Annotated in this window: 49 protein-coding genes, 1 tRNA gene and 1 pseudogene (1 of these 51 running past the window's edge); 43 read left to right on the plus strand and 8 right to left on the minus strand. The window is 41.3% G+C overall.

Going from position 1 to position 57,671, the window contains the following annotated elements; translation table 11 throughout:
• The 3 genes in view from MM214_RS02590 to MM214_RS02600 are tightly spaced (at most 12 nt apart) and all read left to right on the plus strand, a layout consistent with a single transcriptional unit that may run on beyond the window.
• Positions 1 to 1,931, plus strand: the 3' portion of a protein-coding gene (locus tag MM214_RS02590) for a SusC/RagA family TonB-linked outer membrane protein (RefSeq protein ID WP_241291678.1). 1,387 nt of this gene lie to the left of the window's left edge; only the last 1,931 of its 3,318 coding nucleotides appear in the window; its start codon lies beyond the left edge, outside the window; the stop codon is at positions 1,929 to 1,931.
• Between the two features lie 12 nt (positions 1,932 to 1,943).
• A complete protein-coding gene (locus MM214_RS02595) occupies positions 1,944 to 3,512 on the plus strand; it encodes a RagB/SusD family nutrient uptake outer membrane protein (protein WP_241291681.1) in 1,569 nt (522 codons plus the stop codon).
• 2 nt (positions 3,513 to 3,514) lie between these two features.
• Positions 3,515 to 4,450, plus strand: coding sequence for a metallophosphoesterase (locus tag MM214_RS02600; protein ID WP_241291683.1), 936 nt, complete (start codon positions 3,515 to 3,517; stop codon positions 4,448 to 4,450).
• A 5-nt stretch (positions 4,451 to 4,455) separates the two neighbouring features.
• Here MM214_RS02600 and ruvC read toward each other — a convergent pair whose 3' ends face one another.
• Positions 4,456 to 5,034 carry a crossover junction endodeoxyribonuclease RuvC gene (gene ruvC, locus MM214_RS02605; RefSeq protein ID WP_241291685.1) on the minus strand — a complete coding sequence of 193 codons (579 nt, stop codon included), beginning with the start codon at positions 5,032 to 5,034 and terminating at the stop codon, positions 4,456 to 4,458.
• 21 nt (positions 5,035 to 5,055) lie between these two features.
• Between ruvC and MM214_RS02610 the strand changes: the two genes are divergently transcribed.
• From MM214_RS02610 to MM214_RS02655, 10 genes are all read left to right on the plus strand, one after another.
• A complete protein-coding gene (locus MM214_RS02610; RefSeq protein WP_241291687.1) occupies positions 5,056 to 6,168 on the plus strand; it encodes a glycosyltransferase in 1,113 nt (370 codons plus the stop codon).
• 75 nt (positions 6,169 to 6,243) lie between these two features.
• Positions 6,244 to 6,495: a hypothetical protein gene (locus MM214_RS02615; RefSeq protein ID WP_241291689.1), complete on the plus strand. Its 252-nt coding sequence runs from the start codon at positions 6,244 to 6,246 to the stop codon at positions 6,493 to 6,495.
• Positions 6,496 to 6,507: 12 nt separating this feature from the next.
• Positions 6,508 to 7,719, plus strand: a complete 1,212-nt coding sequence (locus MM214_RS02620; protein WP_241292015.1) for a GAF domain-containing SpoIIE family protein phosphatase — start codon at positions 6,508 to 6,510, stop codon at positions 7,717 to 7,719.
• Between the two features lie 3 nt (positions 7,720 to 7,722).
• A complete protein-coding gene (locus MM214_RS02625) occupies positions 7,723 to 8,349 on the plus strand; it encodes a polysaccharide deacetylase family protein (RefSeq protein WP_241291691.1) in 627 nt (208 codons plus the stop codon).
• Positions 8,346 to 9,494, plus strand: a complete 1,149-nt coding sequence (locus tag MM214_RS02630; protein WP_241291694.1) for a glycosyltransferase — start codon at positions 8,346 to 8,348, stop codon at positions 9,492 to 9,494. Before MM214_RS02625 ends, MM214_RS02630 begins: the two co-directional genes overlap by 4 nt.
• 68 nt (positions 9,495 to 9,562) lie before the next feature.
• Positions 9,563 to 10,339, plus strand: coding sequence for a TatD family hydrolase (locus MM214_RS02635; protein ID WP_241292017.1), 777 nt, complete (start codon positions 9,563 to 9,565; stop codon positions 10,337 to 10,339).
• Positions 10,336 to 11,415: an asparaginase gene (locus tag MM214_RS02640; protein ID WP_241291697.1), complete on the plus strand. Its 1,080-nt coding sequence runs from the start codon at positions 10,336 to 10,338 to the stop codon at positions 11,413 to 11,415. The genes MM214_RS02635 and MM214_RS02640 overlap by 4 nt, the downstream gene beginning before the upstream one ends.
• Before the next feature lie 159 nt (positions 11,416 to 11,574).
• Positions 11,575 to 11,664 (plus strand) — tRNA-Ser (locus tag MM214_RS02645).
• 360 nt (positions 11,665 to 12,024) lie between these two features.
• Entirely contained in the window at positions 12,025 to 13,251 is a 1,227-nt protein-coding gene (locus MM214_RS02650; protein WP_241291699.1) for a site-specific integrase, read from the plus strand.
• Positions 13,252 to 13,363: 112 nt separating this feature from the next.
• Entirely contained in the window at positions 13,364 to 14,719 is a 1,356-nt protein-coding gene (locus tag MM214_RS02655; protein WP_241291702.1) for an RNA-binding domain-containing protein, read from the plus strand.
• Between the two features lie 62 nt (positions 14,720 to 14,781).
• On the opposite strand, the gene MM214_RS02660 is transcribed toward MM214_RS02655, so the two are convergent.
• Positions 14,782 to 14,940, minus strand: a complete 159-nt coding sequence (locus MM214_RS02660; protein WP_241291704.1) for a hypothetical protein — start codon at positions 14,938 to 14,940, stop codon at positions 14,782 to 14,784.
• Positions 14,941 to 15,521: 581 nt separating this feature from the next.
• A pseudogene (locus MM214_RS02665) lies at positions 15,522 to 15,809 on the minus strand (IS1595 family transposase); the annotation flags it as partial.
• Between the two features lie 314 nt (positions 15,810 to 16,123).
• On the opposite strand from MM214_RS02665, the gene MM214_RS02670 reads away from it, so the two are divergent.
• The 6 genes from MM214_RS02670 to MM214_RS02695 all read left to right on the plus strand — a co-directional run bounded on the left by MM214_RS02670 (position 16,124) and on the right by MM214_RS02695 (position 23,993).
• Positions 16,124 to 16,597 carry a hypothetical protein gene (locus MM214_RS02670; protein WP_241291707.1) on the plus strand — a complete coding sequence of 158 codons (474 nt, stop codon included), beginning with the start codon at positions 16,124 to 16,126 and terminating at the stop codon, positions 16,595 to 16,597.
• A gap of 506 nt (positions 16,598 to 17,103) precedes the next feature.
• Positions 17,104 to 17,253, plus strand: a complete 150-nt coding sequence (locus MM214_RS02675) for a hypothetical protein (protein ID WP_241291709.1) — start codon at positions 17,104 to 17,106, stop codon at positions 17,251 to 17,253.
• A 221-nt stretch (positions 17,254 to 17,474) separates the two neighbouring features.
• Positions 17,475 to 18,845, plus strand: coding sequence for a carboxylesterase family protein (locus MM214_RS02680; protein ID WP_241291712.1), 1,371 nt, complete (start codon positions 17,475 to 17,477; stop codon positions 18,843 to 18,845).
• A gap of 211 nt (positions 18,846 to 19,056) precedes the next feature.
• Complete coding sequence (locus MM214_RS02685; RefSeq protein ID WP_241291715.1) at positions 19,057 to 20,457, plus strand: OmpA family protein; 1,401 nt, start codon at positions 19,057 to 19,059, stop codon at positions 20,455 to 20,457.
• A gap of 191 nt (positions 20,458 to 20,648) precedes the next feature.
• Positions 20,649 to 21,074 (plus strand): lipocalin-like domain-containing protein, encoded by a 426-nt coding sequence (locus MM214_RS02690; protein ID WP_241291718.1) that lies wholly within the window; start codon positions 20,649 to 20,651, stop codon positions 21,072 to 21,074.
• Positions 21,075 to 21,251: 177 nt separating this feature from the next.
• Positions 21,252 to 23,993 (plus strand): CHAT domain-containing protein, encoded by a 2,742-nt coding sequence (locus MM214_RS02695; RefSeq protein ID WP_241291720.1) that lies wholly within the window; start codon positions 21,252 to 21,254, stop codon positions 23,991 to 23,993.
• Positions 23,994 to 24,208: 215 nt separating this feature from the next.
• Here MM214_RS02695 and MM214_RS02700 read toward each other — a convergent pair whose 3' ends face one another.
• Positions 24,209 to 25,738 carry a recombinase family protein gene (locus tag MM214_RS02700; RefSeq protein ID WP_241291723.1) on the minus strand — a complete coding sequence of 510 codons (1,530 nt, stop codon included), beginning with the start codon at positions 25,736 to 25,738 and terminating at the stop codon, positions 24,209 to 24,211.
• 1,110 nt (positions 25,739 to 26,848) lie between these two features.
• On the opposite strand from MM214_RS02700, the gene MM214_RS02705 reads away from it, so the two are divergent.
• The 6 genes from MM214_RS02705 (at position 26,849) to MM214_RS02730 (ending at position 38,237) form a co-directional block, all read left to right on the plus strand.
• Complete coding sequence (locus tag MM214_RS02705) at positions 26,849 to 28,060, plus strand: hypothetical protein (protein WP_241291726.1); 1,212 nt, start codon at positions 26,849 to 26,851, stop codon at positions 28,058 to 28,060.
• A gap of 129 nt (positions 28,061 to 28,189) precedes the next feature.
• Positions 28,190 to 31,810, plus strand: coding sequence for a hypothetical protein (locus MM214_RS02710; protein ID WP_241291729.1), 3,621 nt, complete (start codon positions 28,190 to 28,192; stop codon positions 31,808 to 31,810).
• Between the two features lie 8 nt (positions 31,811 to 31,818).
• Entirely contained in the window at positions 31,819 to 32,274 is a 456-nt protein-coding gene (locus MM214_RS02715; protein WP_241291731.1) for a lipocalin family protein, read from the plus strand.
• Positions 32,275 to 32,276: 2 nt separating this feature from the next.
• Entirely contained in the window at positions 32,277 to 36,806 is a 4,530-nt protein-coding gene (locus MM214_RS02720; RefSeq protein WP_241291734.1) for a DUF6443 domain-containing protein, read from the plus strand.
• 5 nt (positions 36,807 to 36,811) lie between these two features.
• Complete coding sequence (locus MM214_RS02725) at positions 36,812 to 37,417, plus strand: hypothetical protein (protein WP_241291737.1); 606 nt, start codon at positions 36,812 to 36,814, stop codon at positions 37,415 to 37,417.
• Positions 37,418 to 37,424: 7 nt separating this feature from the next.
• Positions 37,425 to 38,237 (plus strand): RHS repeat-associated core domain-containing protein, encoded by an 813-nt coding sequence (locus tag MM214_RS02730; RefSeq protein ID WP_290295104.1) that lies wholly within the window; start codon positions 37,425 to 37,427, stop codon positions 38,235 to 38,237.
• Between the two features lie 237 nt (positions 38,238 to 38,474).
• Here MM214_RS02730 and MM214_RS02735 read toward each other — a convergent pair whose 3' ends face one another.
• Positions 38,475 to 38,810: a helix-turn-helix domain-containing protein gene (locus MM214_RS02735; protein WP_035080001.1), complete on the minus strand. Its 336-nt coding sequence runs from the start codon at positions 38,808 to 38,810 to the stop codon at positions 38,475 to 38,477.
• A 151-nt stretch (positions 38,811 to 38,961) separates the two neighbouring features.
• Between MM214_RS02735 and MM214_RS02740 the strand changes: the two genes are divergently transcribed.
• From MM214_RS02740 to MM214_RS02765, 6 genes are all read left to right on the plus strand, one after another.
• Positions 38,962 to 39,195 carry a hypothetical protein gene (locus tag MM214_RS02740; RefSeq protein WP_241291740.1) on the plus strand — a complete coding sequence of 78 codons (234 nt, stop codon included), beginning with the start codon at positions 38,962 to 38,964 and terminating at the stop codon, positions 39,193 to 39,195.
• 3 nt (positions 39,196 to 39,198) lie between these two features.
• Entirely contained in the window at positions 39,199 to 42,027 is a 2,829-nt protein-coding gene (locus MM214_RS02745) for a CHC2 zinc finger domain-containing protein (RefSeq protein ID WP_241291743.1), read from the plus strand.
• Positions 42,028 to 42,196: 169 nt separating this feature from the next.
• The gene (locus MM214_RS02750; RefSeq protein WP_241291745.1) at positions 42,197 to 43,108 is read left to right on the plus strand and encodes a tyrosine-type recombinase/integrase; all 912 of its coding nucleotides are present in this window, start codon (positions 42,197 to 42,199) and stop codon (positions 43,106 to 43,108) included.
• A complete protein-coding gene (locus MM214_RS02755; protein ID WP_241291747.1) occupies positions 43,102 to 43,977 on the plus strand; it encodes a tyrosine-type recombinase/integrase in 876 nt (291 codons plus the stop codon). The genes MM214_RS02750 and MM214_RS02755 overlap by 7 nt, the downstream gene beginning before the upstream one ends.
• The gene (locus tag MM214_RS02760) at positions 43,977 to 44,267 is read left to right on the plus strand and encodes a type II toxin-antitoxin system HicA family toxin (RefSeq protein WP_241291750.1); all 291 of its coding nucleotides are present in this window, start codon (positions 43,977 to 43,979) and stop codon (positions 44,265 to 44,267) included. The genes MM214_RS02755 and MM214_RS02760 overlap by 1 nt, the downstream gene beginning before the upstream one ends.
• A 71-nt stretch (positions 44,268 to 44,338) precedes the next feature.
• The gene (locus MM214_RS02765) at positions 44,339 to 44,605 is read left to right on the plus strand and encodes a type II toxin-antitoxin system HicB family antitoxin (RefSeq protein WP_241291753.1); all 267 of its coding nucleotides are present in this window, start codon (positions 44,339 to 44,341) and stop codon (positions 44,603 to 44,605) included.
• A 655-nt stretch (positions 44,606 to 45,260) separates the two neighbouring features.
• Here the strand turns inward: MM214_RS02765 and MM214_RS02770 are convergent.
• Positions 45,261 to 45,473, minus strand: coding sequence for a hypothetical protein (locus MM214_RS02770; RefSeq protein WP_241291755.1), 213 nt, complete (start codon positions 45,471 to 45,473; stop codon positions 45,261 to 45,263).
• 23 nt (positions 45,474 to 45,496) lie between these two features.
• Between MM214_RS02770 and MM214_RS02775 the strand changes: the two genes are divergently transcribed.
• The gene (locus MM214_RS02775) at positions 45,497 to 46,345 is read left to right on the plus strand and encodes an RHS repeat-associated core domain-containing protein (RefSeq protein WP_241291758.1); all 849 of its coding nucleotides are present in this window, start codon (positions 45,497 to 45,499) and stop codon (positions 46,343 to 46,345) included.
• 237 nt (positions 46,346 to 46,582) lie between these two features.
• Here MM214_RS02775 and MM214_RS02780 read toward each other — a convergent pair whose 3' ends face one another.
• Positions 46,583 to 46,918, minus strand: a complete 336-nt coding sequence (locus MM214_RS02780; RefSeq protein ID WP_035080001.1) for a helix-turn-helix domain-containing protein — start codon at positions 46,916 to 46,918, stop codon at positions 46,583 to 46,585.
• 151 nt (positions 46,919 to 47,069) lie between these two features.
• Here MM214_RS02780 and MM214_RS02785 point away from each other — a divergent pair, with 151 nt between their 5' ends.
• From MM214_RS02785 to MM214_RS02810, 6 genes are all read left to right on the plus strand, one after another.
• Entirely contained in the window at positions 47,070 to 47,303 is a 234-nt protein-coding gene (locus tag MM214_RS02785) for a hypothetical protein (RefSeq protein ID WP_241291740.1), read from the plus strand.
• A gap of 3 nt (positions 47,304 to 47,306) precedes the next feature.
• Complete coding sequence (locus tag MM214_RS02790) at positions 47,307 to 50,135, plus strand: CHC2 zinc finger domain-containing protein (RefSeq protein WP_241291743.1); 2,829 nt, start codon at positions 47,307 to 47,309, stop codon at positions 50,133 to 50,135.
• A 169-nt stretch (positions 50,136 to 50,304) separates the two neighbouring features.
• A complete protein-coding gene (locus MM214_RS02795; RefSeq protein WP_241291745.1) occupies positions 50,305 to 51,216 on the plus strand; it encodes a tyrosine-type recombinase/integrase in 912 nt (303 codons plus the stop codon).
• Complete coding sequence (locus MM214_RS02800; RefSeq protein ID WP_241291747.1) at positions 51,210 to 52,085, plus strand: tyrosine-type recombinase/integrase; 876 nt, start codon at positions 51,210 to 51,212, stop codon at positions 52,083 to 52,085. The genes MM214_RS02795 and MM214_RS02800 overlap by 7 nt, the downstream gene beginning before the upstream one ends.
• On the plus strand, positions 52,085 to 52,375 hold the full coding sequence (locus MM214_RS02805) for a type II toxin-antitoxin system HicA family toxin (protein WP_241291750.1): 291 nt from the start codon (positions 52,085 to 52,087) through the stop codon (positions 52,373 to 52,375). The genes MM214_RS02800 and MM214_RS02805 overlap by 1 nt, the downstream gene beginning before the upstream one ends.
• A 71-nt stretch (positions 52,376 to 52,446) precedes the next feature.
• Positions 52,447 to 52,713 (plus strand): type II toxin-antitoxin system HicB family antitoxin, encoded by a 267-nt coding sequence (locus MM214_RS02810; RefSeq protein ID WP_241291753.1) that lies wholly within the window; start codon positions 52,447 to 52,449, stop codon positions 52,711 to 52,713.
• Between the two features lie 655 nt (positions 52,714 to 53,368).
• Here the strand turns inward: MM214_RS02810 and MM214_RS02815 are convergent.
• Positions 53,369 to 53,581 carry a hypothetical protein gene (locus MM214_RS02815; RefSeq protein WP_241291755.1) on the minus strand — a complete coding sequence of 71 codons (213 nt, stop codon included), beginning with the start codon at positions 53,579 to 53,581 and terminating at the stop codon, positions 53,369 to 53,371.
• Positions 53,582 to 53,604: 23 nt separating this feature from the next.
• Between MM214_RS02815 and MM214_RS02820 the strand changes: the two genes are divergently transcribed.
• The 5 genes from MM214_RS02820 to MM214_RS02840 all read left to right on the plus strand — a co-directional run bounded on the left by MM214_RS02820 (position 53,605) and on the right by MM214_RS02840 (position 57,537).
• Positions 53,605 to 54,477, plus strand: a complete 873-nt coding sequence (locus MM214_RS02820; RefSeq protein ID WP_241291761.1) for an RHS repeat domain-containing protein — start codon at positions 53,605 to 53,607, stop codon at positions 54,475 to 54,477.
• Between the two features lie 75 nt (positions 54,478 to 54,552).
• Positions 54,553 to 54,960 (plus strand): hypothetical protein, encoded by a 408-nt coding sequence (locus MM214_RS02825; RefSeq protein WP_241291764.1) that lies wholly within the window; start codon positions 54,553 to 54,555, stop codon positions 54,958 to 54,960.
• Positions 54,938 to 55,804, plus strand: coding sequence for an RHS repeat-associated core domain-containing protein (locus MM214_RS02830; RefSeq protein ID WP_241291766.1), 867 nt, complete (start codon positions 54,938 to 54,940; stop codon positions 55,802 to 55,804). Before MM214_RS02825 ends, MM214_RS02830 begins: the two co-directional genes overlap by 23 nt.
• Positions 55,805 to 55,860: 56 nt before the next feature.
• A complete protein-coding gene (locus tag MM214_RS02835) occupies positions 55,861 to 56,379 on the plus strand; it encodes a hypothetical protein (protein WP_241291769.1) in 519 nt (172 codons plus the stop codon).
• Between the two features lie 168 nt (positions 56,380 to 56,547).
• Positions 56,548 to 57,537, plus strand: a complete 990-nt coding sequence (locus MM214_RS02840) for an HNH endonuclease signature motif containing protein (protein ID WP_241291771.1) — start codon at positions 56,548 to 56,550, stop codon at positions 57,535 to 57,537.
• Positions 57,538 to 57,671: the final 134 nt, after the last annotated feature.

Genomic DNA, 57,671 nt, shown 5'->3' on the forward strand with positions numbered 1-57,671 from the left:
TAAACTTTCAATTGACCAATTCTATTGATAATCAGAAGTTGGTTAGGGGAGAAGTCTATAGACAAATGATCTCTTACTTGCCTACGGTGAATGTGTACAATCCAGATGATAGCTTCAAGGAAAACACCATTGATCATACTTCGAACTATTTTAATCCGCTAGGAATCATAGCGTTAAATCAAGATGATAGACAGAATAATACGCTTCTTGGTTTTATATCTGCAAAATTTGATGTTACCAAGAATTTCAATGTCAATGTATTAGGCTCATACCAATTGGAGAAATTTGAAGGTAAGCAATACCAAAATAGTGCATCCATATTACCCATCAACTATGAAGGAACATCTTACTCAGGCCTTCAGGCAGGTGGAGTGGCTAAGCGGTTCAGTGTACAGAATAAAAGAAAAGTACTAGAGACATTTTTTGACTACACACCTATCAACACCATGTCTCATGAACTGAAAATCTTAGGGGGATACTCATGGCAAGATGATGTGAACAATGACGGTTTTCAATCTACCAATACAGGCTTTGTGTCAGACGTGACTGGTGCTGAAAACCTGGGGCTAGGCTCCAGTAATATCAGGGTAGATTATGGAGGCTTCAGCCAAGTTCCATTGAGGATAATTTCCTTTTACTCCAGATTGAATTATTCCTTTTTGGATAAATACTTGTTGCAAGTGTCCATGCGTAGGGATGGTTCTTCGGCATTTAGTGAACAAAATAGGTGGGGGAACTTCCCGGCGGCATCTTTCGGCTGGCTTATGCACGAAGAAGGATTCCTATCCAATCAAAGCACTTTCCAACAACTAAAACTTAGAGCTGGCTATGGTGTGACTGGTAACTCATTAGGTTTTGATCCATTGTTGACTGTCTTCAGGTTTGGAAGCTCTGGGATGTATTACAACAATGGAGTATATGAGCAAGCCATGGGATCAGTAGCCAATGTCAACGATGATTTGAGGTGGGAAAAGACATCCATGCTAAATCTAGGGTTAGATTTCAGCATGTTCAAAGGGAAAGTCAGTGGTACAATTGAGTGGTACAATAAGTACACATCAGACTTGATTTTTTACTACCCAGTATCTACTACGCTATTTGTACACCCTACTATGACAGCCAATGTAGGAGAAATTTCGAATAAGGGCGTGGAATTCACCATACAGGCTAATCTGATGCAGAAGGGGAAATTTGGATGGGATGTGACTGGAAATATCGCTCATAATAAAAATAGGGTAGAAAAGCTTTCGAACTTCGAGTATCAGCTAGACTCTATACCTACAGCAGGTGGATCTGGTGCTGGTGTAAGTGGGGTCAATACCCAATTGATCAAGGAAGGTTATCCTATTGGGCTTTTCAACCTTTATCATTGGGCTGGAAGAAATGAAAACGGCGTCTCAACATTCTTTACCCCAGACGGTGGAGTGACTGCTGCACCTAGATTCCCAGCAGATGCTGTGCTTATGGGCCATGCACAACCCAAGTTCACCTATGGCGTAGGCAATAACTTTCACTATGGTAACTGGTCTTTGAATGTCTTTATCAGAGGAGTATATGGGAATCAAATCCTGAATTCAACTCGTGCAGTGCTCAGCAGTGTAAGTCAAGCTTACCTCAGAAACATCCCACTTTCTGCTGCAGATGAACCTATGACTGATGTCAATAATAATTTTTACTCAGACAGGTACTTAGAGTCGGGATCATTTCTCAGGGTAGATAATGCTACGCTGGCATACAACTTCCCACTGGTAAATCGAAGCCATGTCAAAAACTTAAATGTCTATCTGACTGGAAACAACCTGTTTGTCTTTACCAAATATTCAGGAATTGACCCTGAAGTGAACCTCGGTGGATTGACACCAGGGTTTGATAATAACAATTTCTATCCAAGAACCCGAGGATTCATGCTTGGGATGACTTTAGATTTCTAAAACTAGAAGAACATGAAAAAACTATTCTATACAATCCTATCTTTAGCTGCGCTCTCATGTACAGATTTGGATGTACCAATCGAATCCAGCTACACCTCTGATGTTTTTCCTAAAACAGAAGCTGAATTTGCTTCTGTGACAGGACCGGTGTATGTTCAGATGAGAAATAACATTGCACTAGACTACTACTATTTGCAAGAATTGTCAACCGATGAAGCAGTATTGACTGCTAGGGGGGCTGATTATTATGATGGAGGTCGATACATTCAGCTCAATCTTCATACTTGGGATGAGACGCATCCGCATATTGCTACGACCTGGACATGGGCTTACAGAGGAGTGAGCTTGTGTGGAGAGATACTTGCAGCCTTACAGCCGGCACCTGAAAGCGAAACCAAAGAACGGACATTGGCTGAGATCCGCACGATGCGCGCTCTGTATTACTTCTTTGCACTAGACCTTTTTGGTAATGTTCCCATCAGTCCTGCATATGGCAACTTAGAACTCCCTTCCAATAGCAGCAGTGCAGAGGTATATGCTTTTCTTGTCAATGAGATCAATGAAGCCTTACCTTTCTTATCCAAAGAGATCGGTACGGTAACGTATGGGAAGCCATCTTTCTGGATGGCACATGCACTCTTGGCCAAATTGCACATGAATGCAGAAATTTACGCAGGGACTCCAAGATATCAGGAAGCCGTTCAATCTATCAATTTGATCATGAATACAACTGCAAATGGCGGAAATAGACCATTTGAACTTGAGGCAGATTTTATGGGGATGTTTGATGTAGATAACGGCCCACAGATTAGAGAGATTATCTTTGCTATCCCATTTGACCAGAATTTTGGGGCGAATGGGATGAGATTGGGTAGATTCCCACTTCACCCACTTTCAAGGGTAAATTACGGCTTGCCTACTACGATTAGTGTGGGTAATTGTCAGCATACTTGGGCGGATTTCTACTACTTGTTTGAAGAAGATCCTAATGATGTTAGAAATGAGATATGGCTTGCAGGTCCTCAGTTCTATAATGATGGAAGACCCATGATGGATGGAACTTATCATGTCAATCATAATCCAGAGATAGCATTTGTAAATGTAGAGACTTTTGACAGAGGTAGATCACCACAACAGATAGCTCAAGGTGCGAGAAATGTGAAATATACACCAGATGGAACTTGGACATCAAGTCGAGATTCAAGAAATGATTTTATACTGTTTAGGTATGCAGATTTCGTCTTGTTGAAAGCAGAAGCTATCTTGAGAGGAGCTGCTGACCCACTTGGACAAAGTGCATTGGAATTGGTGAATCAAGTAAGATCAGTAAGAAAGGCTTCGCCTTTTTCCTCTATAGACTTGGCGACTCTGCTTGAGGAGCGTGGAAGAGAAATGGCGGGAGAGACATGGAGAAGAAATGATTTGATCAGGTTTGGGGCCTTCGAATCAGCATGGGGAAGAGATGCAGCCACAGGATTACCTGTCAAAACAAATCAAGAAACTTATAGAAGATTCTATCCTATTCCTCAAGGGGAATTGGCTACAAATCCAAAGTTGGTTCAGAATCCAGGATATAGGTAGGTATGAGGATTATTCATTCCATATTCATTTTGACATTCATGGTTTTGGGACTGGAAGTTCAGTCCCAGACCATTGATCCTTCAGATAAAGCTGGGAAATTTATCGTGATAGGAGATTGGGGGAGAAATGGTGACGATCATCAGCTAGAGGTGGCAGACCAGCTTCTTCACCAAGTGATCAAATACAAGCCCGGGTTTATTATTTCTACTGGGGATAATTTCTATCCAAATGGGGTAAGAAGTGTGCATGATCCTTTGTGGAAGTACTCTTTTGAAGATATCTATAAGAGTTACCACCTTCAGATCGATTGGTATGCTATCTTGGGCAACCATGATTATTTAGGTGATCCTGATGCTCAGGTCGAGTACAGCAAGCTCTCGCGTAGATGGAACATGCCAGCGCGATATTTTGCAAAAACTATCGGTGTGAGAGGTTCGGAAAAGAAAGCTATTTTCCTATTTATAGATACCAATAGCCTTATTCCACAGTTTTATGATAACCCCACCTATGGGCCAAATGTGGCCAAAACAGATACCCTAGCTCAAAAAAATTGGATGAAGGAGATGCTCACGAGCAAGGATGAGGAAATAGCTTGGAAGATCGTAGTGGGCCATCATCCCATGTATACTGGTGGAAGGGTAGAAGGATATGATACCATTGCAATCAGAAAATCCCTCGAAGCATATTTCAAGGAGTTGGGTGTTGACCTATACATCAGTGGTCATGACCATAGTTTACAATATTTAGAAAAAGATGGAATTCGTCAGATCATATCAGGCTCAGCATCAGAAGTGACTCCGAGCAAGGAGTTACCATATACCAAGTTTACGGCATCTGAAGCAGGCTTTATCTTGTTCGCATTGGATGCGAAAAAGATACAGTTCGATATTATCAATAAGCAAGGGCGAACGATTTACCAAGGTGAGATAGAAAAGTGATTAGGTTAATTGCCTTTTACTCGGTCTGGATTTTCTTCTAAGAATGATTTCCATCCCGCATTTCTACCACGGCTTTGAATTCTTCCTTCATGGAAATGATGACATATTGCCACTGCCAAAGCATCTGTAGCATCCAGAAGCTTTGGCAATTCTTTGATGCCCAGCAGTGTCTTGAGCATTTCGGCTACTTGTTCTTTGGAAGCATTTCCATTTCCTGTTACAGATTGTTTCACTTTCTTGGGAGCATATTCTGTGATGGGGATTTCTCTAGCCAGTGCTGCCGCCATAGCTACACCCTGAGCCCTACCTAGCTTGAGCATGGATTGGATATTTTCACCATAGAAAGGGGCTTCAAGTGCGACTGAATCTGGATGGAATTCATCAATGATGCCTGTGACCCTTTCGAAGATTTTTTTGAGCTTTAGCTCATGAGTTGAGTATTTTTTGAGATGGATCACTCCAAACTGAATCAGGCTGTACTTATTTCCTACCACCATAATCAATCCATAGCCCATGACATTGGTGCCAGGATCTATTCCTAATATTATTTTTTCCTTTGACGCTTTTTTCTCTTCTTTACTCATCGCCGCAATTTACTTTAATTCATGTTAACATTATTCCTTTTTCTTGGGATTGTTTATGGCTCATTTATGGTCATGCTTCGTCTTGTTTGGGGCAAAAGCAAACAAGTGGATAGAATGCAAGTCATTGATAGTCATGTTTCTTTGCTGATTCCTTTTCGAAATGAAATGGATAATTTACGACTGCTTTTTGACTCCATAGAGCGGTTGACAATCAAGCCAATGGAGGTAATCTGGATCGATGATCATAGTGATGACGGCTCTATGGTAATGCTTGCTGATATGATCAAGGAGGGGAAATCAACTTATCAGCATATACTTCTGAGTGCTGATGTTGAGGGAAAAAAAGCAGCCTTGGAAAAAGGCGTAAAGATGGCTACAGGTGATTTGATATTTACCACTGATGCAGATTGCGAAGTTCCTTCTTCCTGGATCAAAAGTATGCTGATCGGGTTCATTGATCCAAAAGTGATGCTAGTTGCTGGTCCTGTGATGAATAAGCCGAAAGCTGGCTATTTTGATGCTTTTCAGCAATTGGATTGGTCTAGTATTATTTTGGTGTCCTACACAGCTATTCAAATGAAAAGTCCTTTGATGTGCAGTGGAGCCAATTTGGCTTATAGAAAAAGTGCGTTTTTGGAAGTTTTAGGCTATGAAGGAAATAGGAGCTTAATGAGTGGCGATGATGAGTTTTTGCTCAAAAAAATAGCTAAAAGGTTCGGAAGTCAATCCATAGTATATCAGAGATCAAATTCATCTTTGGTAGTCACACATTCACATGAGGATTGGGATTCCATGCTGGCGCAGCGTGTGCGCTGGGCTTCGAAGTGGCGAGGACATGATTTTATTCATGGCCTATTTTCCTTGCTTCCATTTACATTTCAACTTTACTGGATGGCAACGGTCATACTGCCATTTTTATACGGGTTCTATGGTTTGTTTTCATGGGTATTTCTTTGGATTTTAAAGGTTGTTTTGGAAGGTAAGATGCTTGGGAATGTTTGTAGTTATTATGACATTCGGCTATCTTGGAAGTATAGGCTTTTGACGAGTCTGATACACCCTTTTTATGTGATGATAGTCGGAATCAAAAGTATTAGGGGGAGGTATAAATGGAAAGGAAGGGTAAGTTTTTGAGTATATACTCTTAAATATTCTAAAAAACCTGTGTAGTCCATCAAAAAACCATAATTTTACTTTAAATTAAAGCCAATGACTACCAAAGAATTTGATTTGTTAGATGAGTTGTATTTTGTACAACACTACAGCTACTTGAAAGAAGCATTGAATTGGGAGGATGATGTTCTTTTGTCTACCTTGCAGTCCTTGCATGATCAAGGCTATATCAAATGTCTTAAGAGTCCAGATGAAGAAGTCTTTAATAGTGTAGACTTGCCAAATCAAGGAGTGAATTATTACTACCTCGCTACCAAAAAAGGACTCATGGATCACAATACCATATAATATAAATCCGTGTTGACGACAGAAATAGTAAAATATCAAAGAAAAGAGTTGGAGCTAAAGGCTTTGCTTGAAATCACACAGGCAATCAATGAAAATAAACCTTCATCCGTATTGCTAAATATTTTCAAGTTTACTTGTCTAGTTCACCTCAATATCCGCTCTATTGTGCTGTATGTGATCAGCCAAGAAGGCTATAACTTAAGTATCATCCACGGGATCAAATCCAAGGTCCCAGAGCTGATACCATTGGATAAGATTCAAGACGATAAATCTCAAGGTTCACTCAATATTGTGGTTGATGAGGGTTATTCCTTTGATGAACTAGCGACTTATTTGCCAGTGTATCATAAAGATAAGATGCTTGCTGTGCTTTTTCTCAAAAGGAAAGATGACGATGCTGAATTGGATTTGGATTTCACCCAAGCACTTGCAAATATTCTGGTAGTGGCATTAGAGAACAAAAGGTTTGCCAAGCGTCAACTTGAACAAGAGAGACTTAAAAAAGAAGTTGAAATTGCATCAAATGTACAAAAGATGCTTTTTCCAGCTGTGCTTCCTCAAGATGGGAAATTGAAAGCCAAGGTGACATACATTCCTCATTCTACCGTAGGAGGAGATTACTATGACCTGATCTGGAAGTCTGAAGAGGAGGTTTTTTTCTGTATAGCAGATGTCTCTGGAAAGGGGATGCCTGCTGCTTTGCTTATGTCCAATTTCCAAGCAGCTCTCCGGACATTGCTAAGAAGTACCTCTGACCTCAAAATGATCGTGGAGCAATTGAATTTTACCATTTTCGACAATACCAAAGGGGAGCGATTCATTACCTTTTTCTTAGGTCACTACAACTATAAAGAAAGATCATTAAGCTATGTCAATGCTGGGCATAATTCACCTGTCTTGTGTTGGGAAGGGGAAATGAGGAGTGAATTGCTGCATGCAGGTACGACTATACTTGGGGCTTTCGAAGAATTACCATTTTTGGAAGTTGGTAAAAGAGAGCACCTCAAAGGATTCAATATCCACCTCTACACTGACGGCTTGACCGAGAGCTTCAATTTGGAGGGTGAAGAATATGGAGATGAGCGATTTGAGAAGTACATCAAAACCAAATTGTGTGAAGATCCAGATGTTTTTCATGAGGATTTTTTCAAAGAGCTTGATGCTTTTTCAAATGGAAACGATAAGTCAGATGATATCACATTGCTTAGCTTAAGATTTCAATAAACTATGGTCATACACCATGTGCCAAGTATTATTCCTAGGCTTTTCAAGGGTTTTACTTGGAACAAGTCAAGGGATATCAATAAAATCTATTTGACTTTTGATGATGGTCCAGTGCCAGGAGTGACGGACTATGTACTAGACCTACTTCAGTCATTTGATATGAAGGCAACATTTTTTATGGTTGGGGACAATGTACGCAAGTATCCTCAGCTGGCGAAGCGTGTGATAAATGAAGGCCATGCTGTAGGAAATCACACCTTTCACCATCTCAATGGTTTCAAAACCAAGGATGAAATTTATCTTGAAGATATTCGGAAATGCCATGATATTGTATCTGAAAAATTAGGAGTAGAGGCACGCTGTTTTAGACCACCTTATGGGAGATTGAAGAAAAGTCAGTATGAGCTTATAAAATCAGAGTGGGAACTGATCATGTGGGATGTATTATCTGGAGACTTTGATCAAAATCAATCTAGCAGAACTTGCCTTGAAAAAACACAGCAATATACTAGAAATGGCTCGGTGATTGTATTTCATGATCAGCCCAAGGCCTTTCCCGTGCTTGAGCAAGTACTAGAGCCTTATTTGTATTTTATCAAAAATAACAAGTACCAAACCGATACGCTATGACACTGGTGGCTATAGAAATCATTGGAGTAATGTTACTCTTGACCCAGATGCTTTTTCTTGTCATCTTATGGAGTACAAATTTCCGAGGATATCCAGCCAAAATTAGAGAAGAGTGGCCTAAAGTTACCCTACTCATGGTGGCTCGCAATGAATCTAGGGTTATGCAAGCTTGTCTGTTGGCATTTGAAAAAATAGATTATCCAGCAGAAAAACTGGAGATTATCCTTGCTGATGACCACAGCGAGGATGATACAGGTGTCATCCTCAAGCAATGGGCAGAAGGTAGGAATCATGTCAAAGTGATCGCCATAGATGCATTTATTCCTAATGAAACCGTCAATGGTAAGGCAAATGCACTTGCTCAAATGATACCTTGTGCGACTGGAAAATACTTGATTTTCACAGATGCTGACTGCATAGTGCCTAGTACTTGGGTCAAGAGTATGGTCAATGCAGCTGAGGTTGATGGAGATGATAAAGTCAGGAAAAGTTTCAAATATCGAAAATCCCGTGGCCTTGTGACAGGGATTACTCAAGTAGGAGGGGCAGGATTGATGGCAAAGATGCAGAATTTAGATTGGTTGTTCACACTTGGAATGGTCAAGGTGCTCTCAGATACTGGTCAGCAGGTGACTACCATGGGCAATAACATGCTCATTTCTAAAGAGGCATATATGCAAGTTGGGGGATTTGGGGAGGTTGGTTTTTCTATGACAGAAGATTTTCAAATAGCCAAGGCTATACATAGGAAAGGTTTTGAAGCCGTACATTTGGTAAGTCAAGAAAATATGGTTACCACACAGCCAGAATCCAATATGTCTGGCTTATTGATGCAGCGAAAGAGGTGGATGTATGGAGCGATGAGGTTGCCGCTCAAGCTAAAGGTTTTGCTGGCTTTACAAGCACTTTTCTTGCCTTTGGTTGTACTTTTACTGATCAATTATGTGTTTCTAGGTTGGCTCTTTTGGCTTACCAAATGGTGCTTGCAGTCCTTTTTTATAATCCTTATCCAAAAGAAGCTTGGGCAGAATATAAGTTTGATCAACCTAATCTTCTTTGAAATATATTATCTTTTTACGGCATGGGCGACGATAGTTTGTTATTTTTGGCCTTCGAATACTACTTGGAAGGGTAGAAAGTATTGATCACTTAGCCTGTAAGTTTCAGGAGAGTGAAGGTTTGCATTTAATTATTAACTTACATCATGGATTCCATTACATTTTCCGATACACATGCGCACATCTATTCCGATAAATATGATTCAGATAGAGAAGATGTCATTCGGAGGACATTTGAAGCTGGAGTTTCCAAGATCTACATGCCCAATGTAGATGTGGATACCATAGATGCTATGCTAGAAGTAGAAGCAAAACATCCTACACAATGCCTTCCCATGATGGGCTTGCATCCATGTGATGTGAAGAAAGACTTTGAAAAGGATCTGTATGTGATGGAGACTTGGATTTCAAAGCGTGAGTTTGCAGGAATAGGAGAGACAGGATTGGACTTGTATTGGGACAAGACTTTTTTTGAACAACAGAAAGAGGCTTTGGAGATCCAAATTCAATGGGCAAAGCAAAAGCAATGGCCATTGATCTTGCACTGTAGGGAATCAATGGATGAAACCATTGCCATCATTCAAAAGGCCAAGGACGAGAACTTAAAAGGCATCTTTCACTGTTTCACAGGATCAGTAGAGCAAGCTCAGCAGATTATAGATCTTGGCTTCTTGCTAGGGATAGGAGGAGTGTCTACTTATAAGCATGGAGGATTGGATCAAGTATTGCCAAAGATAGGTTTGGAACACTTGGTCTTAGAGACAGATGGGCCCTATTTGGCACCTGTGCCGTATAGAGGAAAAAGAAATTCCCCCGAATTTATTCCAGTGATCGGCCAGCGTGTGGCAGATCTTTGTGAGACAACATTAGAAGAAGTAGCAAAAATAACCCAGTATAACACCCAAAATATCTTTCATAGTTTTCAGCCATGAATTACAAAATCGTAAGACTCAATACAGCAGCAAAAAGTGAAATAACATCTTCAGTACTTATAATATACACTGGTGGTACTTTAGGTATGGCCTACGACGACAGTGGTTCCCTTGTTCCATTCAACTTTGGTCAGATATTGGATAAGATTCCAACACTTACCAGCATGAATGCTGCCATCACAGTGATCTCGTTTCCCGAACCTATAGACTCTTCCAATGTGAATATGCAGCATTGGGCAGATATGGCTTATATCATTTATGAAAATTATGATAGCTATGATGGCTTTGTGGTACTCCATGGTACTGATACGATGGCCTACTCGGCATCTATGCTCAGCTACATGCTCAAAGGACTCAGCAAGCCTGTGATCTTTACTGGTGCTCAGCTTCCAATTTCAGCGATGCGATCAGATGCAAGGGAGAATTTGATGACTTCTCTGGAAATTGCTACTGCCAAAGCCAATGGAAAGCCTATAGTTCCAGAAGTTTGTATTTTTTTCAATCATATGCTACTCAGAGGCAATAGGTCTAAGAAAGTACAGAGTGTACATTTCGATGCCTTTGAATCTGAAAACTATCCACCATTGGCAGAGTCAGGCATTGTGATAGATTATAATTATGCAGCTATCAAGCCTTTTGAAGAAGGAAGGAAGTTGAAATATTTCAATAGGCTAGATAATAGGGTGATGATTTTGAAGTTGTTTCCTGGCATTACGGAGAAGCTTATGGATAGCTGCTTTGCCACCGATGGGCTCAAAGGTGTGGTTTTAGAAACTTACGGATCAGGAAATAGTCCAAGTGAACCATGGTTTATCGCCTCTTTGGAGCGGGCAGTAAAGCAGGGTTTGATTATCCTAAACGTGTCTCAGTGTAATGGCGGTCGGGTTATTCAAGGAAGGTACGAGACGAGTAAGGATTTGAAACGTATAGGTGTACTAAGTGGTGGGGATATTACTACCGAAGCAGCAGTGACCAAGTTGATGTTTTTGCTAGCCAATGAGCCAAGTGACCACGATATCAGAAGAAAGCTGATCACGCCCATAGCAGGAGAGATGTCACTGACTGCGCAGTCTTAAAGGTGATTGTGATAAGTATCTAGATGTAAGAAGTTTATGTGTTTTGCAGTCTTGAGTCTAGTTTATTTGATTAGAGGAAAAGGATTTGATGAGCTAGAAAAAGTGTTTAAAGCTTGTTTGGGCAAGAATTTATAATTTTCTTTGCACTCCCATTGAACTAGAGAGGTGTCCGAGTGGTTGAAGGAGCACGCCTGGAAAGCGTGTATACCCGTGAGGGTATCGAGGGTTCGAATCCCTTCCTCTCTGCCAGAATGGTGTTTAAATCTTTCAAAATCAACAAGTTATAAATATTGATTTTGAAGTGTACTCACCAGAAAAACTCAAAAACGCCCTAAACAGGCTAAAAATAGGGTTTTTAACCAATATTTTACAAATTTAATAGCAAAAACTCGCATTCAAAAAATGTGAGTTTTTTGCGTTTTAAGGCTTATTTTAGTCAAATTTTGCAAATATTTTAATCTTGAGAATCGCTATTCGGTGAGTCTTTTTTATTGATCAAAATGACTCACCAGAACGCTTGTAAATTATTGATTTACAACATGTTCTGTGATTGTATCTCTTGCCGAAGAACTCACTTTTTATTAAGTTTAATCCTAAAATTGAGCAAAAATGATTGAAAAAACATTCAGTATTCTCTTTTATCTCAAAAAGGCCCGAAATCTAAAGGGAGATCAAAGGCATATTTATGCCAGAATTACGGTTGATTGCGTACGTGTAGAAATCTCTACCAAACTTTCATGCGATAGTGACAAATGGAGTTCTTTGGCAAATAGAGCAATTGGAAAATCCGAAAAGTCAAAGCAAGTCAATGCCTACCTTGAAGCATTTTCATTGAAGGTTTACCAAGCTAGGAAATACCTGATGGAGAATGACCTTGAGATAACGGCTGAAAGTATTAAGAATGTATTGCGTGGAAATACCCCAGACAACAGAATGGTCTTAGAGATATTTGCAGAACATAACCAACAGCTTGAAGCGTTGGTAGGGATAGATTTTGCTTTGGGGACATTGACTAGGTATAAGACATCATTAGATCATACAAGGTCTTTTATCCAGTGGAAATACAAGACAGACGATATTGCCATCAAGAAGCTTGATTATGATTTCATCCATGATTATTCTTTTTGGCTGAAGACAGTCAGAGGCTGCTCCCATAACACCACTGTGAAATATCTTGCCAATTTTAAGAAGATCGTTTTGAACTGTGTCAAGAAAGGTTGGCTTTCAAAAGATCCTTTTTTTGGATTCAAGATGACCAAGAGAGAAGTTGTTAGGGATTATCTTTCCTCAGAGGAATTGACTCGGCTTGCAGATAAGGATTTTAGGATAGAAAGACTTGGGCAGGTAAGAGATGTTTTTCTTTTCTGTTGCTATACTGGGCTTGCCTATATCGATGTAAAGAATCTCAAGAGAAATCAGATAGTGATAGGTATCGACAAAGAGAAGTGGATAGTAACAAAAAGGCAAAAGACAGATTCATCAGTTAGGGTTCCATTGTTGCCCACCGCAATGGACATCATCAACAAGTACGAGGATCATCCAAAATGTGCTGCTGAAGGAACTGTAATGCCAGTATTGAGCAACCAAAAGATGAATGCCTACCTAAAGGAGATTGCGGATGTCTGTGGGATAGAAAAGGAATTGACCTTCCATATCGCTAGACATACTTTTGCAACGACTGTGACGCTGGGGAATGGGGTTCCTATGGAGACCGTCTCGAAGATGCTTGGACATAGTTCTCTCAAGCAGACACAACATTACGCCAAGATCCTCGACAACAAGATCAGTGAGGACATGATGCAATTGAGGGGTAGGCTTAAAAGTAAGTCAGATTGATATTACTTTGTATTTGATTAGAAATGCTTATAAAAAGTTGATAGTTGATATATATGATAAGATTGATAAAGGATCTTGTCATATTTTTAAAAACCATAAAATTCAGAATGTTTTGCTTAACAAAGAAAGTATATTAAGTATTGTCCAAAGTGGTGAAGGTTTTAATGCAGAATTTAAAGTTCGTCTTCCAAACAAACTCAAGGAATTGTCTGAGGAGATTTGTGCGTTCGCCAATGCAGCAGGAGGTGTAATTCTTATTGGTATAGATGATGATAACAAAATTGTTGGAGCTACAATTAATAACACTAAAAGATCCGCAATTCAGAATTCACTTAATGAAATCAACCCTAATCTAACTACTGAGATTTATAAGGTTGAAGTAGAAGGGAAAGATATTTGGGTAATTGAAGTTAATTCGGGGGAGCAAAAGCCTTATGCCCTTTCGGGGTCAATTTATGTAAGGCAGGGAGCCAATTCACAAAAATTGACAAATGTTGAAAAAATGCGAGACTTTTTTCAGCAATCAGGTCGGATATACTTTGATGAAGCTCCTTGTGCAGATTTTAACAAGCGAGTGGATATTGATCTAGAGTGGCTGGAGGAATTTAGGATAGATGCAAATCTTTCTAAAAGCATACCACAAGGTCAGATTTTAAATAACCTAAGGATTTTATTGCCAAATGGAGCGATGAAGAATGGTGGTGTTTTGTTTTTTGGTAAGAATCCAGAAAAATTCTTCGATACAGCCATAGTAAGATGCGTAGCTTTTGAAGGCAAGACAAAGACGAATATTGTTGACGATAAATTTTTTGGAGGATCGTTGGTTAAGCAATACCAGTTGGCAATGCGTTGGCTTAAAGGGAAATTGAACGTACGCTACGAAATTAAAGGAGGAGGGCCTCGGAAGGAACATTGGGAAATTCCAGAGATTGTTTTTAAGGAATCGATAATTAACGCTTTGGTACATAGAGACTATTATGACAAAGGGGGGGGGATTATGATTGAGGTTTTTGAAGATAGGGTTGTTGTGAGTAATCCTGGAGGCTTGTCAAGTGCGATATCTCCAATTGAATTTGGTACAAAAAGCCACAGTAGAAACCCTTTGCTTTTCGGGTTGTTTGTTCGCGTCCGCCTAGTAGAACAAGTTGGGTCAGGGATTAATAGGATGAAGGATTCCATGGTTGCAGCTTCTCTCCCTGAGCCAGAGTTTATAACTGATGGGATCTTTACAGTAACCTTCATGAGGACTGTGGAAGAAACTGTGGAAGAAACTGTGGAAGAAACTGTGGTGATAATTTTAAAAGCGATTGAAAAAAATCCCAAGACTACTGGAAAAGAACTTCAATTTTTGACTGGTTTAACGAGGAGAGGTGTGGAGTATCACTTAAATAGACTAAAAATTGAAAATACCATCGAACGCCATGGACCTACAAAAGGTGGTGAATGGAGGATTATAAAGAAGAAATAGAAGCCAAAAGATGGGGGGGTATTTGTTTTCGCAGTTAGTGTATTCTGGGATTTAAAAAGTTCTCAGCTTTCTAAAATAGAGTTTTCGGTGATTTGCAAAAAACCAATCTCACTTCCTAGCTTTGGGTGGTAGGAAGGGCTGTAGGTGATGATGTTTTTCTTCACCAAATCTTTCATGCATCTGTGGTAAGGGCTCAGAGATTTGACCTGTGAGTTTTTCATGAGCATTTTTCGGGTGATTCTAAAACGGCTCCTTCCCTGATTTTTGAGGAATTCTCCAATATGGGTCATGCAGATTGCCAGATGGGATAATTGAATTGATTCATCCTTTTGAATGCATAGCCATAAATTAGCTTTTAAAGCTTGTTGCCGACGTTTACTTTACACAATAGTTGATATCATTTCATTCTAGAGCGAGATCAGCAATATTGCCGATATTTTCCTGTTTCCAAACCTACTAATTTCTTCTCAAACAAAAAGAACACCCCGATCAGGGTATTTTTACTCAATTTCATTTGATTTATTTCTATCTGTATAATAAGGGCTGGACGTCGGTGATCTGGGTTTTCCTCCCATGTGGGAGGCCAGCGGTAGGATGCGGGCAGATAAGATATCTCCGTCTTGCCTCGAAAGCTTTCGGCCTTTGTTACTTTTTTGACCTCCTCATAGCAAACCCTTCACCCTGCGGATGTACGCCACTTGCACACGGAAGCCACTAGCCAAAATCCCTAATAGATGAGTGCATCAATCAGGGGGTTTTTGCAAAGGCTTTAGGCTAGTGGGCAAATTGTTAGTTGTATTTTTTCAAACAGGCTTAAGCCTAGCTGCCTTTGGAATTCTAGACAAGGAAATCCCTTCTTAGTCGCAGACGTCAACAGAATAGCCGTGAACCTAGTGAGCAATGGAAGATTACTGGATTCCATTATTGTTACTGCTTTTACAGAAGTCCTCCTTCAGCTCTCGAAGAATTTCTTTCCACTAAACCAATATTGTCTGGTGAAACTGCTACAGGTTTTGCAGTAAACTCCTTCCTTTTCCCTGTATGCTTTCAGATATTTCTCACAACTCTCTTCATTGGGGAAATGAGTTATGTTATATAGTCAATGATGTTGATGATTTTAAATTTTCTTCAAGTAACATCATTTTATCCTTTTGAGAAACTTGTTGACACTAGCTTTCATGGAATATTTGACTCCGTATAAAATCACGGATAGTCATATTAATTATTATTAAAAAAAATTATTCGATAGTGCTGTCAATAAATTAAACCTTAATGAAAAAAGTCAGTCTAATTTAAATAAATCCTATTGTGGGTTTTAGAGAACTAATTTTAATTCTAAATTTAATTTAAGATGTTAAAAAAAAAATAAGTTTTAGTTACAAAAGCTTAAGCTTAATTGCTGTATTGATCATTGGTTTCTTAATGATTGGCTCAACTAATGTATTTGCCCAGAAATCAGACTTTTCGGGAATTTGGACTTTTAATGAAAGTAAAAGTACAAGGCCTGAATCTGGCTTTTTTAGTCCAGCAAGTAAGATTACAGTTAAGCAAGACAACCTAACACTTAATGCCGAAAGGGTATCAACTGGCCGTAATGGTGAAGAAAGGATTACCAATGAAAAAATTAATTTAGATGGAAAAGTAAGTGAAAACGTTGTGTTTCAAGATAGAACAAGAAAATCAACCGCAACTTGGTCAGCCGATGGTGAAATTCTTGAAATTAACTCAATGATGAACTTCGAGATGAATGGCCAAACGAGGGAAATGAAATCGTCGGAAAAATGGAAATTAAGTGCCGATAAAAGCACCTTAACCATTGAGTCAACCTCACAAGGACGCGATGGTGAAATGAAATCGACCTTAGTATATAATAAGTAACAGTATAATATCAAATCCATCCCCTTACTTTCTCCTTCTTGATCTATTTACATGATCAAAGAAGTCAAAGATTTGATCCAAGTCATACCGAAAATTTAAATCCCAAAAATATGGGGTGGGGGAAGACCACACCTCCTTTTCTGTAAAATGGGTGTTTAAATCTTTCAAAATCAATTAATTATAAATATTTATTTTGGAAAGTTCTCACCAAAAAAAAAACTCAAAAATGCCCTAAACAGGCTTAAACAGGGTTTTAACCAATATTTTACAAATTCAATAGCAAAAACTCACATTCAAAAGATGTGAGTTTTTGCGTTTTAAGGCTTCTTTTAGTCAAATTTTACAAATATTTTAATCTTAAGAAAAGCTAATCGGTGAGTCTTTTTTATTGATGAAAATGACTCACCAGAACGCTTGTAAATTAATGGTTTACAATATGTTCTGTGATCGTATCTCTTGCCGAAGAACTCACTTTATATTAAGTTTAATCCTAAAATTGAGCAAAAATGATAGAAAAAACATTCAGTATGCTCTTTTATCTCAAAAAAGCCCGAAATCTAAAGGGAGATCAAAGGCATATTTATGCCAGTTTATTTGGTTTTGATTTCTTATTTGCTGGTATCATTGTAGAAATGTTACATACTTTATCCTATTAATTTAGTCAAATTGTTCAATTCAATGGATGAGACAAGATTACAGTAATTGTTTGATTTAGAAAATCATAAACTATTGTAAGGAAAGATTAAAGTCAAGTTTTTTAAACTGCTGTGCAGTAATTGGATGTTATTTTCACTGCTATTGGTAAAAAATTAAGCTAGTAAATACCAACGATTTCAATTTGCTATTCGTTAGGTAGCTTGAAGTAATAACCTAAACAATGAAGGAAATTCTATCTCTGGCATTTATATTTTGTGTGAGTATTTATTCTTATGCACTGCATACAATTCAAACACCTATGGGACAAATAAAAACATTCCAGGAAAAAGACGTTATCAAAGTGACCAATATCCCTTATGCTCAGGCAAAGCGCTATGAAAAGCCAAAGCCTGTTCAAGGTTATGATTCATCCATCAATTCAAAGCAGGTTTCTCCCGCATGTCCTCAGAAAGAAAGACCTTTGTTTTCTACCATGTTTGGCGTTGAAGCCTTAGAATTAATGGAGCAATCTGAAGACTGTTTGAACCTTTCCATCACCAGGCCAAACAATGAATTGGATAGCCTTCCCGTTATGATATGGATTCATGGTGGGAGTTATGTCTCCGGAGCTGGCGATGCAATTATTTTTGATCCTACCCAGTTGGTGAAAGATCAAAATGTCATCGTAGTAAATGTTACTTACCGTTTAGGGTTACTGGGCTTTTTAGGAGGATACAATGATATTCCTGCCAACCTAGGCTACTTGGATATTTTGGAAGCCATCAAGTGGGTCAATAAGAATATTGATTCCTTTGGAGGCGATTCCAATAAAATTACGCTGTTCGGACAATCTGCTGGTGGTGAAGCCATCGCTCAAATGATGCTAATTGAAGAATCAAGAGGTTTATTCCAAAACGTAATCATACAAAGTGCGCCTTTGGGATTGATATTTAATAGAGAGGCTATGATTCAGGATATGATAAAGGTAGCCAAAGAAATACCGTTGCATGCCCCGATCGACACTATCCTTAACAAACAAGAAGAGGTCTTGGCAGCTGCTAAGAACTATGGCCTTCAAGCAGGGATGCCTTTGGGTAACCAATATGGTGAGGATCCTTTTCCCGAAGAATCTGAGCTAAGGGGAATTTGGCAAAAAAGGGCAAGAGAAGTAAACATCCTAATCGGATACACCAAAGAAGAAACGACATTCTTTGTTCCCCAGATACCTAAGTTTAGGAAAATTTCAAATTTACCAGTCGTGGGAGGGGGGCTTAAATCCATTTTGGTAGGTATTACAACAAATAAAGTTTATAAAAAGGAGGCCAAGGCGTTTGCTAGAAACTGCTCCGTAGATGAAAACAATGTTTATCTATATGAGATATATTGGGGTTCTAAAACTAATGGTTTTGGTGCTACACATGCGATTGATTTACCACTTTTATTTGGTGACAGTTCGTTATGGAAAGGTGCCAAGTTGGTAGAAGGAATGTCGGAAGAGGAGATTTCAGATAGTTCGAAAAGGGTCTGTGCCCTTTGGGCTCAATTTGCCAGGACAGGTAAGATTGATTCTAAAGGAAGAATAGAGGGAGTCCTTAAGTATAAGGAGGTTTAAGTATTGACAAAGTATAATCAAAAGGTTCAACGAGTTTTTTGCCCAATCCTTCCCTATAATTGATTTAAATCCTTTTTTTATATTATTTTTCAATCCCACAAAAACCCATATTTTGTAAATAAATATTTTTTTAAATAATGTTTACCATCAGGAAGATTTTTATACTAAGGTGTAAAGAATGGTATTTCAATTTTCACCAAAAACTAACAACATGAAGGTTATACTTAGATTTATTTTTCTTATTTCTTTGATAGGAATAAGTGCCAATTCATATGCGCAAATTAAGGAAAGAGTAAAGGAAAGAGCTAAAGAAAGTTCTACCAACAAAGCCGAAAGAACAGTCGATCAGTCTATAGAGGAAGTAGCTGATGAGATGATCAATGGAGTGAAATCTTTATTCAAAAAAAAGCCTAAAAAGGAGAAGCAAGCACCAGTTGAAAAGCAAGATGGTAGTGATTATGGAAGCTGGGAAGTTAGTCAAGATCAAGATTTTGAATCAAATCAAGATTCAGGTGAATTTGAAACTCAGGAGAAGAAATCCTTGAGCAGATACTCCAATTTTTCGTTTGTTCAAGGAGAGGAAATTATTGCTTTTGATGACTTTCTACAAGATAAGGAAGGAGACTTACCTGGTTCTTGGATTACCACAGGTTCAGCTGAAGTTGTAAGCTTTGATGAAGTGGAAGGGCACTGGGTCTGGTTTAACAAAACAAAGGGCAATTTCATACCTGAATATTTAAAAGACTTTCCTGAGAATTTCACCTTAGAATTTGATTTAATGTATGATTTTGAATTTGGAACTTATAGTCATAGCAGGACATTGACGCTAGTGCTCAGCGACATTGAAAACCCAGAAGCAAACCTGGGTTGGGATGGTGATGGAGAGTATTTCAACCTTCAAAAGCTTTCCAATAATTATTTAGGAATCGAGTTTTTAGGGACCAGTTCCAATGGAGGACCATTTATCACAGGGCGAAAAGTGGTACACACGGAGAAGGGGCTTAATTTCCAGAATAAATTTCTTGCTAAGCATTTGATAAATGAAGAAGGCATTAATGAACCAATTCATATTTCAATTTCTAGAATGGGAAGAAGGGTTCAGGTCTTTGCTAATGAAGAAAAAGTCCTTGACCTGACTGCGGCTTTTCAGAAAGATGTCAAACTCACAAGTGCAAGATTTTTTGTCTATAATCATACGGACAATGACAATTACTATTTAAGCAACATCAGATATGCCGTAGGGCAGCCAGATACCAGAAGTAAACTTTTAGAAAGTGGTTCTTATACTACTTCTGCCATCACTTTTGCTTCGGGCTCACCTGATATTAATCCAGAATCTTACGGAATATTGAAAGAAATAGCACAAGCATTGAAGGCTCAAGCGAATAAAACTGTCCAAATCATTGGGCATACTGATAGCGATGGGGCAGAGGAATTGAATCAGAGACTCTCTGAACAAAGGGCTATGGCTGTAAAAGAAGCTTTGCAAAATGAATTTGGTGTCCAGAATGAAATCAATTCAATTGGAAAAGGAGAATCTTCTCCTGTGGCTGAAAACAATACTCCTACGGGTAAAGCTAAAAACAGAAGAGTTGAATTTATTCTCAATTGAGTCAAATAGATATCATCAATATATATCCGCAAGGATACCAGTAACCAATTCATATTTGGGGTTTTTAGGGTCCAGATATTAATTGATACTAATCCCGAAGAAATCTATTATATGAATGAAATACTTCTTCTTATATAAAAACGGATATATATATTATCAACAATCCTAAAGAAAACGAAATCTAATAAATCATGAAGAATTTGCTCATAATAAATTTAACCTTTTTGGCTTTCATGATACTTTCTACAGCCTGTGAAAAGAAGGATGAACCAGAAGTCAATTTTGCTACATTGGTAATAGGAAAGTGGTACACCATACAGGAATTTGATAGAAATGGTTCAGAGATGACTCAGGATGAATGTGAGAGACAATCCATAATAGAGTTTACGACTGCTATGGAGTACATCGTAACACCAGTTGGGACATATTATGACACCAATGATCAACCGTATTGTGCACCAGTGACAAGTACACCTTTTGTGCTTACTTATTCTATTAATGGAATTAAAATCATCAATGATTTTGGTGAGGGGACAATAGAGCGGATATCCAACGACATGATCATATTAAGGTCAGAAGATCCTTTCAGCCATTTGATTTTGGAAAGGGTAAAGTAGGTTTATCTTTAATTTAATTTTGTCAATTTGAATGTGTTAAAATTTTAATTTGTATTTTTCACTAAATTTTCTTTTGGTTTTATTGCTTTATATATGAAATCTAAATTACTCCTAAACTCAATTGTAGCAAGTTTTTGCTTATTTATTTTTAATATAAATCCGCTACAATCTCAAGAGATGTCAAAAGACACACTCCTCTTTATTCAGTACTTTAATGAAGGAATGGAGTATTATGAAAAGGGGGATCAAAAAACTACTAAGATTTATATTGAAAAATTAGTTGAGATTTCATTCAGGAATAATTGGGAGGATAGTTGGGTAAATTTCATGCAAGCCTTGGCTAGTTTTGAGCTTTATCTTGGGAATTTTAAAGGTTCACGTATTTTATACGACTCTTTGATGAAGATGTCAGATGAGGGAAAAATCATTGACGATCATAATAAGTTTAAAATTTATGATATTTATTCGGGTATATTATCTCAAGAAGGGGATATCGGATACTCGGAGGTAGTTATGCAGAAAGCAGAAGCACTGATATCTAAAGTGCCAGTAAAACTTCAAAATTCAACCAAACAAAGGCATGAAAATGGTAAAGGCCTAAATTATTTAAAATATGGAGATTATCGACGTGCAAAAATCAGTTTTTTAAATTCTATAAAATTGCTGCACTTGGCCTTTGAGGATGGTGTTTATGCTGAAAGCTCCGATTATGAGTTTACCAAAGTAATACTTTACAAAAATGTTGCAAACAATGATATCATGGCGGGAAATTTAGACATTGCAAAGATATACCTAGATTCAGCATTGACTACGTTCGAAGGTTTGAAAAGTGACCCCTATTATGCGAATTCTCCCATGCAAGCGGCATTGAATAATACAATCGGCGAATATTATTTAATGTTAGGAGATTATAATTTGGCTCAAAAGTATATGCAAGAGCGTGTAATCGAAATTGAGAAATACAAAGATCGTGTCAATTTGCAAATGAATATTGAAGCAAGGCAAAACTTGGCAAAACTATTTTTTCAAAGAGGGAATTATGATTCCGCAAGGGTTAATTTTGATATAAGTCTTAGAAAACTAAATGATTTAAAAGTTTCAGAATCGTCTAAATTGAAATACCTTTCTCCTATTATCCATTTTTACCAAGTTATTGGAGAGAATAAGAAAGGGGATGACCTACTTTCCAAAGTTGATTTTGATTTGGATCCGATTCAATTGTATTTTAGTGGTGCTGGAGAGGAAATAGTTGCAATTTATGCTCTCAAGGCAAATTCTCTTGCCAACAAAGAGCTTCAATATAAGGGTAAATCGGAATATGATTTCCTGGATTTTAACAGAAAGGCAATAAGTCTTTCTAGCCAATTGAGTAAAATAAATGGCGTGGGGCTTGAATCAAACCTAAAACAGCCAACTAGGTTAGCTATAGATTGCTACGTAGAAAACCTCCGTAAAATTCACCTTCAAAACCCAAGCAATACCGATGCATTGAAAGAAGCTATTTATGTTATAAATTTCGCCAAAAACCAAAGATTCAATGAACAAAGAATAAACTCTTCATTGTGGACGAACAGCCAAGATCAAAGATTATTTAGTCAAGAAAAACAGCTTAAACGAAAGCTGGGGGAATTAGAGAGAAAATATGAAGAAACAAATGATAAAGGGGTTTTAGATTCATTGATTATAGTATTCAATGAGTTAGAAGGTCTCAAAAATAGTTTTTATGAGCAGCAATCCATCCCATATGATTGGTCAAAATCAAATCAATTTGTCAACTATTTTGAAAGTCAAAAGCCAAAGCATGATCAGCAGGAGTTGCATTATTTTTATTCTGATAAGCACCTTCATGTCTTTGTAAGAACTGGAAGAGATCAAAAGTGGACTTGGAACTCAATCGATGAGCCAAATTTGGAAAAGACTTTTATAGATGCGCTCAATGCTTTTCAAAATTATTCACACAAGGATTGGGAGTCTCAGTCTAGAAGGCTTTATGAAATTTTATTACAAGATTACATAAATCAGGATATTAAGAGAATTGTGATTTTTCCTTATGGTAATATAGGGTTAGTACCATTTGCAGCATTGTTGGATAGAAATGGTAAATATTTGATTGAAAATCATGCGGTTTCATTAAATAATAGCACAAAAATTAATCAAGCTAAATGGAATATTACGCCTGCTTCAAATGAAATACTAGCATTTGCTCCTTATTTTGAAAGCTTTGAACAGGACATACAACGTAACCTTTATGGAAGTCTCAAAGGAACAAAGCAGGAAATTGCTGGAATATCAAACTTTTTCAATCTGAGCTTATTTGAAGGAAATAATGCAACCAAACTAAATTTTTTAAAAGAGTGCAAAAAAAGTCGATTGATACACTTAGCCACCCATGCTTTTGCTGAGTCTAATGTCTTATTTTCAAAAATTATATTTTCTGGTTCAGAAATGGAAAATGAACATAGCCTCTTTGGGTATGAAATTCCAGAAATTGATTTGAATGTGGACATGCTGATTTTGAGTGCCTGTCAAACAGGCTATGGCCGCTTTGAACTTGGAGAAGGCGTTTCTAGTTTGGCCAAACTTTTTGAAAATTCAGGAGCTAGAAGTCTTGTTTATACACTTTGGAAGGTTGATGATTATGCTAGTGCAGAATTAATTTCAAAATTCTATAAATATTTAGATACTGGAATGGACAAGGATTTAGCAATTCAAGCGGCACAGATTGAATATTTAAGAGAAAATACGGGGAAAAAGGATTTACCCTACTATTGGGCAGGATTTGTTCTAAGTGGGGATTTGACACCTGTAAAATCAAAATTTTCAATGTATTATGTTTTTGCTCTGGCTCTTTTGACGGTATTTATATTTTGGATATTTAGAAGATATATTTTTAGATCAAAAAATGTAGCCAATTCATAACAAGGATGTTTTGAATGACGTGAATTCAATCATAAATTCACTAACCATAATTTCTACCTGCTTAATTTCGATTGATGGATGCTTTAAGCGCTTAACTGCTTAGGCTAAGATTTATTACCCATTTTTTTGTTTTTTGCTATTACACCTTTTTACTTATGATATCAATTCATTGGTTAATTGCGAAATGTAGGGACAAGTTTTTAATTCGGAAATAGTCAAGACTGGACCACCACACTGTCCAAAGTCGAAATTTTCGACTTTGGACTTATTTTTTTAGACTCTAACATGTTGTTAATCAGGTAGAAACTTCGAAGTGCTTCATTGGCTAAAGTGGTTCGATGTTGTGTTCCGTCAAAACACCAATTTTTGGGATAGATCGAACCAACTATACGCCTTTTCAACTCCACATTAGCTGTAACGTACAGATTATCAATGTTTGAAGCCATTTTCAGAACACTATCCAAAAACTTAATAGGTTGCAGGTCAAGTGGTGGTGCAACCTTAGCCAACTCGATTTCTAGACTGGTTATTTCAGCTTCACAATCTCGTTTCATTTCCTTATAATCTTCAGGGGTTATGGAATCGTTTAATAGCAATTTTCTAGCCTTAGCCATTTTATCGTTTTCCTGATCTATAAGATCAACAATTTGTGTTTTACCTTTATTTCTGAGTTTTTTTTCCTTATCAAAAAGTTGGGAAAAAATAGTTTTGATCACACCAATAAATTCAGGTTTGGGCTTGAAGTTAGCAAGATGTTTCACAAAGGAATCATTTACTTCATCAGCTTTGAACCGTATCCCACATTTGGAAGTACAATGATAGTAATGGTAGTATTGCTTTCTGCCTTTAGATGCACTTGCGGTTAAAGACCTAGAACATTTTGGACAGTCAAGAACCCCCCTAAGAGGAATTTGCTCACTGGTAACTATTTGTGTTTTTCTGTTGCGCTTGTTGCCATCAAGTACCAACTGAGCCTCATTAAACAAAGTTTCAGTTATGATTGGTTGGTGTTGGCCTTTTACAAACTCACCTTGTTCATCTTTGTAAGGGGGCACAAAGATTTTTCCATAGTAGAATGGATTCCTGATAAGCCACCAGAAGTTATTTTTCGTGAGCTTGGAACCATTTTCCCTAGCTTTTTTTATAATTTGCTCACAAGAGTAATTACCTTCTGCAATGGTTGTGTAAATCCAATTAAGGTGAGCGGCTTCTTCTTCATGGACAACTATTGTAGGTCTGCCTTCAGGAGTAGTTCGGTTACGATAACCATAAGGTGCTTTCCAAAGCCATCTACCATCCTTTCTGGCTCTTCGCATACCATGAAAAACATTGAGGGCTCTGCGGTCATTCTCGACTTCAGGAGCAGCCAAATAGAAAGCCAGCATCATTTTATTTTCTGGGACAGATAAATCCAGTGGTTGCTCTATTCCTTGAGGTTCCACCCCAAGTTTTCTTAAAATACTAATCATTTGATAAGCATCCCCAGCATTCCTACTAAACCTATCCCACTTTGTGAAAAGGACTAATTTGGCGCTCATTTTACGCTTTTTTATGTCGTCCAACATTTCTGTCCATGCAGGACGTCTAAAAGTTTTAGCTGAGTAATCTTCTTGAACAACTTTCCGAACTTCGATATCATTGTGCAGACAGTACTTTCTAAGTGACTCCTCCTGATGTTGGAGGGAGTACCCCTTGTCCGCTTGTTCGTCTGTACTCACTCGAATGTATAGAATCGCTGTTTTCATAAGTATCTAGATTAAATGTTACTTCAGCTAAAATACTGATAAAATTCAAAATGAACTCTGCCTGTTCTAAGTTAACATCCAATCCATGTTGTTTGCAGATTTTTATTATTTCATCTGGATGAATATCATATTTGTTGCTTTTCATGTCCTCTTTGTTTTTTAAAAGAAAGAGGACTCAATTTGAGGTATATGACCTGATAAAAATCACACTGTATTTTGGAAGTGGGTTATTATTCTTGGTTTTGTGGAGTCAAATTTACGAGTGCAAACAGAAAGGACTATACTCTTGTCTATTCTGCCTGTTCTGTAGAGAGGACCGGTAATATGTCAAACTTTTTTGAGGATATTGAAGCTGTTGCTGAAGCGAAGTTTCTGGTCTAATTGCAGTTTTTTTTTAATGCTATCGAAAATGAAAGCACATTGGAAAGGGATGAAAGTGAAGTTGAAATAATTCGTCTTATTATTTTTAAACAAGAGCTAATAAATCACAATTCAAACTACTATTCATTTGACGATGAGGGGTTGTTATGACCTCCTTGTTTGGCAATTATGGAAATTGGGTTAAATGAGTCATTGATTTTTTAAACATACTTACTCGAAAAAGCAAAGCAATGTATCCTTGCTCTAAGTAAGTGATGAAAATTCGGTTGATTACTGATGAATTAAGGGTTTGTAATTGGGTCAAGAATAAGGGTTTAGATTTTAATATTAAGCTGATTTTTTGTTGAAATTTTGAATAAAAATATTTTACGAAAAAAAATCTTCTATTTTTTTTCGAGGGGTGTAAGAAATTAAATTTGGGGGTGTTTTCAGACTTAAAATGAAATGATCTATTAATGGTTTCAAATTCAATAATTTGTATTTGAAAATTTTCTTGTTTAGATCTATAAAATTCAGCTAGTTAGGAATTTTTTCTGAACAATAAAATACCTAGAACTAGGTATTTTTTAAATTCACTTAATTATTAATATTTGTGAAATATCTATTTGATCCAATTAATAGTTTGTCAAATCAATCAATAATAAATCATTGTTTTGCCTGGCTAATGTTTGTTGATGTTGGGTGATCCAGTAGCTACTGATTATACGGTTATTTTAAACATCAACAATTATGGAGCTGATTGACTCTCTTTTTCTTAAAAAGTCCCAAATCCCATGGACCTTGATTTTTTTGGTAATGATTTGGGGCAGTATTGCTGAATGTAAAGCCCAAGCCAAAAGCGTAAAATCAGTGTTTAACAAATCCCTGTCTTCACCAGACCTTACGAGCATACCAGTTAAAAAAATCCAATCACTTCAAGAGGTACAAGATATTGAAAAACTCAAATCAGATTTTTACAGCATAAATGAAAAGTCAAAAGAGCTGAAAAAGCTGCTTTCTGACAGTACCTTTTATGCCCAACATAAGGATAGCATCAATGCGGTAGTTAAGTCACATTTAGAAGATCAACAACAATTAATACAAGAGCAAGCATCGAACCTAAGTGACGGAATCGAACAAAACATGGGGATAAATCAAGATGATTTAATTCCCTCAAATCTCAATGATATCCATACCGCCAATGATTACAAAGCTCTCTTTGAAAAGTTAAATGCTGCTGATCTTGATTTCCAACAGCAGATGGAGGAAATGCTGCCTGAAGTATTTCAGATGGAGCAGTTGGAAGTGTTATCTGCTAGAATCTCTGATGTAGACTATGGTAATTATGAATCATACTTAACAGAGGTAACAGAGCTGGAGTCAAAGCTTATGGAAGATGGTAAAACTTCAGCTTTATCTAGGATCAACAGAAAAGTTGGATTTGAGCAAATAGCATACAAGGAGGTGGTTGTGAAGTCGGAGGTTTTGAAAAGGGAACATCTAGCAGAAAATAAATTAAAGCTAGGTGTACTGTATAGCTTGAATGAGGGAATCTCCTTTAATTCCTTGATTCAAGGGAATGTGGCGTACCAAGTCTTTCCAAGTTTTTACAGCATACTTGGAGTAAGCTTTAAAGCTACTAGCAAAAATAATAGAGATTATACTAAAAGTGGGTATGGAGGATATTTAGGATTTAGAAAGTATGTCTTGAATGATTGGTTCTTTCAAGGTGTGCTTGAGCATAACTATTTAGATTTTAATACAATGAGTTCGATTAGTGATCTAAACTTTAAGGGCTTCACCAGTGAAATGGCTATTTCAATTGGAAAAGAAATCAAACTGTCATCAAGAGTAAACAACATTATTCAAATCGATTATACCCCATTATTTGAAAGAGAGCGAAGCTTACATGGTAACATGCTTCAAATTAAGGTGGGTCTACTATATAACGTAATTCAATAATTCGTAAATATGAAAATTCTAATCTCAATCATTCAACTTAAATTGAATACCTTTAAGAAGAGATCTGTTCTAAAATATAAACTGAATAAAAATAGAGCGGTTTTTAAAAGTTTTCAAAGTTCGCTTAGGGTGCTCTTTTTAATTTTTGTAGTTACGAATAAGGCATTTTCACAAACCAGTAGTCTACCAAAGATTAATGCAACCCCACCTCCTCCTGAAGCAGGTGCACTATTAAAAAATGTGAATATTCCAGTAAGCTTAACAACTGGAGTTCCTAATATTTCAATCCCAATCCATACCATTGATCTAAATGGCTTTTCACTTCCAATTTCTATAAACTATAATTCTTCAGGAATAAAGACATCTGAGACTGCTAGTAATGTAGGATTAGGCTGGAGCTTATCAGCTGGTGGTATGATTTCAAGTATGGTACTGGGGATATCTGATTTAGAGGGGAATGGATACTTATATACAGGTGTAAATATACCTGATACAAGGGTACTAGATCCTAGGCTAACTCACGTAGATACTAATACTTATTCTGAAAATGCTGATTATACACTTGCTCAACAAATCATAGGTAATCAGGTTGTTAGCTACACGTTTGGTGTGCCTAATCCAATGCCTGCTAGTACACCAATAGATTCTCAACCTGATATCTTTTATTATTCGTTTGGGGATAAACAAGGTAAATTCTTTTTTGCAAAAAATGGACAGATAAAAACTATCCCTTTTACTCCAATTTCAATTACAAAGGCTCAGCATTTCATAATTTTAGATGAATTAGGAAATAAATTCACTTTTGGTACTGTAGAGACTAGTGTTACAACTTCTACCGAATTTTCAAGTAGTCCAGATTTTGGAGGAGGGAGCTCTCAATCGATAAACTTTATATACTATTTAACAAAAATAGAGACACCAAGTGGTCAATTCATTGATCTATCATATGATAATGTTCAATATAGCTTGGAAAACCCAAAGTCATATACACGATTCCGCCGTATTTCTAGCATTTCTAATGGTTTACCTACAAATGTAGAAACAAGGGTTGAAAGTAGTACTTTAATAAATGGCAAAATATTGAGATCTATTATTTCAAATGTGGGAGATACTGTTTTGTTTAATTATGAATCATGTCCTAGGATAGACATGAAAAAAGCTTCAAATCAAACTGGCTCAAAAGCACTTAAAGAAATACAAATACGGAGCTCTGGGTTGGTTAGCAAATTTCAATTACAACAAAGCTATTTTAACCTTTCAAATTATCAACCATGCCAAACACAGGAGAATTCGTCTTTATACAGATTAAAGTTAAATTCAATTCAAAGAGAAGGGGAAGAGCCATATATTTTTGAATACTATGGAAACAATTCATTGCCTAATAGATTGTCTGAGATCGAATCAGATCATTGGGGATATTACATTAATACAGGAGGAAAGTACTTTCATGAACCTCAATTTGGGTTTACTGATGGTGGTAATAGAGAGCCAAGTTTAAGCTTAACAAGGTATGGCACAATACAAAAAGTGATATACCCAACAAAAGGACATGCGGAGTTTGAGTATGAGTTGAATATGGCAAGAGATACTTTGGTTACTGTTTCTAATGGACTTCAATATAAATCTGCATCAATCTACTACTCACCTAATGTTAGCTACCAAAGTATCCCATTTACAATTGGTCAGAACGCAAATTTAGCTAGTATTAGGGTTGACTTCCACACAACGACTTCTCCACCTGTAGCAAATTTAAGGTTTGATGCTTTTATAACAGGGAATGGAGTGAACATGAATTTCCAGTCTGTAAATGGATATGGTAGTCAGTTTGTTGCTTTGTCAAAGGCTACTTACAATTTAAATGTAGAGCAAGTTGGTCAATTTGAAGAAGGTTTTATCCGAATAAGTTGGAATGAAAACACTCCAGGTGGAAATAATCAAGTCATCGACAATTATAATCTAGGCGGGCTAAGAATAAAATCGATTAAGTATTATGATTTTGGAAATACAACTCCTGTAAAGAGGCAGGATTACAAATATACATTGTTTGATAATAGTAACATTTCAAGTGGAATGATTTCTAATAAACCTAAATATACAAGGATGCATACAAAATATGTAAGAAGGTATCATTCAGAATTAGGAATGGAAGATATTCAAGTCAATTACTGGGTTCAAAATTCAACAAGTATAGACAACTTATCTGGAATGCAAGGTCATCATGTAATGTATAAAGAGGTTCATGAGTATAGTGATGCAAATGGACAAATAGGCATGACGCAAAGTAAGTTTAGTTTTGTGAAGGATCTCATGGCATATGTTTCTTATCCTGCGACAATTCCAACTAGCTATGACTGGCAAAGGGGGTTGCTTTTAGAAACGACTCATTTTAAATATAATAGTGGCACAAATCAGTTTATTAGGGTAAACAAAATAGAAAATTTCTATACTTTTATGTATACGCCTCCATCATCTATTAGCACAGGAGAAATTTTTGCTCATTATACCCCAGCTGCAGCACCTAATGAAACACATGCTTTGGGTGTAAACATTCAACTTTTAGCTCCTGAGTTTAGAGTGTATCAAAATGCGCTTAGTTTTAGGGTTGCTGCCATGTATGAAATAACTAGCTATAAGCTAATTTCTGCATGGTATTTTAAAAACAAATCTATCAGTTATTCTTATAATGAAGCAGGGGTTGAAGCAAATAGAATTGAGACTAATTACTTTTTTGACAAACCTATTCATGCGCAACTAACAAGAAAAAATATTATTAATAGTTCAGAGCATAATCTATTTGAATTCTTTTCTTACCCATTAGATTATAATAATACAACTGGATTTTTAAAGAAAATGAAAGATAGTCACCAAAAGTCTTACCCAGTCGAACATGTAAAGTTTATTCAAAAGAACAGCATTTATGAGATCCTCTCTGGAGAAATTGTACAATACAAAGATAACCTTAAAGCTCAACCTGATAAGCGGTTTAGTTTAGTTTCAAATGTTCCCATTAGCCATACTGCATTTAAATTTAGTGATAGAAATATTGGAGTATTGCCTACACAAACTTCTTCTGGAATCTTTGGTATGGACAGCCGCTATGTTGAAGAGGATTCTTTTACTCAGTTTGATGTACTTGGCAACCTTACTGAACATGGGGTTACAAATGGTATATTCTCTGCTCAAATTTGGGGGTACAATCTGAAATATCCAATTGCGGTATGTAAGAATGCATTAATCTCCCAGATAGCATTCTCTTCTTTTGAAACCAATGAAAAAGGTGGTTGGACTTATTCAGGTGCACCGGTCACAAATATTAATTCTAAAACAGGCTTAAAGTATTATAATCTGAATTCAGGAACAATTTCTAAGAGTGGTATAGGTGCAAGTACGTCCACTCCTTACAAATTAACCTTTTGGGCAAGGAGAGCATCAGGATCAGGGACATGGGATTTTTTAGGTACTTCAGAGAATTTGACCACTGAATGGAAATTGATTCAAAGGACAATTACTTCAAGTTCAATTACAATTACTGGGACTGGTATTCATATAGATGAATTGAGACTTCATCCTGCAAATGCAATGATGACAACCTATACCTATAAACCACTTGTAGGAGTTTCGTCGGTAAGTGACCCAAGGAACAACATAACTTACTATGAATATGACAATGCCAATCGCTTGTTGAATGTCAGAAATGACAGTAAAGAGATTATAGAAACGTATGAGTACAAATATAAAGGGACTAACTAAAAAACAGTATGAAGAAAATATTTACCGTTATTCTAGTTCTCAAGTTTTTACTTCTATCAGTAATACTTGGATTTAACTGTGCCATTGCACAAGGTGTTGGTTCATCGTTAGTCGGAGTTTGGAGAATGGATGGGACAAAGACTTTCCAAAGCCTCAAAAGTGAAGATAAGGACAAAATGGATCAGGCGAGTGAAGTACAAAAAAGTGCTTTTAACCAATCCTTAGAAAGTAGGATTTACTTTTTTAATGATGATCAAAGCTTTCAAGCGGAGTGGATATCTAACAACAAACCTCAAAAGATTTCGGGTACTTGGAAATACGATGGGGAGGCTATACTTGAAATAATAGTGAATGGTGAAACCAAAGTTTATAGTGTAGTCTTGGAGAAATCTAATTTAATGCTTAAACCCCAAGCTATGAGCGGTGGAATGCTGAATCAATTATTTTTTACTAAAGTAAAATAGCCATGAGAAATATAAGTTTTCTTTCATTGTTCATGGTATTTGGGTTCGTCGGAGTAACCATTGCTCAAAATATCACAAATGTTACAATTTCTGGCCCTACTACAACGACTTCTGGGACTAATGTGACCTACAATGCCCAATTTTGGAGTAACTCTCAACAAATTGCTCCTCCTGGATCAGGAGATTACCAGTGGAGCCATTCTGGAGGGACAGAGTTGTTTAATACTCTTACACAAATGCAATTGAATTTTAATACAGCGGGAAGTCATTATGTGGCCTATGATTTTGCTACATTTGATAATTATTTTTCTCCATACATGCCTGTATCGGTTACTGGATCTACAAATTTATGTAATGGGGTAAATGCATCAGCAAACAATGTGTCTAGGGTAGGTCCTGGTACAGTAACGTTGGTCGCCAATGCTGCACCTAGCGGATTTAGTTACAGGTGGTTTGCTTCTAATCAGACTACAGAGCTTTCTACTAGTCAAAGCTATACCACGCCTAGTATCAGTTCCACTACAACTTATTATTTGGCTTACAGAAATAATACCTCTGGCTGTCTAACCACAAAGGTGCCTGTGCAAGCAATAATAACAGCCGCTGCTCCAGATGAAAACTATGTCAAAACCTATACAGCCAAAGTAGCAAGTACAAATCAAACTACCATCAAGACAGGAACTGCCGCACAATCGTATAAGTCAATCACCTATTTTGATGGACTGGGAAGACCAAAGCAGGAAGTTGTACAGCAAGGAGCAGTCAATGGGAAGGATATAGTAAAACCAATAGTTTATGATGCCTATGGCAGGCAAGCAAGAAGCCATCTTCCTTATGCGGAATCAGATGGGATTACCGATGGAAGGTTTAGGACTGCAGGTGTTTCTAGACAGGCTACTTACTATCAAACCAAATTTTCGGATGCTTATGGTTATACAGAAGCTCAGTTCGAACCTTCACCTCTGAATAGGGTAGACAAACAGGCTGCTCAGGGAGCATCTTGGCGCATGGGGACAGGCAGGGAAGTGAAGTTTAGCAGACGTCCAAATACCACTGCCGATGCAGTGAGGATCTTTACTGTAAATGCAAGTGGTCTTCCCCAAAGCTCGGCGGTATATGCTGCCAACATGCTATGGGTAGAGATCGTGGATGATGAGGACAATATGCGCACGATGAGTTATACTGATAAGTTGGGTAGGGTAATACTCAAAAAAGTACAGCATACTGCAAGTCCAACAGGAGCAGGTTATACAGGTTGGCTCTGTACCTATTATGTGTATGATGATTTTGGAGATTTGAGGGTTGTTATCCCACCAAGAGCTGTTGAGATCTTGGTTTCAAAAAGTTGGGCTACAGCAAGTACAACAAATACGATCTTAGCAAATGCACAGTATTATAGGTACACCTATGATGGAAGACGTAGGCTTGTCGAAAAAAAGCTGCCTGGCAAAAATACAGAGTTTATTATATATGATGAACAAAATCGTGTGGTAGCCACACAGGATGGGGTATTGGCTGCAAGTTCGAAGTGGCTTTACAATAAGTATGATGCTTTGGGTAGGGTTATATTGACAGGGATTACGACTCAGACGGGATCAAGAGCTACAGTACAGGCATTGGTGACAGGCAACAACAATTCCGTACTCTCCACAGCAGCTACACCGACAACGACAGGGGGATGGCCAAGTAACCTAGGGGAGATCCTGTCAGCATATTACTATGATAGCTATGCAGGGCTTACTACCTTTAGCTACCTTAAACCATCCAGTCCTTATACCAATTTTCATGATCATGATAGTAACATTCATGGGCTATTGGCGGGAAAAAAAGTAAAGAATTACGCAAGCAATTCGCTGCTGACTACCCTATTTTTCTATGATAGCAAAGGAAGAGAGATCCAATCTGTGTCTCAGCATCACTTAAGCAATAGTGTTAGGGTATCTACCAGGTATAATTTTGAAAACAAACCAGAGCAAACACTTACCCAGTACAATGGGAGTACTTACAATGTATTGAAAACTTGGATATATAATAACAATGGTTCTATAGCTCAGGTCAAGCATAAAGTAAATACAGGTACAGAACACACAATAGTTCAAAACAACTATAGTGAAGTAGGGGAATTGATCAATAAATCAAATCCAGCGACAAGCCTTGGTTATCAATACAATATCAGGGGATGGCTGACCGATATGACAAGTACAGATAGTAGGGTGTTTCATCAGAAACTTTACTATCAAACAGGAGGAGGTACCAACAGGTGGAATGGTAATATTTCGGCGATAGATTGGAAGGGAGAAGATAACAAGTGGCGGAAGTATAGTTATGTCTATGACAATGCCCAGAGATTGAACTCAGCAACCTATACCGTTCCCAGTACTACGGCAGAGAATGGTAGGTATACTGTCAATGCCATCACCTATGATGCCAACGGGAATATCCTGACCATGAACAGAAGTGGACAGAGAACAACAAGCACCTATGGGGCTGTGGATAATTTGACTTATACCTATGAGTCGAATGCAGACCTGTCGAGCTATTCGAATAGACTACTGAAAGTTGCAGATGGCATAACAACTACGAACTATACCTCAAAGGATTTTAAGCCAGTATCAGGAGGGGCAAATTATAGCTATGATGTCAATGGAAACCAAACGGTAAATTCTGACAAAGGAATAACTAGCACCACCTATAACCACCTGAACCTGCCTACAGAAATCGTATTTACAGGTACGAATAGAAGAATTCTGTATGATTATGATGCTGATGGTGTCAAGGTAAGGCAGCGGGTATACACTGGTTCTACGAGCCCTAGTTCCACTACAAATTACATAGGTGAGTTTGTTTTCAATGGTACAGCCATAGATTACATTCTTCATGAAGAAGGAAGAGTTGTATATGAGACAGGTGAATCATTTTATGAATACAATATCAAGGATCACCTGGGTAATGTCAGACAGGTTATGAGAGTTCCGACAGCCCAAGGATTTATGGCTACTATGGAAGATACCCATGCCGAAGAAGAAGAGCAGAACTTCACCATGCTGGCAGAAAGTAGACAGAGTGGCTTAGAGCATAATGTGACTGCTGGAGGCAACAAAGTAGCTTGGCTGAATGCTTCAAGAGGGAGGACATTGGGGCCATCGACAACGATTCCTTTGGCAGCAGGTGATAGCATAAACCTGAAAGTCTTTGCCAAATATGAAGACCAGAAATCTAGTAAGCTGAGTAAGGGAGCATTTGTGGCATCTGGAGCAAAAGACAGGTTGGTGAACGATCTGCTGGAATTTAGCAATGTCACCTCCCGAACCGGTGGAGTCAATGCGATCACCTTGATAAGCATCATAGATATCATGGCCAAGGACCTACAGAAGCGTGACGCCCCAGAAGCATACATGGGCTATGCCCTTTATGATGCAGATAGTAACCTGTATGAGTTTGGTAAGCATGTTTTGAGTAAAAATGCAGCAAATGAACATGAGGTTTTGGAAAATAATCTCTATATTCCGCAGGACGGATACATGGAGACTTTCCTAGTCAATGAAACAGACGAAAACGTATGGTTTGATGACTTTAGCATTATGAGCTTAAGTACACCAATCGTACAGGAAACGCACTATGATCCTTGGGGATTGGAACTTACTGGACTTGGTTTTCAGGCAAGTGGGATGAAAGTGAATAAGTATCTCTACAACGGCAAGGAACTGCTGGATGACCTGAACCTCAATCTATACGACCACGGGGCACGTCTTTTTGATCCGGCCATAGGACGCTGGATCAGCATAGATCCAATGGCCCATCTAAGGGAGTGGGTTTCTCCGTACAACTTCGTGCAGAACAACCCGCTTAACCGAATTGATCCTGATGGTGCATTTGATTGGGTAGTGAATAGGGAGACGAACGAATATACTTGGATGGATAATGTCACCTCTGCCAGCGACACCCCTGAAGGTTACTCTTATGTTGGGGCCAAAGATTCGGACATCTTAAGAGATTTAGGAGTAGCATTCAAGCTTCCAGGACAGGAATCTAACAGGGTCGGGTATGTAGCTATGGATGTTGAGCAAGGCAGGTATGCCGCCAACCATCTGATAAATGTGAAAGCAAAAAGCAACGTGACTATATCTGCAGATGTACGCTATAACATGTCTGAGGGGTCAGAAAATAATGTTCTTGGACGGAAATTTGAGGGTGTCAAAATTTCTGCCATAGTTGTCGGTTCAAATTCCGGAACGGATGGCAGGGTGGATGCTCATTCTGGTCTGAGTGTCGATTACGGGGGGCAAAGCTATACCACGGCCTTAAGAAACCCTCAGGGCAGTTATGCCAAACAAACAGGGACACAAATAGGGGTAGGCAGTGTTACGATACCGGCTTCTCAGACAAGTCAGTCAAAAAGTTTTACCGGAATCAGCGTGAGTGGCGGTTGGTGGGCAACAAACTCAGCTAATATGAGGACACCGGTTGTATATCATCCGCTCACCCCTTATCCACATTCTTTTAAACACAGTTGGACCTTCCCTAATAAGTAAAGAAAATGATAAAATTAATTAAATGTGTATCGATATTTACAATAGTGATATTCGTTACAGGTTGTAAAAGTAACGGGCAGGGAAACTGCGATAAATGGTATGTCGAAGCTAATTCCAGTCTGAATGATTACTATTTAGACAATGATGAAGCCAACCTTAAGCTTTCAATGTCCATTATTGAAAAAGGCTATTATTTATGCCCCGATTTTGAAAGTAGATTTGTAGATCTTAAAATCACTTTGCTATTGTTGATGAAAGAATATGAAAGGGGGTATTCATTTATAGATTCTTTAGAAGAATCTAGCTTTGAGCCGTCCTACAAAAAGGCGCTATACCTTAAAACTTTTAAAGCCTTGTCTCTTGAAAAGAAGGGAGACATTGCCGGAAGAGATGGACATTTTGAAGAGCTTGTCGGAGAAATTGAGGACTATATATCTTCCAACCCTTCGAGTGAAGAAGCAATAGCTGATCTATTTTACACTAAATTAAAGTTTGAAGAAAAGGAAAAAGTGATAAGGGAGATAGAATTAATGCAATCATCAAGCCATATCGATGATAAGGAGTTTTTGAACGCATTGAAGGAAAGTATTAAGGCTGCTCCTACGATGTAAGTAAAAAATCAACAAGTATCTCTACAACGGGAAAGAACACCTGACCGACTTAAACCTTAATCTATACGACTTTGGGGCGAGGTATTTTGACCCCGTGATAGGGCGATGGACAAGCCCGGATCCCATGGCCAGTGAAAGAAGCTGGGTAAGCCCGTACAACTACGTGCAAAACAACCCGCTGAACAGGATCGATCCTGATGGTAGGTTTGATTGGGTTATCAATAAGGATAACGAGGTTTATTGGGATGAAAATGCGACTTCTCAGGCAACAACGAAGACGGGTGAGACCTATCTTGGGAAAATGGGTTTTGGGGTAGATGAACAAACGGGAAATACAAAGGTGTACAACCCTGATGGAGTTATAAATGAAGGGGTAAGAAGTTTGCCAGAGGTCACAGTATCTTCTGGTAACCCGGTCACGGATGCTATATACAAGGGGAACAGGGATTTTGCCCTTGGGGCCCTTGATTTGACCAGTCAAACGTTTGGAAAGGTCGGAGCCAGTGCTACGGTTGCAGGACTTGTTATTGCTCCTTTTGCTCCACCTGTTGGTGCTGGTTTAATAACGATAGGAGAAACATTTTCTGCGGTTTCTGGAACAGCCAGTGCTGCGCTAAATTTAAATCGTGGAAATATTGGAGCAGCTTTTACTGATGCTGCATTACTTTCCATTGGTTCATTCGGAAGTGCAGGAATTAAAAGCCTCGAGGGAGGAGCGGTGAATTCAACTGGACAATACCTATTAAGAGGAACCCAAAACACGAGTTTGGAGATTACTAATCACTTAATAGTACCTGCTTTTCAAAATCGTAAAAAATAAGAAATATGCTACTATTAGGAATAATAAGTTTGATTCTCGGTGCCCTTATACTTTATAAAATGATTAGACATCCTTTTAAATATGATGATGGAGCTATCAATTTTAAAGGATATGCATCGGGAATAATTTTTACCTTAATAGGTATTTACGTTCTTTTTGACTACTTTAAGATTCTTTAAAATCAATATAAAGTAGAACGTAGAGAAGCCCGGTAAATTAACATCCGGGCTTTTTTTATTATAGTGCGGCAATACTTTTGAGTTTTGCAGCTTTGATGAAAGCGTCAATGGTGGCGAAGACGTGCGACTTGTTTTCCGGATCCAGGTTCTGGATCTCCTTCAGTTTTTTGAGTGTTTCGTTGTCAATGCGCTCATACTCCCCGTCCTTGACCAGGTAATCCAGGGTAACGCCGAGGGCATCGGCGATCTTGGCGGCTACGTCAATGGAGGGGATGTTTTCGCCCCGTTCATACTTACCGATGATATCCCCTGAAGTCCCGACGAGCTTGCCCAAGTCTGCCTGCCTGATTTTTTTCTGCTTGCGGGCGAACGCCAATCTGTCTGAAAAAGCCATAAATACCTCGTTTTTGAGAGTTATATGATAGTGATTCACAAAAATACATCACTTATAGGTCAAATACAATTAACATAGCTCTTGCATGTAAAAGTTAAATGGGTTAGTTTTGTGAGGTATTTATCAGATGTAAATTTTTAAAGAAAGTTTTATGGCAGAGAAAAAAGAGTACCTATACGATTACGGGGGACTGGATCTGTTCCTTGAAAACTTCGTGGATGCCCCCGAGCTGAAAAGGCATCTGGACGAGCTGCTGCTGATACTGGTCACCCACATGTGCCTTGTGGAAAGGGAGCCGGACTGCGGCCGGGAACTGTTGGAGCTGTATGCGATACTGAGCGATCTGAGAGACCTGTTCGGTAATCTGGAAAAGAAGGCGGATTAAGCGATGGAAATACAGGAGATCAAAACCAGACTGACGCTTAAGGAAGTCCTGGAACATTACGGCTTGAAACCGGACAAGCAAAGCAGGCTGAACTGCCCGTTCCACGATGACAAGACCCCGAGCATGCAGGTGTACTACAAGACCCAGACTGCCTACTGCTTCAGTTCCAACTGCCCCACGCATGGCAAGAGCCTGGACGTGATCGACTTTATCATGCATATGGAACAGACGGACAAGCATCAGGCAATCCTCAAAGCTGGGGAACTGATCACAGGCACGGCTTCCCCTGCCCAGAAACTGACTAGGGTTGCGCTGCTCACAAACATGTTCACCTACTTCAAGAACGCCATGCACAACAGCAGACCTGCCCGTGAATACCTGGAAAGCCGTGGACTGGACCATGGCAAAACGGATGTTGGCTACAACAGTGGCCAGTTCCACCACGGCACAAGGAAGGACAATGAACTGATCGAAGCCTGCCTTAAATACGGCCTGCTGCTGGACAGGGGACACGTGAACAACCGCACGGGCGAGAAGGCTTACAGCCCCTTCGGGAAGGGCGGGATCGTGTTCCCGCTCCGAAACAGTGAGAACCAAATAACCAGCCTGTACTTCCGCAGCACGGCAGACGACAGGCAGGCACGCCACTTTTACCTGAAAGACCGCCAGGGGCTTTACCCGTGTTATCCGAAACAGGAGGCCACCAAACTAATCCTGACCGAAGCCATCATCGATGCGGCCACCTTGCTCCAAATCCCCGGGATCACCAATGAATCCCGCCAAGACGGGACAGGTTATCAAATACTTGCCTGCTACGGCACCAACGGGCTGACAGAGGAACATATCAGCGCAATCCAATCACTCAACAACCTAGAAGAGATTGTTTTCTTTTTTGACGGTGATGCCGCCGGACTGGAAGGGGCAAGGAAACAGGGCGAAAAGCTGAAAGGCCTGCTGCCGGAAATCAAAATCAGCCGGGTAAATACACCTGAGGGCGAGGATGTAAACAGCCTGTATGTCAACCATGCGGACAGTGCGGAAGAACTCTTTAGACACCTGTTGGACAGCCGTACCCATTTTGAATCGCCAAACGGATCTTTTTACTCTTCAAATGAAAAAAAAGAAATCCGGGAGCAGATACCGCTGAAAACCGAACAGAAGGATCATCAGAGAGATCAGAATGGTTCAGATGAAATAAAAAAAGAAGTGCGGAAACAGGTGATCCAACCGGCAGTCCCTGAACCGTCCAAATCCGTCCCACAGCCAAAAGTCAATACGCAGGAAACCAATCGATGCCATGCGGCAGGCAGGTTTGATACTTCCAACCCACACAGAATCATATACTTTACCGACACGGCGCATTACTATGTAAAGGGCGGGGTGCGCCAGGAACCCGACAGACTGCAGATCAGCCTGATGGTCGAGGGGAAGGGCAACAGTGCCTACAACCGCTACCGCAACCGCCTGGACCTGTACGAGAACAAACAGACGGAACGGATAGCAAGGGAGGCGGCCGAAAAGCTGAACCTCAGGGCAGACCTGTTGGAGCTGGACCTGTGCAGGCTGACCGACCTTCTGGAGGACTACCGGGACAGCAGGGAAACAGGGCAGAAGCAGGAAAGCACAAGGGCAGCCCTGGACAGTACTGCAAGCGGGCGGTGCAGGGACTTTTTGGGCAAACCCAACCTGATCCAGCGGATCAACGGACTGATAGGCAAGGCGGGCGTGGTGGGCGAGGAAAACAACCGGGTGTTCCTGTTCTGCATCGCCGCCAGTTACGGGATGCCCGACACGCTTCACGCCCTGATCCAGGGATCGAGCGGATCGGGCAAGACCCACCTTTTGGTGAAGATCAGCAGCTTTATCCCCGATGAAGATGTGAAAAGGTTCACCAGGGTCACGGAGAGCAGTTTTTACAACTACGGGATGTACGACCTGAAAAACAAGCTGATCTGCCTGGAAGACCTGGACGGGATGAAGGAAGAGGCGCAGCTGGCCTTCCGGGAACTGCAGTCAAGGGAGATGCTGTCGAGCAGCACCACGGGACAGGACGAGAAGGGCAACAACCGGGCGTATGAAAAGATCGTCTACGGGCCGATCGCATCGATGGCCTGCACGACCAAGGGGGAGATATACGAGGACAACATGAACCGCTGTTTTTTGATCGCCGTGGACGAGACCAAAGAGCAGACGCAAAGGATCATCCAATACCAGAACCAAAAGGCATCCGGGAAGATTGACGGACAGGAAGAAAGGAAGGCCACGGAGTTTATACAGGACTGTATCCGGATGCTGAAACCGCATGAAGTGGTGAATCCATACGCAGATAAAGTGAACCTGCCGGAAGAGGCCCACAAGATCAGGCGGCTGAACGGGCTGTACCAGAGCTTCGTGAAGCAGATGACCCTGATGAACCAGTACAGGAGGAAAAAAGATCAGAAAGGGAGATTGATCACGGAGAAGGAAGACCTGCAGGTAGCCGCAGAAATCATGTTTGACAGCATCGTGCTGAAGATAGACGAGCTGGACGGCAGCCTTCGGCTGTTCTACGAGCAGCTAAAGACCTATGTCAAAAGCAAGGGAGAGGCGTATGAATCATACAGTTTTGGCCAAAGGGAGATCCGGCAGACGCTGAACATCAGCAAGAGCCAGCTGCAGCGCTATATCCATGACCTGTTGAGCCTGGAATACATATGCCAGGCAGGCGGGCATATCAACAAGGGCTACCGCTATAAGATTGTGTACTGGGACGATGTGGCCAAGCTGAAAGGCAAGGTGAAACGGCATTTACAGGGGCAATTGGATCAACTTGAGATCTTGGCGACCCATTAGCGACCCAGCCGTTTTGGGTCGCAAGAATCTACCTTTAAAGCCCAAAAAGGCTGAAAATGGCCCTAAATCAAGCTGGCGACCCGTGACCCAGGAAAACGTACGCTCCCCCTTCAGCAACTGTTACGACGAAAGGCAAGGCATGCCACTTTGAAAACCAAAAACCACCACCATGAAGCATTTACCGATATATAACAAGGAATACCGGGAGCTTCTCCTGGACTTTAGGCTGTACCTGGAACGTACGGGCTACAACAAAGGGAGCTGTGAAGCCCTGCCATCCTGCCTGCGGGAGTTTTTTCACCGGATGGAAGGCCTTGGTATCCATGGACTGGACGGCATCACGCCCGGGCATATCCTGGAACACTGGGAGTACCTGAGAACAAGGCCGAGCCAAAGGGGCGGCAGTTTGAGCGAAAGCCAGATCAACCATCACCTGTACGCCTTGAAAACCTTCATGAACTACCGGCAGGCCGCTGGGGACATCGAAAGCAACCCCTTCGGCGCACTGGCCTTCCCGAGGCCGGAACATCCGCCCAGAAAGGTGTTGAGCAGGGAAGAAATCAAGGCCCTCTACGGTGTATGTGAGACCCTTCGTGACCATGCCATGCTAAGCCTGTTTTACGGCTGCGGGCTGAGAAGGTCGGAGGCGGAAAAGCTGGACATATCCGACATCCACTTCAAGGGACAGCTGCTTTATGTGCGTTCCGGCAAGGGCGGAAAAAGAAGGGCCGTTCCGATGGGCGTACAGGTAACCCAAGACCTGAAAGGTTATTACCTGAATGAAAGGGAGTCCTACAGAAATGGAACGGCCGCCGACAGCCTAAAGGCTTTTATGCTCAACAACCACGGGAACAGGATGTCGGGGGACAGCTTTTGGAGACGGCTCGGATACCTGGTCGAACAGGCGGGCTTTACAGATCGGATCGGCCTTCACTGCCTGCGGCACAGCATCGCCACGCACCTTTTGGAAGGCGGCCTGGGCATCGAGCAGGTCAGGGACTTTTTGGGCCACCGCCATCTTGAGACGACCCAGCTATACGCCAAAATCAGCAAACATTACCTATCCAAACAGATATGTTGAAAGATAAAGAACTGGAAACCTATCTGCTGGAAAGGCACACCCCGGAGACGGCGAAGATCTACCTCCGGGACATCAGGATCTACCTGGATTATATGACCGAGGAGCGGGCGGAAAAAGCCACCTACCAAGACATCCTGCAGTACGTGGACTACCTGAGGAAGAAACACCAAAACCCAAGGACGGTCAACAGGATGCTTTACGGGGCAAAATCCTGGCACAACTGGCTGCTGCATACCGGAAAGCGGGATGACCATCCCTGCAAGTTTTTGAGGCTGAGGGATGCCAAGGGACAGGATATCCAGCTGCAGGATCTTTTTTCTTCAACTGAACTTGAACAGCTGATGGAAAGGAAGGAACGCTATGAAAGCGTAAGGATAAGGAACCAGGTGGTTGTCAGCCTGCTGATCTACCAGGGATTGCGGCTGAAGGAAACAGAACAGTTGCGGTTACAGGATGTTGACCTGGAAGCGGGGACAATCCACAGCAGGGGCATGGCCAAGACTTTGCCGAGAACCCTGAAGATGAAACCAAAACAGATCATGCTTTTTTACCGCTACATCCACGAAATACGACCGGGAATACAGAAAGAAGAAACGGAAAAACTGATCTTGAACATCCGGGGGAAAGCCATCAAGGCCGATGATATCAACTATCTGGTGGAGACTTTTAGGGACCTGTTCCCCGACAGGAAACTGAATGCCCAAACCATCCGGCAGAGCGTGATCGCCCACCTGTTGAAAGAAGGAAAGGACTTACGGGTTGTCCAGGTGTTTGCGGGACATAAAAACCCGAGTTCGACGGAGCGGTACAGGCAGACGGGATTGGAGGAACTCAAGGCGGCGGTACAGAAACACCATCCGCTGGGGTAGTGTTAAAAAATTTGGAAAATGCAACTAAATACAGTTACTTTGAGTTTATGTCTAAGAAGGAAAAACTGATCGCCAGGTTTTTGGGCATGCCATCCGACTTTCATTATGACGAGATGGTGAAACTGCTAGGATACTTTGGTTTTGAGGAAGTAAAGAAAGGAAAGACCTCCGGTTCGAGGGTAAAATTCGAGAACGGTGAAGGGGTTCCTGTCATGCTCCACAAACCTCACCCAAGCGGGATCATGAAGCAATACCAAATGAAACAGGTCAGAGAACTATTGGAGTTATGAAATATCTGGAATACAAAGGTTATACGGGCAGCATTGAGTACAGTCCCCAGGATAGTCTGCTCTATGGAAAAGTGTTGGGAATCAGGGGTCTGATCTCCTACGAAGGAGAGACAGGGAAACATCTGGAAGAGGATTTTAGGGAGGCTGTAGATGCTTATCTGGCAGATTGTAAAGAAGAGGGCAAGTCTCCCGAGAAGCCGTTCAAAGGGAGCTTCAATGTAAGGATATCGGCTACCTTGCACCAAAGAGCAGCTTTATTGGCGATGGAGGCCAAGACCTCCCTGAACAACTTTGTGGCCGAAGCGATCCGGTTTAGGGTCGACAAAGAGCCTGCCTGATTGTTTTTTGCAGGAATGGGAAACCGTTCCGAAAGGAGGTTTGGAGTAAGGACAACGGTCACAGGTTAAGCGGCGTTCGTCATCGTCATCCGGCAAAAAGCCACGCCAGCCCGTCAGGCAAGCTTCGTTCCTCAGCCCACCTGCCGCCCTTCGGGTCTCCGCTGCGCTCCGAGGCTGTCATGTCTTTTGCGCTCCTTCCTCTTCCTCACGGCTGTTCCCGTGTCTGCTTAGGCCGCTTCCCTTCGTTCCGTTCGTTCCTCACTCCACTGCGCTCAGCCGCCACGCATCCACCCACAGCCAGGGTTAATGCGGGCCTGCGGGCCACCGACAGACCGCAGCGCCCATGATGGACAGTCCAAAAAGAAAGCGGTATCATGGGCACTGCTCACTGCCAGCCACTTCCTACGGTCGTTTTCCCTGGCAGGCTGTCGGCGGCACCCGCAGGCGGCCCGCAACCCAACGCACGAAAAGGCCGGCCGCCTAAAAGTCTAACCCCCAACCCCCGGGATCATCCGGGGGCTTTTCCCGCCCGCAAAGCTAGGACAGATCTCCGAAACCAGGTTGGGTGCAGGAAAAAAACAACAAAAAAGAAGAGCAAAGTTAGGCGGGTCGCACGGGGCCTGCCCGCCGTCAAAAAGCAAGTCCGCAGGGCTATTTATCCGCCCGCAGACCAGCCACACCTTAAACCGCCCCACTCCCTTGCTTTTTGCCCATACCCGCCTGATCCAGGGGCTTTCTTTTTTTCCGTTTTTTCTTTTAAGAAGGTGTTTTTAAAAAAAGCCATCCATCTGCCCTTCTTTTTTTCAACTGAAAATATCTTCAACTGAAAGAAAAAAACTATCTTTATCGGGATATGCCGGAAGGGCATAACGTTCTTTAAAGGGGTGTGAGGTGAGTTGGAAAGAGCAGGGAAAAGGTTGTGCGGGAGTACAGCGTTATCTCTACAACGGGAAAGAACACCTGACCGACTTAAACCTTAATCTATACGACTTTGGGGCGAGGTATTTTGACCCCGTGATAGGGCGATGGACAAGCCCGGATCCCATGGCCAGTGAAAGAAGCTGGGTAAGCCCGTACAACTACGTGCAAAACAACCCGCTGAACAGGATCGATCCTGATGGTAGGTTTGATTGGGTTATCAATAAGGATAACGAGGTTTATTGGGATGAAAATGCGACTTCTCAGGCAACAACGAAGACGGGTGAGACCTATCTTGGGAAAATGGGTTTTGGGGTAGATGAACAAACGGGAAATACAAAGGTGTACAACCCTGATGGAGTTATAAATGAAGGGGTAAGAAGTTTGCCAGAGGTCACAGTATCTTCTGGTAACCCGGTCACGGATGCTATATACAAGGGGAACAGGGATTTTGCCCTTGGGGCCCTTGATTTGACCAGTCAAACGTTTGGAAAGGTCGGAGCCAGTGCTACGGTTGCAGGACTTGTTATTGCTCCTTTTGCTCCACCTGTTGGTGCTGGTTTAATAACGATAGGAGAAACATTTTCTGCGGTTTCTGGAACAGCCAGTGCTGCGCTAAATTTAAATCGTGGAAATATTGGAGCAGCTTTTACTGATGCTGCATTACTTTCCATTGGTTCATTCGGAAGTGCAGGAATTAAAAGCCTCGAGGGAGGAGCGGTGAATTCAACTGGACAATACCTATTAAGAGGAACCCAAAACACGAGTTTGGAGATTACTAATCACTTAATAGTACCTGCTTTTCAAAATCGTAAAAAATAAGAAATATGCTACTATTAGGAATAATAAGTTTGATTCTCGGTGCCCTTATACTTTATAAAATGATTAGACATCCTTTTAAATATGATGATGGAGCTATCAATTTTAAAGGATATGCATCGGGAATAATTTTTACCTTAATAGGTATTTACGTTCTTTTTGACTACTTTAAGATTCTTTAAAATCAATATAAAGTAGAACGTAGAGAAGCCCGGTAAATTAACATCCGGGCTTTTTTTATTATAGTGCGGCAATACTTTTGAGTTTTGCAGCTTTGATGAAAGCGTCAATGGTGGCGAAGACGTGCGACTTGTTTTCCGGATCCAGGTTCTGGATCTCCTTCAGTTTTTTGAGTGTTTCGTTGTCAATGCGCTCATACTCCCCGTCCTTGACCAGGTAATCCAGGGTAACGCCGAGGGCATCGGCGATCTTGGCGGCTACGTCAATGGAGGGGATGTTTTCGCCCCGTTCATACTTACCGATGATATCCCCTGAAGTCCCGACGAGCTTGCCCAAGTCTGCCTGCCTGATTTTTTTCTGCTTGCGGGCGAACGCCAATCTGTCTGAAAAAGCCATAAATACCTCGTTTTTGAGAGTTATATGATAGTGATTCACAAAAATACATCACTTATAGGTCAAATACAATTAACATAGCTCTTGCATGTAAAAGTTAAATGGGTTAGTTTTGTGAGGTATTTATCAGATGTAAATTTTTAAAGAAAGTTTTATGGCAGAGAAAAAAGAGTACCTATACGATTACGGGGGACTGGATCTGTTCCTTGAAAACTTCGTGGATGCCCCCGAGCTGAAAAGGCATCTGGACGAGCTGCTGCTGATACTGGTCACCCACATGTGCCTTGTGGAAAGGGAGCCGGACTGCGGCCGGGAACTGTTGGAGCTGTATGCGATACTGAGCGATCTGAGAGACCTGTTCGGTAATCTGGAAAAGAAGGCGGATTAAGCGATGGAAATACAGGAGATCAAAACCAGACTGACGCTTAAGGAAGTCCTGGAACATTACGGCTTGAAACCGGACAAGCAAAGCAGGCTGAACTGCCCGTTCCACGATGACAAGACCCCGAGCATGCAGGTGTACTACAAGACCCAGACTGCCTACTGCTTCAGTTCCAACTGCCCCACGCATGGCAAGAGCCTGGACGTGATCGACTTTATCATGCATATGGAACAGACGGACAAGCATCAGGCAATCCTCAAAGCTGGGGAACTGATCACAGGCACGGCTTCCCCTGCCCAGAAACTGACTAGGGTTGCGCTGCTCACAAACATGTTCACCTACTTCAAGAACGCCATGCACAACAGCAGACCTGCCCGTGAATACCTGGAAAGCCGTGGACTGGACCATGGCAAAACGGATGTTGGCTACAACAGTGGCCAGTTCCACCACGGCACAAGGAAGGACAATGAACTGATCGAAGCCTGCCTTAAATACGGCCTGCTGCTGGACAGGGGACACGTGAACAACCGCACGGGCGAGAAGGCTTACAGCCCCTTCGGGAAGGGCGGGATCGTGTTCCCGCTCCGAAACAGTGAGAACCAAATAACCAGCCTGTACTTCCGCAGCACGGCAGACGACAGGCAGGCACGCCACTTTTACCTGAAAGACCGCCAGGGGCTTTACCCGTGTTATCCGAAACAGGAGGCCACCAAACTAATCCTGACCGAAGCCATCATCGATGCGGCCACCTTGCTCCAAATCCCCGGGATCACCAATGAATCCCGCCAAGACGGGACAGGTTATCAAATACTTGCCTGCTACGGCACCAACGGGCTGACAGAGGAACATATCAGCGCAATCCAATCACTCAACAACCTAGAAGAGATTGTTTTCTTTTTTGACGGTGATGCCGCCGGACTGGAAGGGGCAAGGAAACAGGGCGAAAAGCTGAAAGGCCTGCTGCCGGAAATCAAAATCAGCCGGGTAAATACACCTGAGGGCGAGGATGTAAACAGCCTGTATGTCAACCATGCGGACAGTGCGGAAGAACTCTTTAGACACCTGTTGGACAGCCGTACCCATTTTGAATCGCCAAACGGATCTTTTTACTCTTCAAATGAAAAAAAAGAAATCCGGGAGCAGATACCGCTGAAAACCGAACAGAAGGATCATCAGAGAGATCAGAATGGTTCAGATGAAATAAAAAAAGAAGTGCGGAAACAGGTGATCCAACCGGCAGTCCCTGAACCGTCCAAATCCGTCCCACAGCCAAAAGTCAATACGCAGGAAACCAATCGATGCCATGCGGCAGGCAGGTTTGATACTTCCAACCCACACAGAATCATATACTTTACCGACACGGCGCATTACTATGTAAAGGGCGGGGTGCGCCAGGAACCCGACAGACTGCAGATCAGCCTGATGGTCGAGGGGAAGGGCAACAGTGCCTACAACCGCTACCGCAACCGCCTGGACCTGTACGAGAACAAACAGACGGAACGGATAGCAAGGGAGGCGGCCGAAAAGCTGAACCTCAGGGCAGACCTGTTGGAGCTGGACCTGTGCAGGCTGACCGACCTTCTGGAGGACTACCGGGACAGCAGGGAAACAGGGCAGAAGCAGGAAAGCACAAGGGCAGCCCTGGACAGTACTGCAAGCGGGCGGTGCAGGGACTTTTTGGGCAAACCCAACCTGATCCAGCGGATCAACGGACTGATAGGCAAGGCGGGCGTGGTGGGCGAGGAAAACAACCGGGTGTTCCTGTTCTGCATCGCCGCCAGTTACGGGATGCCCGACACGCTTCACGCCCTGATCCAGGGATCGAGCGGATCGGGCAAGACCCACCTTTTGGTGAAGATCAGCAGCTTTATCCCCGATGAAGATGTGAAAAGGTTCACCAGGGTCACGGAGAGCAGTTTTTACAACTACGGGATGTACGACCTGAAAAACAAGCTGATCTGCCTGGAAGACCTGGACGGGATGAAGGAAGAGGCGCAGCTGGCCTTCCGGGAACTGCAGTCAAGGGAGATGCTGTCGAGCAGCACCACGGGACAGGACGAGAAGGGCAACAACCGGGCGTATGAAAAGATCGTCTACGGGCCGATCGCATCGATGGCCTGCACGACCAAGGGGGAGATATACGAGGACAACATGAACCGCTGTTTTTTGATCGCCGTGGACGAGACCAAAGAGCAGACGCAAAGGATCATCCAATACCAGAACCAAAAGGCATCCGGGAAGATTGACGGACAGGAAGAAAGGAAGGCCACGGAGTTTATACAGGACTGTATCCGGATGCTGAAACCGCATGAAGTGGTGAATCCATACGCAGATAAAGTGAACCTGCCGGAAGAGGCCCACAAGATCAGGCGGCTGAACGGGCTGTACCAGAGCTTCGTGAAGCAGATGACCCTGATGAACCAGTACAGGAGGAAAAAAGATCAGAAAGGGAGATTGATCACGGAGAAGGAAGACCTGCAGGTAGCCGCAGAAATCATGTTTGACAGCATCGTGCTGAAGATAGACGAGCTGGACGGCAGCCTTCGGCTGTTCTACGAGCAGCTAAAGACCTATGTCAAAAGCAAGGGAGAGGCGTATGAATCATACAGTTTTGGCCAAAGGGAGATCCGGCAGACGCTGAACATCAGCAAGAGCCAGCTGCAGCGCTATATCCATGACCTGTTGAGCCTGGAATACATATGCCAGGCAGGCGGGCATATCAACAAGGGCTACCGCTATAAGATTGTGTACTGGGACGATGTGGCCAAGCTGAAAGGCAAGGTGAAACGGCATTTACAGGGGCAATTGGATCAACTTGAGATCTTGGCGACCCATTAGCGACCCAGCCGTTTTGGGTCGCAAGAATCTACCTTTAAAGCCCAAAAAGGCTGAAAATGGCCCTAAATCAAGCTGGCGACCCGTGACCCAGGAAAACGTACGCTCCCCCTTCAGCAACTGTTACGACGAAAGGCAAGGCATGCCACTTTGAAAACCAAAAACCACCACCATGAAGCATTTACCGATATATAACAAGGAATACCGGGAGCTTCTCCTGGACTTTAGGCTGTACCTGGAACGTACGGGCTACAACAAAGGGAGCTGTGAAGCCCTGCCATCCTGCCTGCGGGAGTTTTTTCACCGGATGGAAGGCCTTGGTATCCATGGACTGGACGGCATCACGCCCGGGCATATCCTGGAACACTGGGAGTACCTGAGAACAAGGCCGAGCCAAAGGGGCGGCAGTTTGAGCGAAAGCCAGATCAACCATCACCTGTACGCCTTGAAAACCTTCATGAACTACCGGCAGGCCGCTGGGGACATCGAAAGCAACCCCTTCGGCGCACTGGCCTTCCCGAGGCCGGAACATCCGCCCAGAAAGGTGTTGAGCAGGGAAGAAATCAAGGCCCTCTACGGTGTATGTGAGACCCTTCGTGACCATGCCATGCTAAGCCTGTTTTACGGCTGCGGGCTGAGAAGGTCGGAGGCGGAAAAGCTGGACATATCCGACATCCACTTCAAGGGACAGCTGCTTTATGTGCGTTCCGGCAAGGGCGGAAAAAGAAGGGCCGTTCCGATGGGCGTACAGGTAACCCAAGACCTGAAAGGTTATTACCTGAATGAAAGGGAGTCCTACAGAAATGGAACGGCCGCCGACAGCCTAAAGGCTTTTATGCTCAACAACCACGGGAACAGGATGTCGGGGGACAGCTTTTGGAGACGGCTCGGATACCTGGTCGAACAGGCGGGCTTTACAGATCGGATCGGCCTTCACTGCCTGCGGCACAGCATCGCCACGCACCTTTTGGAAGGCGGCCTGGGCATCGAGCAGGTCAGGGACTTTTTGGGCCACCGCCATCTTGAGACGACCCAGCTATACGCCAAAATCAGCAAACATTACCTATCCAAACAGATATGTTGAAAGATAAAGAACTGGAAACCTATCTGCTGGAAAGGCACACCCCGGAGACGGCGAAGATCTACCTCCGGGACATCAGGATCTACCTGGATTATATGACCGAGGAGCGGGCGGAAAAAGCCACCTACCAAGACATCCTGCAGTACGTGGACTACCTGAGGAAGAAACACCAAAACCCAAGGACGGTCAACAGGATGCTTTACGGGGCAAAATCCTGGCACAACTGGCTGCTGCATACCGGAAAGCGGGATGACCATCCCTGCAAGTTTTTGAGGCTGAGGGATGCCAAGGGACAGGATATCCAGCTGCAGGATCTTTTTTCTTCAACTGAACTTGAACAGCTGATGGAAAGGAAGGAACGCTATGAAAGCGTAAGGATAAGGAACCAGGTGGTTGTCAGCCTGCTGATCTACCAGGGATTGCGGCTGAAGGAAACAGAACAGTTGCGGTTACAGGATGTTGACCTGGAAGCGGGGACAATCCACAGCAGGGGCATGGCCAAGACTTTGCCGAGAACCCTGAAGATGAAACCAAAACAGATCATGCTTTTTTACCGCTACATCCACGAAATACGACCGGGAATACAGAAAGAAGAAACGGAAAAACTGATCTTGAACATCCGGGGGAAAGCCATCAAGGCCGATGATATCAACTATCTGGTGGAGACTTTTAGGGACCTGTTCCCCGACAGGAAACTGAATGCCCAAACCATCCGGCAGAGCGTGATCGCCCACCTGTTGAAAGAAGGAAAGGACTTACGGGTTGTCCAGGTGTTTGCGGGACATAAAAACCCGAGTTCGACGGAGCGGTACAGGCAGACGGGATTGGAGGAACTCAAGGCGGCGGTACAGAAACACCATCCGCTGGGGTAGTGTTAAAAAATTTGGAAAATGCAACTAAATACAGTTACTTTGAGTTTATGTCTAAGAAGGAAAAACTGATCGCCAGGTTTTTGGGCATGCCATCCGACTTTCATTATGACGAGATGGTGAAACTGCTAGGATACTTTGGTTTTGAGGAAGTAAAGAAAGGAAAGACCTCCGGTTCGAGGGTAAAATTCGAGAACGGTGAAGGGGTTCCTGTCATGCTCCACAAACCTCACCCAAGCGGGATCATGAAGCAATACCAAATGAAACAGGTCAGAGAACTATTGGAGTTATGAAATATCTGGAATACAAAGGTTATACGGGCAGCATTGAGTACAGTCCCCAGGATAGTCTGCTCTATGGAAAAGTGTTGGGAATCAGGGGTCTGATCTCCTACGAAGGAGAGACAGGGAAACATCTGGAAGAGGATTTTAGGGAGGCTGTAGATGCTTATCTGGCAGATTGTAAAGAAGAGGGCAAGTCTCCCGAGAAGCCGTTCAAAGGGAGCTTCAATGTAAGGATATCGGCTACCTTGCACCAAAGAGCAGCTTTATTGGCGATGGAGGCCAAGACCTCCCTGAACAACTTTGTGGCCGAAGCGATCCGGTTTAGGGTCGACAAAGAGCCTGCCTGATTGTTTTTTGCAGGAATGGGAAACCGTTCCGAAAGGAGGTTTGGAGTAAGGACAACGGTCACAGGTTAAGCGGCGTTCGTCATCGTCATCCGGCAAAAAGCCACGCCAGCCCGTCAGGCAAGCTTCGTTCCTCAGCCCACCTGCCGCCCTTCGGGTCTCCGCTGCGCTCCGAGGCTGTCATGTCTTTTGCGCTCCTTCCTCTTCCTCACGGCTGTTCCCGTGTCTGCTTAGGCCGCTTCCCTTCGTTCCGTTCGTTCCTCACTCCACTGCGCTCAGCCGCCACGCATCCACCCACAGCCAGGGTTAATGCGGGCCTGCGGGCCACCGACAGACCGCAGCGCCCATGATGGACAGTCCAAAAAGAAAGCGGTATCATGGGCACTGCTCACTGCCAGCCACTTCCTACGGTCGTTTTCCCTGGCAGGCTGTCGGCGGCACCCGCAGGCGGCCCGCAACCCAACGCACGAAAAGGCCGGCCGCCTAAAAGTCTAACCCCCAACCCCCGGGATCATCCGGGGGCTTTTCCCGCCCGCAAAGCTAGGACAGATCTCCGAAACCAGGTTGGGTGCAGGAAAAAAACAACAAAAAAGAAGAGCAAAGTTAGGCGGGTCGCACGGGGCCTGCCCGCCGTCAAAAAGCAAGTCCGCAGGGCTATTTATCCGCCCGCAGACCAGCCACACCTTAAACCGCCCCACTCCCTTGCTTTTTGCCCATACCCGCCTGATCCAGGGGCTTTCTTTTTTTCCGTTTTTTCTTTTAAGAAGGTGTTTTTAAAAAAAGCCATCCATCTGCCCTTCTTTTTTTCAACTGAAAATATCTTCAACTGAAAGAAAAAAACTATCTTTATCGGGATATGCCGGAAGGGCATAACGTTCTTTAAAGGGGTGTGAGGTGAGTTGGAAAGAGCAGGGAAAAGGTTGTGCGGGAGTACAGCGTTATCTCTACAACGGCAAGGAGCTGATTGACGATCTCAACCTGAACATCTACGACTATGGTGTCAGAGGCTATGACCCTACGATAGGCAGGTGGAGCGTCATAGATCCGCTTTCCGAGCAGATGCGGAGATATTCCCCTTACAATTATGCCTTCAATAATCCGATCAGGTTTATTGATCCGGATGGGATGGCTCCAGGGGATTTCCTTGATGAAAATGGAAATGTAATAGGTAAAGATGGCAAGAAAGATGATGAATTGTATTTAGTAACCGATGCTACTGAAAGAGGAATTATTATGGCAAACAATTCAGTCGGGGAAACAACTCAACTAAATGAAATTTCTTCGGCAATTAGATTACCAAGTATTAATGTACGTCAAAAAATAGGAGATGCTGTTGATCGGTCAAATTTACCAAATGTCTCAGTAGGCGATACAAAGGGCGGGTTTCATGAAGAAGGAGGTTCATATGGAGTATCTAGAGGGAAAGAACTAGCTATTGAAGCCAAACCTGGATTGGCTAATATGGATATGAAATTAAATTCCAAAGCCCAAATTAACACAACTGACCCAGCAGACCCGAGTTCAGTGCCATCAGATTATAGAATTTCTGGAACTTACCATGTACATCCAAGTGGCACAAAAGATGGTAAAGGCTTTGAGCAATCACCATCACCAGGGGACTATTCGGCAGCCAAAAATGTAGCTATTAAAGGGAGTGGTCCTCATTATGTCTTAGGTGCTGGTTTGAATAAGGTTTTTATCTATAATGCAACTCAGACTATTGGTACTCTACCATTAGACAAATTTAGAACTATAGGGAAAAAATGACTTAAAAATATGTTGTACAACCTTTTATTGTTTTGCGTAATCCCATTTTCTATGATGTGTAAACATTCAAATGAAATGATACATAATGATGAAGATATAGATATCAAGATAACTTTTGAAATAGAAGAAGTCGAAATTGAAATTTCAAACACATTTTCGATAGAATTTATTATAAATGACAAAATATATAAAGGAATTGTTAAAGGTAATTATTTAACATTGCCAGTTTTTTGTGAGAAGGAAGATTTTGTTCAAGTTATATTTAAATTTGATGATCATAATCTTCATTTCCCCAAAGTTGATTTTGAATTAATAAGTTATCCTGAACAAATTAATTGGGTATTTATTGTTAAATATCCTCCATTTACAGAAACTAGGATAAAAAACCTTAATGTTCGAGAGCCTTTAAAAATTCATTATCTTCTATTTTCACCAAAGGAAGGTACAGGAATAGAAATAATTGAACCAGTTTACGCAGAATAGTTATCTCTACAACGGGAAAGAACACCTGACCGACTTAAACCTTAATCTATACGACTATGGGGCGAGAATGTATGATCCTGCTTTAGGGCGTTTTAGCAGGATAGACAGATTCTCTGAGAAGTACTTCGGAATGTCGCCTTATCAATATGCAGCCAATAATCCCATAATTAATATAGATGTTAATGGTGATTGGATTTGGATTATTCATGAAGAGCAGAATTATAAATATGATCGAGGGAAACTCTATTCGTATGATGAAAAAAATAACAAGTATGTTGAGTTTAATTCAGAAAACGATAGGTTTTTGTCAGGGTTGCTACAAGGCTTAAATGATTTGTCTTCAAAAACTAATCATGGGAAAAACTTAGTCGGATTCTTTGCTAATGAAAAAAACAATGCATTTATTGAAATGGGAGTGGAAGGAGAAGGACATAGAGAGGGTTTTGGTGATATCAGTATTGATCCGTCTCTAAGAGGATCTAATATCCCTACTGAAAAGGGTGTTAAGGAAAGCCCTTTTTGGCTGGATTTGGGACACGAACTTGCTCATTCTAGAGATTTTTTAGTTAATGGGGAAAGTGTGTATGATACTTGGGTCAATAATCCTGATAGTCCGGGAAATCCATTTAGACAATCCGAGAAGTATGCTACTCATATTGAAAACAACATGAGAGCTCAAGCTGGGCTACCTTTAAGAACTCATTATGCAAGTCAAGGAAGTGGAGGGTATGAGCCCACAAGGATTTTAAATGCAAATGGTACCAGTAAGTTCTTCAATGTTACTTTTCATTTTCGAGGAGTAGAAACAAAAACAAATATTCCAATTTCATACAAAAAGAAATGATGATCAGGTTTTCGATAATTACTTTGGCTATAATTTTGTTTTTAAGTTCGTGTTCATTGAAAAGAATAATCAACGAGAAGATAAAGGAGGAATATTTAAATGATGATGGAAAAATGCTGGGAGGTGATTATGTTTATAAGAATAGGAAAGTTGTTTTGAACAAAGTTCCAAAAACATTTTTAAGAGAGTTTGATTCTCTGGTTCTCATTGAGCGTGTAGTACATCTTGAGACTAATTATAGTTGTGCGTTTTTTGGCGATTCAATGTTGTATTATTTAGCGAAGGGACTAGAGGATCCCCAGCTAATTGATCTTGAAGTTAATACTGCGTACAACCCTCAGTTATCAATTTACATCTATGAAAAGATCAAAAAAGGAGAACTACAGGATATTTTGGAACAGTCGGAGAATTCCACCATAATGGTTCCTCCCATGTCAGTTTTTCTTACATTTGTTAAGAGAGATGGAAAAGGTGTCAGTGTGAAAGGATACAATTTAAAGGTTTTTAGGCCTTTAGAGGAGCTAATTAAGCTAGATTCTATTAAAACTAATATTAAGAAGAGAAGTTCTTCTTGATTGTTGAAGAATCAATTTTAAATGGCATTATCTATCAAAGGTAATTGTATTGATACTCCACTTAGTAAAAAGGCAATCAACGCAATAGTGATTATGCAAATATGTAAATTAGTCTTTAAGAAACCAATAAACTAGGTATAGGTAGTAAAATACCAAATAAAAAAACAGATGACCGTCAACCTGAATGATTTTGAGCGAGAAGCTGAGTGCTTTTACAAGAATGAACGTTACTCGGTTCGGGATAACGGAGCGGTATTACGACACCCTCGCAAAAACAAGCCATTGCGTAAATATGATAATCATTGGACTTTTGGAAAACCAAACAATAATGGTTATTTGCTTATAGTTTCAGAGGTTGTTCATCGCATCGTAGCATGCGCTTTTTTAGGAGCACCTCCAACTACTCAACATATTGTTGATCACATCGACACAAATCGCCAGAACAATCGCCCTGAAAACCTCCGTTGGTTGACAAAATTGGAGAACATACTGAACAACCCGATTACGGTAAAAAAAATAGTACACCTCTGTGGAAGCATTGAGGCATTTCTCGAAGACCCATCAATATTAAAAAACCACATAAACGAAGATCGTAATTTTGGATGGATGAGAGCTGTTACTCCAGAAGAAGCTCGAATATCTTGGGAGCGTTTGGGTAATTGGGCAGACAAGGAAAATGATGGCACTTCTTCTCAAGGTGGTTCATTGGGCGAATGGATATTCAAGGACAACCAAAATCCATCCTCAAATATAGAAATTTCAGAATTCACAAATTCCCTTACACCAAATGCCGTTCAAAATAATTGGAAAACTCCATCCGAATTTCCTTGTTGCCCACAGGGAGGTACTGGTAATCCAATAGAGACCTATGCAGCAAATCTTGGGATTGACGAAGTATTTTCTCGCAATAAATATTCAAACTCAATTGTTTCAGATTTTGCGACATCCAAAGACGGGAATTCTTTGTGGATTATGTGTAAGAGCAGCGATGATAATGCAATAAAACCTTGGTCTTTGGCACAGGTAACTTTTGATAGCAATTTGTATGTTCATACAAACCTTGGAAGTTTTTCCAAGAAAGAAGGTGCAGAGAAACAGTTTACCCTTGCAAAAGGATTGGAATGGACAGGTGGAGATACTTTTGAAGATTTTGCGTGAAAACTGACAATGCCGAACTGATCAATACCCCCGATTACCACAATCTTTATCAGATCCTTCCAAGCTTAAAAATTGCATTTTGGAGCAATCAGAAAGATGTAGGATTGTCTATGAGATTCTGCTCTTGAATTAAG

The sequence above is a fragment of the Belliella kenyensis genome, from assembly GCF_022549675.1.
Taxonomy (GTDB): Bacteria; Bacteroidota; Bacteroidia; order Cytophagales; family Cyclobacteriaceae; genus Belliella; species Belliella kenyensis.

Coding starts and splice junctions, on each gene's coding strand:
- MM214_RS02595 (WP_241291681.1), top strand. CDS start 1,944: ATGAAAAAACTATTCTATACAATCCTATCTTTAGCTGCGCTCTCATGT.
- MM214_RS02600 (WP_241291683.1), top strand. CDS start 3,515: ATGAGGATTATTCATTCCATATTCATTTTGACATTCATGGTTTTGGGA.
- ruvC (WP_241291685.1), bottom strand. CDS start 5,034: ATGAGTAAAGAAGAGAAAAAAGCGTCAAAGGAAAAAATAATATTAGGA.
- MM214_RS02610 (WP_241291687.1), top strand. CDS start 5,056: ATGTTAACATTATTCCTTTTTCTTGGGATTGTTTATGGCTCATTTATG.
- MM214_RS02615 (WP_241291689.1), top strand. CDS start 6,244: ATGACTACCAAAGAATTTGATTTGTTAGATGAGTTGTATTTTGTACAA.
- MM214_RS02625 (WP_241291691.1), top strand. CDS start 7,723: ATGGTCATACACCATGTGCCAAGTATTATTCCTAGGCTTTTCAAGGGT.
- MM214_RS02630 (WP_241291694.1), top strand. CDS start 8,346: ATGACACTGGTGGCTATAGAAATCATTGGAGTAATGTTACTCTTGACC.
- MM214_RS02640 (WP_241291697.1), top strand. CDS start 10,336: ATGAATTACAAAATCGTAAGACTCAATACAGCAGCAAAAAGTGAAATA.
- MM214_RS02650 (WP_241291699.1), top strand. CDS start 12,025: ATGATTGAAAAAACATTCAGTATTCTCTTTTATCTCAAAAAGGCCCGA.
- MM214_RS02660 (WP_241291704.1), bottom strand. CDS start 14,940: ATGAAAAACTCACAGGTCAAATCTCTGAGCCCTTACCACAGATGCATG.
- MM214_RS02675 (WP_241291709.1), top strand. CDS start 17,104: ATGATAGAAAAAACATTCAGTATGCTCTTTTATCTCAAAAAAGCCCGA.
- MM214_RS02680 (WP_241291712.1), top strand. CDS start 17,475: ATGAAGGAAATTCTATCTCTGGCATTTATATTTTGTGTGAGTATTTAT.
- MM214_RS02685 (WP_241291715.1), top strand. CDS start 19,057: ATGAAGGTTATACTTAGATTTATTTTTCTTATTTCTTTGATAGGAATA.
- MM214_RS02690 (WP_241291718.1), top strand. CDS start 20,649: ATGAAGAATTTGCTCATAATAAATTTAACCTTTTTGGCTTTCATGATA.
- MM214_RS02695 (WP_241291720.1), top strand. CDS start 21,252: ATGTCAAAAGACACACTCCTCTTTATTCAGTACTTTAATGAAGGAATG.
- MM214_RS02700 (WP_241291723.1), bottom strand. CDS start 25,738: ATGAAAACAGCGATTCTATACATTCGAGTGAGTACAGACGAACAAGCG.
- MM214_RS02705 (WP_241291726.1), top strand. CDS start 26,849: ATGGAGCTGATTGACTCTCTTTTTCTTAAAAAGTCCCAAATCCCATGG.
- MM214_RS02715 (WP_241291731.1), top strand. CDS start 31,819: ATGAAGAAAATATTTACCGTTATTCTAGTTCTCAAGTTTTTACTTCTA.
- MM214_RS02720 (WP_241291734.1), top strand. CDS start 32,277: ATGAGAAATATAAGTTTTCTTTCATTGTTCATGGTATTTGGGTTCGTC.
- MM214_RS02725 (WP_241291737.1), top strand. CDS start 36,812: ATGATAAAATTAATTAAATGTGTATCGATATTTACAATAGTGATATTC.
- MM214_RS02735 (WP_035080001.1), bottom strand. CDS start 38,810: ATGGCTTTTTCAGACAGATTGGCGTTCGCCCGCAAGCAGAAAAAAATC.
- MM214_RS02740 (WP_241291740.1), top strand. CDS start 38,962: ATGGCAGAGAAAAAAGAGTACCTATACGATTACGGGGGACTGGATCTG.
- MM214_RS02745 (WP_241291743.1), top strand. CDS start 39,199: ATGGAAATACAGGAGATCAAAACCAGACTGACGCTTAAGGAAGTCCTG.
- MM214_RS02750 (WP_241291745.1), top strand. CDS start 42,197: ATGAAGCATTTACCGATATATAACAAGGAATACCGGGAGCTTCTCCTG.
- MM214_RS02755 (WP_241291747.1), top strand. CDS start 43,102: ATGTTGAAAGATAAAGAACTGGAAACCTATCTGCTGGAAAGGCACACC.
- MM214_RS02770 (WP_241291755.1), bottom strand. CDS start 45,473: ATGCCCTTCCGGCATATCCCGATAAAGATAGTTTTTTTCTTTCAGTTG.
- MM214_RS02780 (WP_035080001.1), bottom strand. CDS start 46,918: ATGGCTTTTTCAGACAGATTGGCGTTCGCCCGCAAGCAGAAAAAAATC.
- MM214_RS02785 (WP_241291740.1), top strand. CDS start 47,070: ATGGCAGAGAAAAAAGAGTACCTATACGATTACGGGGGACTGGATCTG.
- MM214_RS02790 (WP_241291743.1), top strand. CDS start 47,307: ATGGAAATACAGGAGATCAAAACCAGACTGACGCTTAAGGAAGTCCTG.
- MM214_RS02795 (WP_241291745.1), top strand. CDS start 50,305: ATGAAGCATTTACCGATATATAACAAGGAATACCGGGAGCTTCTCCTG.
- MM214_RS02800 (WP_241291747.1), top strand. CDS start 51,210: ATGTTGAAAGATAAAGAACTGGAAACCTATCTGCTGGAAAGGCACACC.
- MM214_RS02815 (WP_241291755.1), bottom strand. CDS start 53,581: ATGCCCTTCCGGCATATCCCGATAAAGATAGTTTTTTTCTTTCAGTTG.
- MM214_RS02825 (WP_241291764.1), top strand. CDS start 54,553: ATGATACATAATGATGAAGATATAGATATCAAGATAACTTTTGAAATA.
- MM214_RS02840 (WP_241291771.1), top strand. CDS start 56,548: ATGACCGTCAACCTGAATGATTTTGAGCGAGAAGCTGAGTGCTTTTAC.